This is a genomic window from Vibrio sp. Vb2880 (assembly GCF_033337975.1).
Lineage (GTDB): Bacteria > Pseudomonadota > Gammaproteobacteria > Enterobacterales > Vibrionaceae > Vibrio > Vibrio alginolyticus.
Window position 1 is genome coordinate 229,248 of sequence record NZ_JAWORT010000001.1, and the last position, 57,671, is coordinate 286,918.

A 57,671-nucleotide genomic window follows, 5' to 3' on the forward strand; every position below is an offset into this window, starting at 1 on the left:
TTTAACTCAATGGCGACCGTTTCTGTGGCTGACTTTTACAAACGCTTCTACAAGCAAAACGAGTCGGAAGAGCATTACTTAAAGGTATCGCGTTTCTTCACGGTGGCGTGGGCGATTTTGGTCATCATTCCAGCGATCATGTTTGCCACCAGCACAGGCTCGGTACTGGAAGTGCTGAGTAAGGCAGGCTCTTACTTTGTCGGTGCGAGCTTCTGTATGTTCGTCCTTGGTTTCTACTCAAAACACATTACGGAAAAAGGCTTGTTAATTGGCGTTGCTGCTAGCTTCTTGGTGATCTGGTATGTAGCCGTTGCGACCGATATTGCGTGGCCTTGGTATTGCGTGATTGGCGTCCTTGTGAATGCCGTTGTCGCTTACATTGCTAGCCTTCTCCTGACGGGTAAACAAGATGAAATGCATCTTTACACAGTGAAAGGCCAGCAAGCGGAATATGCTCGTCTAAATAAACCAATCAAGGAAGATGGTTGGTATGTCGTTCCCGGCAAAATCGATGCTCCATGTTATGGTTTACTAGTGATGTTTGTATTCTCTCTCGTGATGCTTTGGGGGATCAACGCGTTTACCGACAACGCTCCTATGCTGATTAACTTTATGCGTGGCTGCTCTATTCTTGTCGCTACCGCTTGCATCGGATACATGGGGTATTCACTCCTCTCCCCGAAACGTAAAGTTGCAGTCAAACAAGCAAATTAATCTTCTTTACGTAGATACTGTACGTCCAACAAACGGACAGTATCTACGCACTAGATCTAGTGCTAGCTCAAAGCAAACCAAATGGGTTAACCCACATTTTGCTTTTTAATACTCCAAAGCCATTATTCTACTTAGGATACCCCGTCAGAACATTTATGAATACGTACCTATTTATGCTAGTCTTATGACCTCAATTACTGGCAACTAAGTTTTATTCATGAAATCAATTAAACACGTAGTCACATCAAAAGATGTGGCAAAGATGGCAGGCGTCTCTCAATCTACTGTATCGCGCGTGTTTGTTCCGGGTAGCTCAGTATCCGAAAAGACCAAGCAAAAAGTCTTTGAAGCGGCTAAAGCCCTTAACTACCGCCCTAACGCCTTTGCACGTAGCCTGACCACAAACGAATCGAAATTGATAGGTTTAGTGTTTCCTGATGCGGATTACCCTATCCATATGAAAACACTGCAATTAATTTCCAGTGAGTTACAGAAAAAAGGTTATTCTGCCGTATTGATTCCATGGCAAGTGGATGAAGAAGAGGGCCACTCAATCCCAAATATCTTCCAGTATCGCGTCGATGGTGTCATTGCCGCTTCCGCAACCTTCAATAAGTCCCTTTATGAAGAATGTGAAGAGTTTAATATCCCAATTGTTCAATACGCACGAGTTGTTGAAGGTACTAGGAGTAGCTACGTTATCAGTGACAACTACGAAGCAGGCCAACAAGCCGCGCAACTTCTGCACAAAAGTGGCGTGAAGAACGCGGTTTATTTGACGGGAGAAGTGCCAACCTTTACGAATGACGAACGCCAAAGCGGCTTCTGCTCTGAATTTGAAGACCTAACCGGCAAGACGCCACGCATCATTGAAGCCAGTTATGACTACGCGAGCTCACTTGATAAAGTCCGTGCCATACTGGCAGACAAAAATCGGCCTGAAGCGGTGTTCTGTGCAACCGATAACCTTGCTATGGCGGTCATGGATATCGCCCGTATAGAATGCGGGTTGAGCATTCCTCAGGACTTACAAGTCATTGGCTTTGATAATATTCCTCAGACAGAATGGTTGAGCTATCAACTAACCACATTCCGCCAGGATTTCCGTCGCCTCGCTCGCGAGTGCGTGAAGATCATTGTTGATCAAATTAATACGAAAAACGGCAGCCTAGTAAAAATGATGGTGCCAGTGAAGTTAATCGAGCGCCAGACAACAAAAGCTTAAATAGCTATAGCCAGCCATTCGGTTGGCTTTTTTATTTGCCTCTGACACCCAAACGGCTCATTTAGTGTTGTAAGCATTAATGAACCCATGTATATTTATGAGCCATCACACTATATGAACCAAAAAAAGAGGCTCATAATCCTTATGACCACGTATCTTTACACTCGTTATTCGCCAAAAAATCGAGCTTACCAAGAGCACCTTAATACTCTAAAAGCTTTTGCGCCCGAAGCTCAGCATTTTGAGGATAAGGTTCGTGGTTGCATGCCTCCAACCGAGAGAGAGGCATTCTTACGACTGCTCGATTCCGTCAGAGCTGGGGATACGATTGTGCTCTGGTGGCTGACCGCATTTGGTCGCGACTTTAGTCAAGCATTGAACACGATAAAAATGCTACTCGATAAAGGGGTAACATTAAAAACCGTATGTGAATCAATAACTTTTGAGCCAGGTTCTGTTCAAACTCAAACACTACTCACAGTGTTATCTGGATATGGGAAAGTGCAGACTGAACATCGCCTGTTTGCCGCAGAGCAAGGGCGACAGGCCATTAAAGAGCAGCCAGAATTATGGAAACAGAAGTTTCGCGGCCGCCCCGCAAACAAAACCAAACACCAACAGATCGCAACGTTACTGCTAGAAGGCTACACATTGCAAAACGTAGCAGAGCAATGCGAAGTCAGTCTATCGACTGTGAAGCGGGTCAAAGCAAAGCTAAATGAAGTGGATGACGAAGGTGGCTTAAGATCACGACGCCAAAAAAGTTGTTTGAATGGAGACCCGTCATGAGTCGCCCAATCAACTTTCATACTATACTACTCGCCTGTCTTATTATTAGCGTTGGCCAGTTGAGCATGGGGCTAGTCATGCCCTCTTTGCCATGGATAGCAAAAGACTTTTCCATCTCCCTCGACCAAGCTCAACTACTTGTGAGTATTTATTTGCTCGGCTTTGGCCCCTCTCAATTTATCTACGGGCCAGTGTCAGATGCTTTAGGACGAAAAAGAGTATTACTTACCGGTTTACTCATCGCGATGTCTGGTCTGCTGATGATTGTTTTCTTCAGTGACACATTTACAGGGATGGTGATGGGGCGCTTTTTACAAGGGTTAGGTACAGGATGCTGCGCGGTACTCGCGAGGGCGTCGACTCGAGATAGGTTTAGCGGGGATGAACTCCCAGTGGCAATGTCTTACATCGCCATGGCGGCTTCAATCACGCCACTTATTGCACCTGTGATTGGCGGCTTTATCAACTTCCACTTCGGTTGGAGTATGGTGTTTATTTCTCTGTTGGGCTATGTCTCGCTGGCCTGGGTAATCATCGCCTTTAAGTTCACAGAAACCATCGCAAAACGTTCTGTCATTCCGTCACCCCGAAACATGTTGCTCCAATACAAGAGCTTACTTACGTCTCGTTACTTTATGAGTTTCGCCAGTATCAGTTGGTTAAACTTCAGCTTAATGATTACGACAGTCTCTGTGATGCCATTTATCATGCAAGATCAAATTGGCATGACCTCCGCTCAATACGCAATGTGGGCACTCATTCCCGCTTTGGGTATGTTATGTGGTACCACGATTTGTAACCGAGTAAGGCCAATTATTGGCAATAAGAAAATGCTGCTCTGCACCCCATTTCTTCACCTCGCTGCCGCAATATGGCTATTTTTCTGTCCTGTTGAGCCTCTATTTCTGATGCTAGGACAGCTATTAATGATCTTGGGTAATGGTATTGCCCTACCTTGTGCACAAGCGATGGTAATGCAACCTTATAAAAAGCAAGCAGGTGCCGCAGCGGCAATGTCTGGTGGTGGACAAATGGTCGTCTCCTCATTGGTCAGCTTAACTCTGGTACAGCTTGGATTGAGTCAAGCATGGCATCTAGCGATCGTTATCGTAATATTTGCATCGCTTACCTTCACCAACATTCAACGTGGCTTCAGTGCAGAGCAACCTTCAGAACAATAACAAAAACATACTATTGTCCTTATAGTTACGACAAATCGTATAAACTTAAATTTAGGAAAAGTTGGCGGATACTAACATGATGTTGCATTTAAGAATGGGCGCCTTAACACTCGCCACATTGATATCCGCTGGTACTGATGCGAGCGCCAACGAGAACTGGCAGTTCGAGAGTGACAAGAATGGAATCACAATTTACTCCCGAGAACATAGTGACGGTTTAGTTGAGATCCGTGCCCGGATGTTCACACCCACCAGCTATGGTGCATTTTTAACGCTACTGGAAGACAGTGACAATATCCCGAACTGGATTGACAATGCCAGTCATAGCCGGGTTTTAAATCAAATATCGGCCACCGAGAACATCGTTTACACCCAGTTTAAAGCACCATGGCCTGCCAAAAATCGGGATATGGTCACCTACTCAAAGTACTGGGTCGATGAGCTGGGATTCACGATAGAAATCAAAAGCGCACCTGACTCATATATTGCTGAACAAAATGGTTATGTTCGAATTCGCTCGGTTGATGCGACTTGGGAGTTACAAAAACTCACAAACGATACAACACTCGTGGAATACAAGGCGTTTGCTGACCCCGGAGGTCTATTGCCAAACTGGCTGATCAACAAACTTTCAAAAGAAAGTGCATGGGCGACATTTAGTAACTTAAGAAAAGAGTTACCTGAATATCAGCAATACTCTCATTCTCAAATAGATGAGTAAGCGTCGCTCTTCCCACTCGCTTTTTAATGCGGTACATAATAACAAAAGGCGGCATATGCCGCCTTTTTCTACTCAATGTGTTACTGTTGTGCAACCGTTACAGGTTTAGTTGCACCACGGTAATCAAACTCAAAACCAATACCTTGGTCTGTCACGTCCATCGTCATACCACCAACAAGCTCGCCTTGTAAGCTTTTGACAACATCATCCGGAACCGGCTCCCCAGTGATTGACGACGCACTCTCTAACACTTCCAAAATACGTTCTGAATCAAAATCAAAGCTGAACAAGCCATTTGGAGAAAGTGATTGCGCCATCACTTCTTTGCTTGCTTCCGCAGCACTATCACCACTGTAAAGGGTGAAATGGTTTTCGTTTAGACGAGCAAACACGTCCACCTTCATGCCAGTATGCATTTCTAATAGGTCACTGACATTAACAGGTTGGTTATCCGGTTGAATTTGCAATTGAGCAAGTTCAGGAACGAACATTTGCGCAGTTTGAATAAGCATCATTGGATCATTGGCAGAAAGAGACAACATACCATCTAGCTGGCTAAATACTTCACCATGCTGAGCATTAGTATCTACTTTGATATCAAACATTTGTAGGCTTAAGCCTTTGAGGCCGTTAACCATGCCTGACCCCATGCTTACAGCGGCTGCTGGATTCTGGCCGCCCATCTCTTGCTGCATTTGTGTCAATAAAGAGCATTGATATTGAGGCTGGGTCAAGTCAGCCCAAATCTGACCAATCGATGGCGCTAGCGTATTAATGTCTAAACCAAGCGCCATACTAAAGAAACTCTTATCACTTTTAGACTCAGCCAATACACCACGAATCGACTTGAGCGCATCTAGAATCACTTTATTGTTGGACTCAACAACAAAAGAACCTTTAATGAACGCCTGATCGCCTTTCATCTTGTATTCTGCAAACGCGACGGACTGAGGCCAGTTTTCTGCAACTTGAGTAAGCTCAGTATGGCAGGCTGGTGAACGCATTTCCTCAATAGTTGGTTCAGGATCTATTGCATCCAACGTGCTGATTTGACGAGCAAACATATTGCCATCTTTCGTCGTCAAACCTTTAATCACTTCGCGATGATCAAAGTAACCAAAAGAGTTGTTGTTTTCACCGTATTTGGCTTGCAACGCCTCAAGGCGTCCACTGTCAGCAATATTTTGACTTGGTGCTTCAAGCCCTAATGCCATTTTAATCGGGTTTTGAACGCCCAGTTGCGGAACATCAACCGTTAACGTAAGCACGTTATCAACTACGGCTACAACCAAGCCAATACCGTCCTGCGGGTCAATTGAATCAGTCATCTCGTAACGACGATACTCGACGTCACCAAGCTTAACCAACTCATGCTTAGCGCCGCTCATCTGCTCTTCATGATCCAGTGTTTTCCATAACGCGGCAGGGTCTTCAATATCCACTTTGTACACCGGTACCATACCAATTGTGTACAACACAGGATTAATGTTTTCCCCGGTGCCCAAATAAGCTTTTAATGTTTCTGGCGACGCAGCACTCTCTAGGTATCCATCGAATAAATTAACTGCAAACTGCTGTTGTGGAGACAGTGGTTCATCGGCAAAAAGTTCTGCAATCGAGCCTTGGTTCGCCGTACCGAATGCGTTCATGTATTTATAATGGTTAAAAGGTTCTGTCTGATACGTCACCATAAGTGAATCTGCAGGAACTTGCGTTAACAGTGAGCCTGCATCACTTGCGGTAGTATTGTTTTGGTACAGGTAGCCAGCGCCCCCTGCAGCTGCGACCACTGCTGTAGCCAATAGTAGTTTTTTCACGACCAACTCCGTTGTCATAGTTATGTGTTCCTAACCGAAATGTAACGCTTAGGTTTAAAGCCAATGAATAGTGCTTTATATCAACCGCTATCATAAACAAGTTATCGATGTAATGAATGTCGGTTTGATAAATTATCCAACATTTATAAGGCAAACCGTGAAGTAAGTTGAATTGCGTGCGGATGCTATTGGCAATATTCACAATCCAATTTCTCGGATAACCGCCTTAAAAATCATAATATTCAGTTAAATGAAGCGATTTGGAGTAATTACGACCAAAATCAGCAGAATATTAAATCTTTATTGAGTCTTTTATCTAATATCTGAAAACGCCTCACGACCTGACACTTCTTTCCAATTTGCCTCTGGCAGTCCCTACTCGTTTTCCTTACATTCCTACTAACTCAGTGACGAGACGTATACCAAATACGAGCAATAGAAGACGATGAAAGACCAGTTGACGATCTCTATATCAACTATCAATGGCTCAAGACATTGGTACTTCAGTAAAAGGATGCAACGCAACATAAAAACGTTTTTCGTTTTTTTTGTTGTTGCTCTGGCCGCGACCGTAATCTTAATTCATCACTTGTACACTCGCGTTGATAATGCAGCGTTAAAACAAGCTGAATTGACAGAACATTCACGCACCATGGGTGAAGAGCTCAGCACACTGAAAACACTTAAATCAGAGCTAGAAAATGACCTTTCAGAACGGGAAGAACGGGTACAACTTGTTTCGGAACGTTTGGGTGAATTAGAGAAAGTGCTTGGGGTTGGAGAACATACCTCGACAAATAACTTGGATGCTAGGCTCGATGCGGCGGCGATAACCTCAAACGTTCGCATGGTGTTATTAAACCAAATACCAAGTGGCTCTCCAGTCGGCAAGGTACGGCTATCTTCCGGATTCGGTAAGCGTATCCATCCGGTGACAAAAGTTGCCAAGATGCATCGTGGGCTCGATTTTGCCGTAAATATCGGCACCAAAATTTATGCCCCTGCCGATGGGGTAGTGGAAGTCACCCGCCGCAGTAATAAAGGCTCTGGTAACTTCCTCAGGCTGCAACATTCTTTCGGTTTTTCGAGTTCTTATTCGCACTTGAAAGCGTTCAAAGTAAAAAGTGGTCAGTTCGTCAAAAAAGGGCAGCTGATTGCAATTTCCGGCAACAGTGGGCTCTCTTCTGGCCCTCACCTGCATTACGAGGTGCGATTTGTTGGGCGAGCACTGAATCCGAAACCATTTGTCGATTGGAGCCTTAATGATTTCGAAGACATTTTTACTAAGGAGCGAAGAATACGATGGGAATCTTTAATCAAAACAGTGGAACAACGAGTAGCTCAGCAGCTTCAACTCTCATCGCCAAAGGCTGTTCTCTTAGCGGAGAACTCAAAGTAGAAAACGATGTCCAGATTGATGGCATCGTCGATGGTCAAATTAACGTGGAAGGCACTCTCGTTGTCGCAGAAAGTGGGCGAGTAAACGGTGAAATCTATGCTAAACAGCTGATCATTAATGGCATGATGGACGGAAACTGCCACGCAGAGCACATTCAAGTACTTGCCAAGGGACGCGTAAGCGGTAGGATCTGGAGCAATAACCTCAGCATTGAACCTGGTGGCAAATTCTTTGGTGAAGCAGCCGAATTACCTGAAAAGGAAGTGGTAACGTTAAAGGGTAAGGCTCAAGACAGTGCGATCACAAAAGAAAACAACACCAACAATGAAAAGCGACTTGCGCGTAAATCAGCATAAAACGCTTTGATTAAAGTGCTTAAAAAAGACGGCTTTCACGCCGTCTTTTTTATTACTATTGCCACGATTTTCGTCAGAAACTACGTGATTATTCGGCCGGATTTAAAACCATCACCGAGCGTTTTGCTTGTGGACCAAAAGCTGATTTTGCATGCGCTTTCACTTCATCTAACGTCACACTTTTAGCCACTTTCTCAACGTCAAGTAACACATCGACGCCGTAATCATGCACCAAATAACGAGTATATGCCCATGATCTCTGTGCTGGGTTGTCATCCAACCCTTGCATCGCGACTGCCAGTTGTTTCGCGGCCGTATCCACTTCTTTTTGGGTAATATTTGACGCTAAACCATCAAACACTTTGCCCAGTTTACTCTCTAAAAGTGCCACGTCTTCGGGCTCGACTTGAGACTCCAAGAGCCAATCAGAGATGGGTTCGCGATCTTGTGTCATGGTGTAAATGCTCGGGCTGTAATCAAGGCTAGACTCTTCTCGCACAATATCCAAAACACGTGCATTACTAATACGTTGCAAAATATCTTCGATAACCGTGTCTCTTGCCGTACGTTGGTAATCGCTCGTATTAGTCAAACGCATTACATACAACGATGAAGGTTCATGCCCATCCGCAACCACAGTTCGCTCCGGCACTTCCGGGTTAAACGCAACGTGATAATCAATCGAACGACTCGGTTTCATTTCGATAGAGGCCATATACTTACGCAAAAGTGGTGTAATTTCTTCCGGCTCTACGTTTGCAACAATAACCATCTTAAAACCATCATTGGTTTTGAAAAGTTGCTCATGCACCGCTAGTATCTGCTCAGAAGTCACTTGTTCAACATCATCACTGGACACTATACGATGACGACTACCCGGCAAATAAGAATTGCCGTTTGCTTTTTGAATCAGTTTTCCCATCGGTGATTCAAAAAAAGCGCCGCTCTGCTGTTTAAACTCTTGCTTCGCTGCTGCCATCTGGCGCTCGTCGACTTTAATCTCCGTCGCTAGGTTGTATAGTCCATTCAAAGCATCAGTTAGGTGCGTATTTGGCGCCGTAATTTGTGCTCCGTGACTGGTCGCATCAAGCATCGCGCCAAGCGCAATGTTGTTTTTGCGTAAGTAGCTATCTAGCTCTGAACCAGAAAATGCCCCTAACCCACTGCGTATTGCCGTTGTTGCTGCGATTTCATAAGCGGCATACAACGTCGGATCAACAGCGGCTTTACCACCTTGGCTCGCATAGTAAATATACGCTCGACCACCCGCTTTAGTATCTTTTTGGAACCACACTTCGACACCGTTTGATAGCGTATAGACTTGAAAACCACCCGCTTCCTGACGCATGCTCGTGATGCTGCCTTCCTGGGTAGGCTTTAAGAATCCATCCACTTTGTCATACATCTCTAACGGTTTTTCGCCAGTTTGAAGATAGGCACTGTTTAGAGCGGCAAATACACCATTGAACTGTTCTGACGTTTCGCTTTTCCCCAAACCAATAAAAAAGCTTGGCTGCTGAGATAACAAAGCCGTCAATTGTGTGTTAATGCTCTCTAAATTCTCGTTGTTGATGAATTCTGCCAAACTCTGGGCATAATTCTCTTTTGATTGGCTGACACTGTCTTGTCCAATTTGAAAAACACGTGCTTCTGCGTAACTGTTTGGCTTGCGCTGACTCCAATCTGAATCAATATTTGCAAGTTCACCTTGCCAATTTGACATAACGCTATCTAACTCGGATTGAGTCGCACCATAATCTCTCAACGACGCCAAGGTACGAATGAAAGTCTGGTGCATTTGTTCGCGGCGATCTGGTGCAAACGAAATCCCTGCCGACGTCATACGCTGATAGTTAGAGTAATAGGGCTCTGCATAAGCGTATTGAAAAGGTTCAGCGGCATCACTGAGTACACGGATCAAACGCTGTTGAATGAGTTGTGTTGCTACTTCATCACGCCACACTTCATGTTGTTGCTCAATCGTCGTGCCGCCACTTAGACCACGCTCAATCACTAAATGAAGACTTGGTGATTCCATCGTGTTACTTGGCAAGATTCTGTTTTCGTTGTTCACTCGAATATCACGGCGCTTCTCTATTAGCGTATCCGAGGTACTTTCCCAGTTCGAGAACTTGCTTTTGATAATCTTGGACAGTGAATCTACGTCGATATTACCAGTCACAATCAACTCGGCATTTTGTGGCTGGTACCATTTGTCGTAAAACGCCTTTAACTTACTCGAGGAAGCATTTTGAATCGCTTCGCGAGTACCTATTGGGTCATGCTCACCATACATAGTGCCTTCAATCGAGGCTTGGTAAGCATGCATAGAAAAGGACTTATCATCCGGATTAGCACGTCGCCATTCCCCGAGAATCACCCCTTTTTCTTTCTCTACTTGCTCAGGAGCAAACTCAAGTCCGTTACCGATATCTCTCATCCACTTCAGGGCATCTTCTAGCTTCGTATTATTCGCAAGGTCAAGTTGGTAAGACGTTTGCTGATAACTGGTAAAAGCGTTGATATCAGCGCCAAAGCTACCACCAGATTGCTCGAAAAGTTTAACAACGTCGTTACCGGTAAAATGCTCACTACCATTAAACGCCATATGCTCAACAAAGTGAGCGTAACCCTTTTGAGAAGATGTTTCTTGGAATGAGCCGATATTCATCACCAAACGGACCGAGACTTCTTGGTCTTCTGTTGGATAAAGATGGTATTTCATACCGTTCGATAACTGGTCCACGTGCCAGTTGGCGTCAGGTTGAATCGGCGTCGACTGTTGTATCAGAGCACACCCTGACACTAATAACGCGGGGACTAACAATATACTGCGCATAACGATTGCCCATAACAATGATTAAGCTAATCAATATATATCCGGTGCTATAACCTTCACATTTTTAATGGATTATCAGACGCGCAAATGTGATAAAGATCACCTTTTATTGAAATCAATTCTCATTTACAAAAATCGACAAATCCTTACTTTACAAATACATAAATAATATCGTTCCAAATCCTTTTGCTTATTTGATGTAAAACTCAAATTCGCGACATGGAGTCAGTATTTATTTTGAGCAATAAAATATAATTATTGAACAGATTCGAATCTAACTTTCTGCTGCATATTCAACAGCGCAGAGAGCACTGATGAGAATAAAAACACAACAACTATTATTCAAAGATCTATTATTCGCTTTATGTTCAAAAATCTATCATTAAAAAACAAACTGGCAATCTCTGCCAGTGCCGCCATCATTCTAGGGGGAGTGCTGGTAGAGGGGCTGTCTTTTCGAGATTCATTAAATAGGCTCGATGTCGAAGTCGCACAGCGACTAGAAAGCACTAGCGCATCTTACAATCAATACGTAAAGGACTGGCTACTCTCTAAAGAGCGCGCACTAACTTCACTCTCTTCTGATTCAGAGAAACGTTCTCTGGTTACGCATTTGAAACAAGTCCGAGACTCTGGCGCGTTCGATAACGTTTTCCTCGCTTACCCGGACGGGTCACAAGACAACGCTAATGGGGTGGTTTTGCCACCAGGTAATAACGATCCTCGCAAGTGGGGCTGGTACACCAACGCCATTGCCAATCCATCGAAAGTCTTTATGGATAACCCGACCGTTGCTGCTGCAACTGGTGCGAATGTGGTGTCGCTCGGTAAAGCCCTGCAATTGCATGGTCAAACCGTCGTTCTGGGTGCTGACGTAGAGATCGGTGATATCCTGAACAGTCTGAACCAAGTGATCCTACCGGGTGCAGGTTATATGTTTATTGCCAATGAACAGGGCAATATTTTCACTCATAACAACGGTAAACTGCTGAATCAACCGGTTAGCAAGCTAGGCCTCAACAACAACGACATTACGTCTGCCGCACGTTCAGGTACAGAGCGTCGCGTCTCTATTAACGGCACCGAATATGTGATTTACGCGCGCCACATAGAGGGTACCCAGCTCACAACAGTGACGGTGTTAGATCAAAACTCGTTGGTTGCCCCACTCTACGATGCTGTTTGGGATCAGATCATCGCAACCACCATCGTCGTCGTTATCTGTGTAGCTTTGTTTAATCTGCTATGTAACATCTTGTTCCGTCCGCTCTACAACGTTTCGAATGCGCTTGCACAAATCGCAAACGGTAGCGGCGACCTAACTCAACGCATCAAAGTAGAAAACCGTGACGAAGTTGGTGAGCTGGCTGAAAACTTCAACCAGTTCGTTGAAAGTTTGCAGCAACTTATTGGTCACATTCGTCACCAAGCGGAAGAACTGAGCCAACAATCGGAGCTGAGCACGACTCGCGCGAATCAATCGGTTTCCGATCTGAACCATCAGCAACAAGAAATCACTATGGTGGCGACCGCTGTGACTGAAATGGCATCGGCAACGCAAGAGATTGCAGCACATGCAGAGCAGACGGCTAAAGCCGCTCAAGACTCTTCAGCAAGCACACAAAATGGTCATGAGTTAGTGATCAACTCCAAGTCATCCATCAACAATTTGTCTTCTGAAGTCAACCAAGCGAGCGTTGTCATCGGCGAGCTCAACCAGCACGCGCAAGACATCTCAACCGTACTATCAACGATTCGAGACATCGCAGAGCAAACCAACTTACTGGCTCTGAATGCGGCGATTGAAGCGGCGCGTGCAGGTGAACAAGGTCGCGGTTTTGCCGTTGTTGCAGACGAGGTTCGCGTGCTATCACAACGCACACACACCTCAACCGAAGAGATTCGCTCGACGATCGAGACCTTGCAGCAAACCACACAACGCGCAGTGGCCATCATGGATACAAGCTCTCAGCTCGCGCAAGGTTCGGTGGAAGATGCTGATCGCGCAGCACTGGCTCTGGATGAAATCAACGCGGCCGTTGCGCTGATCAGCGATATGGCAACGCAAATCGCGACCGCCGCCGAAGAGCAAACGCACGTAACCAATGAAATCACGCAAAACGTCACGTCCATTAAAGATGTGACCGATCACTTGGTAGTTGGTGCCGAAGAATCGATGAATCAATCTGCTGAGCTGAAATCGCAAGCTGAGGATCTCAACTCGAAAGTAGCAACATTTAAACTGGCTTAAACGCCACATTAAGGACGCTCTTAAAAACAACAAACCCCGCTAGCGACTTTGTTACTAGCGGGGTTTGTTTTTATGGATCGACGTTTTTATTGCAGATAGCTTTCGAAAGACGTAAACCTACACCGCCACACACATCGGCGTGCCTGAGATTGGGTCGTTAAATACTCTCGCTTGTAAATCAAACACCGATGCCAACATACCTTCTGTCAGTACCTCTTGCGGTGTTCCCTGCGTGACTAACTGACCTTTTTCCAACACCACCAAATGATCGCAGTAACGGCACGCTTGGTTTAGATCGTGCAGCACTACGACCACTGTTTTGCCTTTGTCGTTCATCTGCCTCATGAGTTTCATCAGCTCAACTTGGTGAGAGAGATCCAAGTAAGTGGTTGGCTCATCAAGCATCACTACGTCGGTATCTTGCGCCATTACCATCGCAATCCACGCCCTTTGCCTTTGACCGCCAGACAGCGATTCAACTGGCTTGTCAGCAAACTCAATCACGCCAGTATCTTGCATTGCTTGCTCGACTAAGGTCTTGTCTTGTTGACTTAACCGGCCCCAATGAGAGAGATAAGGCGAGCGGCCATATTCGACCAGTTTTCTGACGGTAATACCTTCAGGACTGACAAGAATCTGCGGCAGCAAAGACAACGAACGCGCCAAGCGTTTATCACCGTAGCTGCTTAGTGGTTTGTCGTCATACAACACTTGGCCAGAAGCGGGTTTATTGATGCGTACCAAGGTTTTTAATAGTGTCGATTTACCGCAACCATTTGGACCAACTAGTGCGGTAATTTTACCTTGAGGAATCGACAAAGAGAGATCTGGAATGATGGTCTGTTTGCCGTACGCGACGGATAAGTTCTGCGTTCGTAACATGCTTACCAACCTCTATAACGATACAAAAGAAAAATGAAATATGGTGCGCCAATAACAGATGTCAGCACTCCCGCTGGTAGCTCAATTGGTGGCTGTAAGCCTCTCGCTAAACCATCGGCGCAAATCACCAACAAAGCGCCAAGGGTTGCAGCGGCTGGAATCAACAACTTGTGGTTGTGGCCAAACAGCAAACGCGCAAGATGCGGCGCAAGCAGGCCAACAAAGCTGATCGTGCCTGCCACAGACACACTGATACTCGCCAATAGCACGGCAGCAATCAACGCAAGAATTTGGATCTGTCTTGGTTTCGTGCCAAGTGTAGTGGCGCTTTCTTCTCCCAGTCCCATAACATCTAGCCGCCAAGCCAGCCAAAACGCCAATGGTAGTAGCAGCAATAGAGCACTCCAAATAAACGGCACTTGTTGCCAATTTCGTCCCCACAAACTGCCGGTTAGCCATACCATCGCCGTGTTGATTTCGATAGGGTGCACAATCAGAAGAAAATCGATACCGCTGGCTAAAAATGCGCTGACAGCAACACCAATCAGCGCCAAACGTGCTGGTGTTGGTTTCGACCAGTAAGCCAGCACAGCAATAAAGCCAGCAGCAAGCAAGCCTCCCGCCATGGCGACCATCGGCAACATTGCCACTGGCGCATTCGGATACAGCACCAAACAAGCGGTAGCGGCCAGTCCTGCTCCGGCGCTTATCCCCATTAAATCTGGTGAGGCAAGTGGATTACGGATGACGCCTTGAACTAAAACGCCTGACAGCCCCAACCCAGCGCCCACGCCAATGGCGAGCAACATTCTCGGTAATCGATATTGGTGAATCACAAAGTCCGAGTCAGAGAAAGAAAACAGTAATGCAAAAACCTGTTGAGCCGACATGTTCGCCGCACCAACAAACAGCGTGAGAGAAGACGCAATCAGCAACAATCCAACTAATGCAAACAGTTTGGTTTGATTCATCATGATGATTTCCTCATTGCAATCGCGATAAAGCAAGGTGTGCCCAACAGCGCGGTAATCACGCCCACTGGCGTTTCAGCCGGAAAAGCAATCGCTCGTGATAAAGCATCTGACCACGTCACCAATGCCGCGCCACACAAGGCGGAAACCGGAATGAGAATGTGATAGTTGTGACCAACAATCGGGCGTACCAAGTGCGGCACTAACAACCCGACAAAGCCAATTGGCCCAGCAATCGCTACGCTAGTTCCTGCCAACAGCACAACCGCTAAACCACTGATAAATCGCGTAAGACGAATGTTACCACCTAGCCCAACAGCAACTTCGTCCCCCAACGCGAGTAAATTTAAGTTTCGCGCTAAGCCCATGGCGAGCACCAAACCTAAAGTCGCAAAAGGCCACAGTTGCTGCCACTGCTCAGAATCTACCGCGGAGAGTGAACCCGTTAACCAATGCAACACGCTGTAAGCCATGTCATCCGCCAAAATTACCGACGCACGAGTTAACCCTATCAGCAGTGCACTGATGGCAATGCCCGCTAGCACTAAACGCAATGGGTGAGAACGCGCGGAAAAAAAACCGCCCAACAACATGACCGCACCACCACTTAGTAGCGCGCCGAGTACTGCGTTGATGATTGGGTTCAATTGACTAAAGAATGGTACGCCGATGGACGCCAAGGCCATAAAACAAGCCGCACCAGCATTAATGCCGAGAATGGATGGCGACGCCAAAGGGTTACGAGTCAATCCTTGCATCAGCACTCCGGATACCGCAAGCGAAGCGCCAATTAATAACCCAGCATAGGCACGAGGCGCACGCAGCGTCGCGAGGATTTGATGCAGCATATTGCCCTCATCAAACGCAAACCAATAGCTTGTCAGATCATTAACGCTCAAAGAAAAGTTGGACCAGCCAATCATTGAGGCTGCATAGCCTGAGAGCGTACACAACGCCATAGCACAGACAAACAAGCTCGCTTTCCAATGCGATTTGCTAACCGAAGACGCGCTTTCCGAGCTTATCGCCGCACTCATGAGCGCTCCAATAACGCTTCAAGATTGCGGGCAATTTCTTCCGCAGCCAACATGCCGCGATTTAACGACCACAGTTCAGGAGAAACCTCAACAAGTTGCTGTTTTTTCGCAGCAGTTAGCAACTTAAACAATGGATTTTTGCGCCACTCATCCACAATATTTGGTTGAGAGTAAAGTCCAACTAACAACCAATCAGGGTTGGTTTTTAGTAAAAGTTCGAAACTGGTTGGGATATACGCTTTTTGCTCAGATGGAGCCAGCGGGCTTTGGATGCCCAGCGTACTCAAAACGCCCCCAGCGTAAGAAACCGGGCTATGCAACCACATCCCTTTGTCAGAAACCACACCAAACTGAATGGTTTCTTGTGTTGCAAAATGCTGTTTGAACTCCGCCATTGTCTGTTTGTGCTGCTCAATTCGTTGTGTCATTTTCGCTTGTTTGCCAATTGCCACGCCGATTTTGTGTGCGGATTCGAGATTTTCTTGATATGTCTCACCACGGCTTTTTAACAGCAAAGTTGGCGCAATTCGCTGCAAATCTTGATAAATCGCGCGATGACGTTCTGCATCAGCAATGATCAAATCCGGCTTGAGCACCGCAATCGCCTCTAAACTCGGTTGCGAGCGCATGCCGACCGATTGCCAAGGACCAACCTTGGCACGAACAGCAGGAATGACTCGTGTGACATCGTTGTCATCGGCGACGCCTACAGGTGAGACATCGACTGCCGCTAATGCATCGACAAACGAAAATTCTAAAACCACAATACGTTGAGGTATCGCTTCTAGCTCAAAAGTGCCTTGCTCATCTTGCACGCTGCGCGCCTGAGAAAATGCGCTAAATGACATCAAAGCTGAGCTCAACAGCATCAGCAAAACGGTTGAAAAGTGTTTGATCGTAAATTGTTTTTTATTTTTCATCTTGCTTTTTTCCAGTGCTAAGAGTTTTCCATTACCTAAGATCGGCAAAGTCGCCAAGGTAAATTGGCGACTTTTCTTTTCAAACTCGGTGAACGAAACGCTTAAAACTGATAGTTCAGATCCAGTGTGTAAGAGCGTCCCGGAGCTGGGTACCGACCAACTGGGCTTGTATCAATCCCGCGGAAGTAATACTCCTCGTCAAACAAGTTGTTCACCGCAACATTCATGCGTAACTTGCCTTTGTCGTCTTTGTATAAATCCGTCCCCAAATTGAAATTCCACACCATGTAAGATGGTACTTTACCCGTTGCGCCTGTTGCATCTTCGGCACTGGTGTTGGCGTTATCGGTATACGAGTCACTGAAGTAGAAGCCCGATAGCGTGGTGTCCATGCCGTAAAATGCGTAGGTTGCATCCCAACCAAGCTGATGCTTAGAGGTGTAAGGCAGTTGATTACCTTTATTCGCGCCTTCTTCTTCAAGCGTAGCGTCTAGATAGTTGTAGCTTGCGCCTAAACTCAGTGCAGGTAGTGCTTCAGGCACGTAACGAGCAGAAAGCTCTATGCCTTGGTGAAGTGTTTTTCCGATGTTATCGAAGGTCTGCGTTGAGCTTTGCCATTGCAATTGATCCTCAAAGTCGATGCGATAAAGTGCAGCGTTAAAGCTGGTCGCATCTTGGGTGTAACGCGCGCCGACTTCGTAGTTCCAAGCCAGTTCGCTACCTTCTTCACCCAAGCCTCGGATGTAGGCAATTTGTGGCGCACGAAGTGATTTTTGCGCGTTCGCATACGTCACCCACTGATCAGTTAAGTTGTATGCCACCGTCAAACCTGGCAACCATTCCGTCACGGTGTTGTCTGCTGTTTGTTTTTTACCACGATCGGTAAACGTCATTCGAACCGACTCAACACGCAACCCAGGCGTTACCTTCAATGTATCATTGAACAAACCAATTTCGTTGCTAACGTATCCAGCAAACGCGTCCGTATCTAAATGCCAATCACGCGGAACGCTGGTTGCACCACCGGCGATTGGAGTCTGAGTGAGTTTGTAGTCGATGTCTTCGTTAACATAACGGGTACCCACGATCCAGTTTTGAGTAACGGATTTACCTTCGCCAAAGTACATCGCCATTTTTGGCTCTATACCATACACGGTAAATTCACGTGGAGAGGTACGAACGTCCGTCGCTGGCAGAGCCGGATCCGCCCAATGGCCACCCGCGCTGTTAAAGCCCCACTTGAAAAGACGCTCTGACTTATGGCCAAACGTTAGCACTTCTAGCTCAGCACTGTCGGCAAATGGCAAATCGTGGATGTACTTAACACTCCAGCGCGTCGACTTACCTTCATAATCATCGTAAGGACGTTTCGATTGGTGACGATCTTGCTCGTAATCTTGTGGCGAAAGTGCGCCCGGCATTTGCGTTTCAGCATCGTAACGTTGCAGGAATGCTTGAATCTCTTGAGTGTCACTCAGTAGCCACTGTGCTTTGGCTTGGAAGTTCTTCACGTCCGTATCGGAATTTTCACGGAAGCTTTCACCTTTTAGGAAGTTACCTTCCAACTGTAGTGCAAATGTGTCGCTTAACCAGCCGCCCGTGCGTAGGTAAAAATCATTCAGCGGCGCATCACCGCCATCAAACACGGTAAGGCGGTTACTGATTTCAGTTTGCCACGTGTGTGGAATCGGTTTGGTCACTAAGTTGATCACACCACCGACGTTGTTTGGGCCGTACTGTACTGCAGCACCACCGCGTACAATGTCAATACGATCAAGCATCGACAGTGTTGCTGGGAAGATAGACTGACCAGTGTGACCATATGGCGCAAGTGTTAGCGGTACACCATCCATCAAGAACTGAGCATGACCACTACGGCTTGCTTTCAAACCACGTACGGAAATGTTAGGCAATACGCCCGTTCCGCTTTCATCCTGAACTTTAATACCCGGCACGCGCTGTAGCGCGTTATCAATCGAGCCTGCGGCGGTTTTCTCGATTTGATCGCGGGTAATGACGGTACGAGCACCTGGGTACTCTTTGACGTCTTCAATTTCAGATTTACCAATCACGCTACCAGTGACAACGACGGTTTCCATCGCGGTAGTTTGTTCTTTTTTAGCAGGAGCGGCAACCGCGCTCATGGATGTGGCAGAAGCGATTGCAATCGCAAGCACACTGTAAGTGGTAGACAAACCAGCACGTACACGCACTTTACCATCCAAATTCTGGTAAGACATTAAGATCTCCTTTGCGAGAAATTGAGCCTCGGGCAGAATACATCCCGTAGGCTCTCGGGGCTAAACATCCTCAATATGAGGCAAAAATCGGCTAACAGGCGCTAACTACGCACAAAAAGCCTAGAACTGATATCCGTAGCTGAGCATGAACTCGGCTGGTGCGCCGTAGCCAATCTGGTTTAAGCCAGACGTGCCGTTTGTTGCGCCAAGAATGTATTTCTCATCCAAAATGTTGTAAGCGTTCGCTTGGATTTTGTGACGACCAGTGGTGTACGCCGCCATCAAATCCACCGTTGTGTAATCGCCAAGTGCGACGGCTTCGTCGTTACCTGCGTAACGGTCGCCCACGTACTTCACACCACCGCCTAAACGCCAGTTGTCATCCAATTGGTAAGTGCTCCAAAGAGAGAACAAGTGGTCTGATACATCGTTAGGCTTTTTGCCTGTGGCTTTGTCTTCCGCATCTAAGTAGCTGTAACCCACAGAGATGTCCCACTGTTTGGTGATTTGACCGCGAGCCTCTAATTCAATACCTTGGTGACGCACTTCAATTTTATCGATCACATCGCCGTCCACGTTAGTTTGTGGTTGCTCTTGATCAATCTGGAACAGTGCCGCATTCAACATTAATGCGTTATCCAAAAGGTACGCTTTCGCACCCACCTCTTTTAAGTCGGTGTGGAAGAATTCCGCCAATTTTGGATTGATGTAGATACCAGCGTACGGTAACTGCCAAGAGCGCGCTAAACTGGCGTATACGGATGTGTCGGAATTGATGCGGTATACCAAACCAGCACGGTAGCTGACTTTGTCATCATCCAATTTTTCCTTATCTGAGCCCGCTTTTTGTTGTTCGAGTTCCATCGAGTCGTAACGCACGTTACCGATCAAAGAAAGGTCACCCCACGTATAGACGTCTTGCACATACAAACCTGTCGTGGTGGTGGTATTGTCACGAAATGGCTTAAAGCCCGGATCAGGCGTTGGACCAACGACTGGGTCGTAGATATTTTGCGGAGGAAGCGTTTTGTCACTTGCCAACGTTAGGTCGATATCGATCTGGTTGAAATCTGCACCCACCATCAATTGATTGTCCCTGGTTTCCCAAACCAACTCAGATTGTAAAGTGGTCGTAGTACGTGGATCGTAACCAAAGTTGTTAACGGTTTGAGACACTTCATTACCCGTCACTTTGCCCTGACGCGTGCCTTTTTGCTCAAGTTCGATATGGTTGAACGCCGCTCGGTTGTTCCATACCCATTGATCATTCAGACGCCATTCGTAATCCACCGCAATACGGAGACTGTCTGACTCCTGATAGTCGTTTGTGCCGCCAAAGTAAGTGCTTACTGGCAAATCAACTGGCTTGCCATTTTTTGATGGCACACCACGATACGGCACTAGTTCTTGATGGGCGTATTCCACGTCAATATCAATGGTGTGACCTTCCGCTGGTAACACACGAATGGTCGGTGCAATGAAGAAATCGTTTGAATCAACATGATCAACGTACGAGTCGGCTTGACGGTATTCCAAGTTAATACGCCCGTTGACCTTATCTGTAAACGCCATTGAGCTGTCGACCTGACCAACATACTGGTTGTTGCTGCCTACACTACCGTTTACGTGAGTAAAATTCTCACCGTTAGCGCGTTTCGTCACCAAGTTGATGATGCCCCCAGCCGAACCACGGCCATACAAAGCACCCGCAGGGCCTTTCACAATTTCAACGCGTTCAACGTTCGCTAAGCTGCGGTAAGACTGCAACGTACCGTCATCTCGCAAGCCATCACGGTACATATCGTTGAGTGAATCAAAACCACGTATCATGAACTGATCGCGGCTGCCTTCGCCCAAGGTGTTATTGACCCCGGCTACCCCATCTAGCGCATCCACTAAGCGCACCGCGCCTCGGTCTTGCATTTCTGTTTTCGTTACTACGGATACCGCTTGTGGCACATCAAGCCATTCCACATCGGTTTTGGTGCCTGATTGAGGCATGTGTTCAGCATAACCTTCGTACTGATGCCCGAAGACTTGAATCGTTTCAGTTGCTGATGAGGTTGAGTTCGTCTCTTCTGAAGCCACTGCGCTTGGTGCTACTAGTGAAGAACCAATCGCGACCGCCAAGGGGGTCAGGGTCAATAATTTATTCATTCCATAATTCCGTTTAGTTGTTATAAAGCCAACGGATGGAAATAAGAACAAATATTATTTCTATTTGCAATATTAATTTTATGCTCTATATTTATTTACCCTAAAAACACAACTAACAACAAAAAAAACCAAACATCATAACAATAAATACTAAAACTTCTGCCCTCCGTCTCGCGAGAGGCACATTGGAAGACGACCGTGAGCGACTTTATCAACGTTAGAAGAAAATGTTAGAAAATTAGGAAAGCTCATGAAATCTACGATGATTATCGTAAGTCATGTCGTTAACGATGCAGTCACTCACGGCTTTGTGCCTGCAGCTAAAGCGATGGACCTTCACGTCGTTCTTATCACCGACCATAAGCTCAGCCATTTAGAGCTGGCGAGTCGTGATAGTCACTTTAATCCGGATACCATTCTAGAATGTGATGTCTTCAACCCATTAGAACTCATCGAAACCATCACGGAGCATGAATTAAAACCAGACGCTATTTTCAGCAATAGTGATCACTTACAAACTTCCACCGCCATCTGCGCGCAATTTTTTGGCCTCCCATCCAAAGATTGGTCTGTCACGTTAAAGGCCAAAAACAAACACTTAACTCGACAAGTGTTAAATGAAAAATCCTTACCCAACACACAAAGCTGTTTGCTGCATCGCCATTCGAATGTGGCATTAGGCATGGCCTTCCCTGTCGTAGCAAAACCCAAAGAAGGCGTGGCAAGTTTAGATGTGCAACGCTGTGACTCCCAAAGCGAGCTCGATGCTTACTGCGAGGCGTTTTGGCAAAAGCACCCAAACGCCGCCATTCTGGTGGAGCAGTTTCTTCAAGGACCGTTGGTTACGCTCGAAACTTTAGGAGACGGTAACCAACTTATCGCCGTGGGCGGTTTTGATGTGTCGCTCTCTGAGCCGCCTTACTTTATCGAAACCGCCGCAGACTGGAACGGACCAAACGGCATTGCTCACCGAGAAGCTTGCTTGGCTCAACTGAAAGCGTTCGGCGTTGGTTTTGGAGTTTGCCACAGCGAATTTATCATCACGGAAAACGGCCCAGTTCTGGTGGAAATCAACTACCGCAGTATTGGAGATGGCCGCGAATTCTTGCTCAATAATCTCGCTCACTTCGGCTGGTTTAGCACGATTTTGGGTCTGCATCTGGGTCGAAGATTGGACGGCGATTACCAAATTCACGGGTCAGCGCACGTGCACTACGTAGTTGCGGGACACAGTGGTGTGATTGACGGAGGTTCGACGTCGTTCATCCAACACGATGACGATATCATCACCCAGCAACAGGTACTAAAAACCGCTGGAGAACACTTCCAACAGAGTTATTCCAATAAGGATTATCTCGCCCGAATTTCGATTGTCTCACCATCAGGGCGAAACCTCGACCAATCGCTGCAGAACGCGCTTAGCAATTTCGATCTCGCTCCGACTCGTGAGGTGGCAGCATGAATGACAACGCTTTGTATCTAACGCAACGATTGATCGACACTTGCTTGCGCGAAGACATGTTTGGCATTTTGTCGAAGGCCAAGTTCAGTAGAGACGCGCCAAAAGGGGTAATTGTTCCTCAAGACGAGCAAGTCTGGCTGATATTTGCCAACTCTGATTTCACGTTGTATTTACCTGTTGCGCCAACGTATTACATGCAGCACTGGCGCTACGGTCACGCCAATGACGAAACACCACCAGGTTGGTGGGTGGAGAAAAATGGCCAAGTCGAGCATCAACAGCATTACAAAGAGTGGATTGCGCTACTAACGACACTGGCGCATGAGAGCTCTCACGAATTGTTGGCGGGGTATCTTCAAGAACTGGAATGTGCAGAGAAACACAAAGCGCTATGTGACCAAGCGTTTCATCATCACGCAGACCACATTTCTCAACCAATATCCGAGCTTGGTTCTTGGCATCAAAAACTGCTGCTAGCCGACCAGATCGCTTCTTACCTTGACCACCCGTACTATCCAACTGCGCGGGCGAAGTTTGGCCTGAGCGATGAAGACCTTGCTAAGTACGCGCCCGAGTTCGCACAAAGCTTTGCTCTGCATTGGATTGCGATTGAAAAATCACTGGTAACATTAACCAGCGGACAACCTGATTGCTGGCCAACAATGGAGCAAGTGGGGCTTCCTGCTGATTTTGCACTGAGCCACGTTCTGTTCCCTGCACATCCGCTCACCCTGCGATCTTTAGAAGCCTTACCCGAAGGTGTGATAGAAGCGCCTTTAACGTATCTAGACGTGACGCCGACGCTTTCCGTTCGTACTGTGGTCGTCAACGAGGCACCGCACATTCACATCAAGGTTCCGCTGATCATGCGATCGCTAGGCACGAAAAATATTCGCTTAATCAAGCCTTCAACACTGTATGACGGCCACTGGTTTGAACGCCTACTCAGCCACCTTGAACAAACGGACGCCGATTTAAACAGTCGCTTGTTCCATTGCAACGAAAAACACGGTGGACACGTCGGCGATGATAAAACCTTCGCGTACATCGTACGTGAGTACTCACTTACTCATTGCGAAGACAAAGCGTTAGTTCCGGTTGCAGCACTAGCAAGCCCAATGCCTGACGACCGCTTGTTCTTAGAACATTTGGCAGAACATTACTATCAACAAGATACGCTGGCGTGGTTCCAAGATTACGTCGATCTATTATGCCAAGTGCACCTCACCTTGTGGCTTCGTTATGGCATCGCATTGGAGTCCAACCAGCAAAACGCCATCATTGCATTTGATCAACAGGGCAAAATGACGCTCGCGATGAAAGACAACGACGCGGCGCGAATTTGGCCAGAGCGCTTCCACTTTGCAACAGAGCATGCTGCCCAAAAACACGGCGCAAAACTACTTCCAGTGGATTGCGATGAACTGCTCGATCAACGCATCAAAGTCGACAATGAATTGGCGCTCGGTCAGATGTTTACCACCATCACATTACAATTGGATATCGCAGCGATTGTAGAAGCCATGGCAGCGAAGGGCATTGCCTCTTCAGCATCGCTTTACGCCATCGTGGCCAAAAGCATTGCAGAGCAACTCAACCGATTGGAAGGCGAAGGGTTAGAGACAAAACTGGCTCGCGAGTTACTGCAAGAGGCACCTGATTTGTACGCCAAGTACTTGTTGAGCTCTGGCAGTTTGCTCTCGAAAGAAGCCTCCGGCGCGAGTGACATCAATAAGTTCTATGGTTTGTCGGCCCCGAACTTCTTACTGCTTTCTAGCGAAGAAGCGCAGCGCGCCTACTTAGAAGCCATCAAAAAAAGCGTACGTTAAACGATTATGACCAAACTCATCTACAGTGTGTTGTTGTGCCACTTTATCGCTGCGTTTGCCGCGTTAGGTATGCCGCTATTTCTACCCGTCGTGTTGCCAACATTAGGCGCAAGCATTGATGCGGACTGGGCAGGGGTATTGTTTATCCTACCTACGTTTTGTACTGCGTTGGCGGCGCGATTTTGGGGCAACTTTGCCGATCGCTACGGTCGCCGCCGCTCACTCTTGCGTGCGCAACTTGGCCTTGCAGCAGGTTTTGCGCTGTGCGGCTTGGCAGACAACCTCGCCATGTTTGTGTTTGGTCTTATTGTTCAAGGAACCTTTGGCGGCACCATGGCCGCCTCGAACAGCTACTTATCTAGTCAAATTAAAGAAGCCAAAACACTCGGCAAGTCACTCAATAAAACCCAACTATCTGCTCGTTTGGCGCTGATCGTTGCGCCCATTGGGCTCGGCTGGAGCTTGTCCGAAACCAACCCACTCAACGCGTACCTGTGGTTATGCGTTTTGCCTTTAATTGCTATGGGCATCACGTTAACACTGCCAGCGGATAAACCCGCCGACCAAAACCTCGAAAAGCCAAACTCAGAACCTCAGCAAGAAAAACCGGTTGCACAGAAAAACGCAATGCATGCCATTCGTTGGATCTTCTTTGCTCAATTTGGGTTTGCGTTTTCTATGGTGGTGACCTTTCCTTATTTCTCGCCGTTTGTGCAGCAATATGGCTTCACTAACCACGCATGGATCGGTTTTTTGTACGCACTGCCGCATGGCGTCTATCTGTTGCTGGCAGGCAAAATCCACGTGTTGTCAGATGGGCTGAGTCGCCATCAACCGCTGCGCACGTTGTGGCTCGGGTTTGCATTGCTTGCCGTGAGCTCTGCTTTGCATTTGATTGCGTCCGAAACCGCACTCATTGCTGCGAGAATTATCTTCGGCATCGCGATGGTGTGTTGTTATCACGGATTGCATCAGCATCTTGCGAGCAATCTGGATCGCAAACTCAGTGGCAAAGTATTTTCTCGCTTTGATGCCATGTCCAAATGGGGTGGCGTGGCAGCGGGATTTTGCGCTTCTTTCATTTCTAGCTTGGGGCTACTTGAGGTTCCTTTCCTACTTTCTGCGATAGTCAGCGTAATCACCTTGATCGCGCTGGTTCTCCACTCAAAATTTGGAAATCAACATGTTACAAACTCAATCCTCTCAGACTAGCGAGTTGCGCGCGCATGAGGTGCAGCTCAACCGTGAGAAAGCCCAACTCAACACGATAATGGGTGTTCTTAATTGTTACTTACGTGAATTTGCGCTACCGAATCAACAAGTGGAATGGCACTACCAATCGACATCGCTACCCCAAACGTTAAAACGCAACTATCCCGCTAAACAGCGGATAGCCGTTCATCTTTCTCAACAAAATGGCGTGTTGGTTTTGCCGATTCACTACGCGAGCAAACTGGGCAAAATCAAATTGGCAGAACTGCCGTGGGCGAAAATGCCGGGATCTGGTTGGGCGAAATTGGATGCCACGCAAACTCTTACGCTTTTGCTTAACTATCTCAAGCAGGTGTTGGCGATCCCATTTAACCATGAGCTGATCGAACAACTGGAAAATAGCGTGCTGGTTACCGAGCAGTTTCTCAACGTCGCGCCCAAATCGCATCACAACGAATTTATCGCTTCGGAACAATCTCTGATTTGGGGGCATACTTTCCATCCGACCCCGAAAAGTCGTTCGGGCGTCACCATGGATGATCTCTTGGCGTTTTCTCCAGAAGTCGGCGCGCAAGTCCCGATGTACTGGTTTGAAGTGGATACGTCCTTACTTGATGTGCTGAGTTCTGACGGAGAAGCTAACCCTGCGCAGCGCATGCTACAACAGCTCGCGCCACAACACACCGCCAGCAATGAGAAGACCCTCTACCCTTGCCATCCTTGGGAAAGCTACACCATTTTGAGCAACCCAAGCGTGAAGCGTGCCATTGAGCAAGGCAAGATCACACCACTGGGTTTAGGTGGTGAAAAGATGCAGCCGACCTCTTCAGTTCGTACCCTCTACCACCCAGATATGGACTGGTTTGCGAAATTCTCCATCAACGTACGATTAACCAATTGCGTGCGCAAAAACGCGTGGTACGAACTCGACAGCGCCGTGCAGCTCACGTCGATTCTCAAACCGATTCGAGAAAACGAACAGCTGCACAACCCCGTATTTAAAGTGATGACGGAGCCTTACGCTACCACGTTGAATCTAGAAAGTGTCGCTGAGCGCAATTGGGATGACAACACCAAAGCACGCGAATCGTTTGGGATTTTATACCGCGAAAATTTCTCGCTGAGCGAAGTCGACATCTTAAAACCAACCCTCGCTGGCGCTCTGTTTGCTTACGACAAAAACGGCAACAGTTGCATTGCTCAACGCCTTAAAAACAAAGCGCGTACTACGCAAAATCGCTATTCCGACATCGCGACACTGTGGTTTGAACGCTATTTGCATTGCCTAATTCCGGGTGTGTTTAACTACTACTTCAAACACGGGGTGGCGTTTGAGCCACATTTGCAAAACACCTTGATTGGCTTTGAACAAGAGATGCCGTGTTGTGTTTGGATTCGTGATTTGGAAGGCACCAAGTTACTGCCGGAGTTCTGGCCAGCAGAAACTTTAACTGACTTGTCTGAACGCGCGCGACAATCGGTTTACTACAGTCGCGAACAAGGCTGGAATCGCATCGGATACTGCACCTTTATCAACAACATCAGCGAAGCGATTTTCTTCATCGCAGAAGGTGACGAGCCACTAGAGCAAACGCTATGGAATGCGGTGCAAAGTGCCATTGTGCGTTGGCAATCAGTGAATGGAAAACAGCCGGAACTAGAAGCGTTGCTGAATGGCGCTCACTTCCCGAGCAAAAATAATTTCACCACGCGTTTGATGCAAAAAGCCGATAAGGAGTCGGGCTATACCCAAGTCGCCACGCCTTGGCAGCAACACGAAAAAGGAGCGCAACATGTCTAATTCCCTCTCTCTACCGACACTCGTTTGCCAACAAGTTCACACACTCGCACAGCAGCAAAGTCAACCCTTGTGCGCATACGTGTATGACCTAAGCGCCTTAGAAGAACACATCAAACAACTGCGTCACGTTTTGCCGAGAAATGTCGAGCTATTTTACGCAGCCAAAGCCAATCCATCGGGCCCGATTCTTAAAACGCTCGCGCCGTATGTCGATGGTTTTGAAGCGGCATCTGGCGGGGAGTTGACACACCTCCACCAGCAACAACTCGATAAGCCATTGATCTTCGGTGGCCCCGGAAAAATGCTAAGTGAATTGCAACAAGCGATTGAGCTTGATGTTGATGCAATTCATGTCGAAAGCCTCACCGAGCTACAACGCATTGGAGCACTAACCGAGCGCCTCAACCGCCCTGCTTCGATCTTTTTGCGTATGAACATCGATATTGGCGACATCACGCTCAGCAAGTTGGCGATGGGTGGCAAGCCGACTCCATTTGGCTTGGACGAGTCCGAGCTGAGTAATGCTTTGATGTTGCTGCGCGATTTCCCGCAAGTGTCACTCAAAGGCTTCCATTTTCACTTGATGTCGCATCAGCTCGATGTTGAACGTCACTTAGCGTTAATGCAGCGCTATTTCCAAGTCGTGAAGGCGTGGCAACAAGAGTTTGAACTAGGTGAGCTGATGATCAACTTGGGTGGAGGCATGGGGATTAACTACCAAAACCCTGAGCAACACTTTCCGTGGATGGAGTTTTGCGACAAGTTGGAATTCCTCATCGCCAAAGAGCAAGTGCAAGACTGGACACTGCGTTTTGAATGCGGACGTTTCATCACGGCAGCATGTGGTTATTACGTGATGGAAGTGCTGGATATTAAGCAAAATCTTGGCGAAAACTTTGTCATCGCACGCGGGGGGACTCACCATTTCCGCACGCCAGCAGCGCAGAGCCATGATCATCCATTCGTCATCCTGAAAAGCGAGCAACACCATGAGATTTCTCACCCAATTCAGCATGCACAAGCGACCTTTGTCGGCCAGCTTTGTACGCCCAAAGATGTGCTAGCACGCAATCAACACGTCGCCCACGTCGATATTGGTGATTACGTTGTGTTTACCTTAGCGGGCGCGTATGCGTGGAACATCTCCCATCAAAACTTCTTGATGCATGAACCGCCGATCTTCCACTATTTTTAAACGGCATACTTCGCTTTACTCAAGCCCCAATCATTGGGGCTTTTTTATTCCATCTCGGCACAAATTCATTGCCATTAACCGCTTTGCGAAATAGCAATAATGCGTTTTATCAGCTCGTCGGGTTCCATCTTGGGATTGCGGTAAAAACGGAAGATTTCCGAGTTTATCGCTTGCTGAGCAACCGGATTGACCGCCATCGAATCAATCATACTCGGCACAGCGAGGTTGTGTTTAACGCCATAATGAAAGTCTTGATATGACTGGACCTGACATGGATTGAAATCGCTGATGTCGATATCGGTGCGTACCGGAATCGAGCCTTTTACCTTATTGAACTTAGCTTGAAACTCGACGTCTGCCAGTGCGCTTGCGGTTTGCTGAGCCGCCTCGGCAGAAAACGACTTGCTCGACATAAACACCAAGCTGTCCATGTTGTAGAGGAATACACCATCGCTGTCCGGCGTTGGGTAACAGCCGACCTCTTGCGGGACTGAGACTTGATTGGCGAGCAGCTCACCTAAAATCCAATCTCCACCGATTTGAAACAGTGCTTGACCGTCGGCTAACGCTTGGGTCGCCGTATCCCACTTACTGTCAGGTAATTGGTTGTCGATCAACAAGCTCAGGCGACGAAATTGCGTCAGCGCTTGGCGCAGTTTTTCGCTGTCGATGCTGTCTCGCTCAAGCTTAACCATTGCATTGGTGTAGAACTCAACGCCGCCAGTGGAGATCACTAAGTTCTCGAAAAGTTGGGCGACTTGCCACGGCTGCTCACCGACTGCGATCGGTACAATGCTATTGTGCTTAGCAAGTTCCATGGCAGCGAACATCTCTTGCCAATTTTTCGGCGCGGAAAGATTCAGTTGTTTAAGCAGCTTGTGGTTGACCCACAACCAGTTCAAGCGGTGCAGCGTAAGTGGCAGGGCGATATAGCCGTTTTGTGTTTTATTGATTTCGATAGACAGCGGGTAGAGCACCTCGTCCCAGCGCTGCTCATCCGCTACCGCGTTGACGTTGTGCAAAATACCGATGGCATCCCACGCCTTAATACTTGGCCCTTCGATTTGCGCGAAGCTCGGTGGGTTGCCCGCCAGCGCGCGAGCTTGCAGTACCGTCATCGCGCTGTCGCCACCACCGCCTAGCACCGGGCTTTGCAGCAGCTCAATATCGTGCCGTTTTAGCTGAGCTTTGAGTGTTTGCAGCGCTTGCTGTTCGCCGTCAGAAGTCCACCAATGTAAAAACTCTACCCCTTGTGGCGACTCAGCGTGAGCGACGCAAGGGGCGAGCAACAGTGGGAACAAGAATGCCAGTTTGTTCATAGTCAGTCTCTCGGGAAAGTCAGCGTGGCGCAGAGGCCGCCAAACTGAGAATGGCTCAGCAACAAGTTGCCGCCATGAGCCTTTGCAATACTCTGTGAAATGGTTAACCCCAGCCCACTGCCTTCTTTATCGTTGCTAGCGCGGAAGTATGGCTGGCAGAGCTTTTCAAGTAATAAATCGTCAACACCGTCACCGTGGTCTTCAATTTCAATCTGGATCGACTCTGGGCTTTCACTCAGCGTAATGTCCGCTTGATGGCCGTATTTGAGCGCGTTATCGACCAGATTCTGAATGCAGCGCTTAATCGCTAACGGTTTACCAGCAAAGTGGGTGCGGATTTCACCGTGGATGCGAATCGTGTCCGGCGCATCGGCGATATTGGCGGAAATGTGCTGAATCAGTTGGGTGAAATTGATCGGCTCGATTTCCTCGTGGATATCGGTCTCTTTAATGCATTGCAATGCGCCTTTGACCATCAAATCTAGGTCGTTACTCAGGCGGATAAAGCGTTCTCGGTCGGCGTCGTCATCTAGCATTTCCGCCCGCAGTTTTAGACAGGCTATCGGCGTTTTCAGATCGTGGGAGATGGCGCTGAACAGCATCTCGCGGTCTTTAATGTGGCTGTCGATGCGTCGATTCATCTTGTTAAACGCACGTACCGCCGCTTTCAGTTCGTTACTGCCGCGCTCAGAGACTTCGGGCACGTCTAATCGGCTCGACATCAGGGTTGCGGCTTTTGCCAGCTCTCGAATGGGTTGAATTTCTTTGCGAACGATAAACCAGGTACACAGCAACAGCAGTAACGCGGACAGCAATAGCGTCAGCCATTGGCGCAACTCAAAATAGTTCGTCTCTAGGTTGATGTAAGGCGCGGGTAGCACCGCCGCGAGATAAAACCATTCGTTCTGTGCGACTTCGACCTGCATCACCAGAATAGGCGGATTGAGGTCACCAAACGAAAGCGAATAATGCGCCCACAATAGCGGCAGTTCGTCGATAGGTAGCTCGTTGTTGAACACTTTGAGTTTGTCGCGCTGGGTGAACTCCACCTCGATATTAGGAATGCCGCTCAACTCACTTTCTAATACCTCGCGAACTTGGTTGATGACCAACGTTTTGCGTTCGCTCTCCGGCAGCGGGTCGACGTTAATCTGGTGGTTGTTGAGTGAGACGAAGAAGCGCGTGCCGCCCATATTGCGTAGTTGATTGAGCACCAAGTGGCGGTATTCCGAAGGGAGGGTTTGAAAGAAGGCGATGGTAGAAGAAGCACTCAGTGCTAAGCTTTTGACCGTGGTGGTCAGGCCTTCTTTATCACGTTCGCTGGCGTGTTGATACCAGATAATCCCGGATAATACCTGTGCCAAAATGATCACCAGCAACAAGAACACACTGGTGCGAACGACCAGTGATCCCGTCCAGCGTTTAATTCTCATAATGCACGTCCGTGGTCAGCATGTAGCCTTTGTTGCGCACTGTTAGGATCAGCGAACGGTCTTTATCTTCAAGGTGATGACGCAAGCGGCTGATCTGCACGTCAATACCGCGTTCAAACGGGTCGGCATCGCGTCCCCAGATCTCGCGCGCAATGTCATCGCGAGACAATATTGATTGCGCGTGGTTGACGAACAAACCGAGCAGCGACAAATCCGCGCCACTAAGTTGCTTAACCTCGCGGCTAGCAACGTGGGTCAGTTGCCGGGTTACGGTATCTAATAACCAATCGTCAAAACGCACTTTACGCGTCAGTTTGCTATTGGCGGTCGATTGGCTGCGTCTCAGAATCGTTTTGATGCGCGCGAGCAGTTCACGCGGACTGAATGATTTGGTGATGTAGTCGTCAGCGCCCATTTCTAGCCCTGCGACTCGGTCGGCTTCTTCGGTGACGGCGGTCAGCATGATGATCGGGATATCGGAGTTTTTGCGCAGTTTCTGGCACAGGGTAAAACCGTCTTCACCGGGCATCATAATATCGAGGATGATCAAATCAGGATGGTGATCGTTGAGCAGTTGCCACATCACGCCGCCGTTTTCCGCGCAAAGCACTTCAAACCCAGCGCGGCCAAGGTAATCTGACAACGCTTCGCGAAGGTCGAGGTTGTCATCGACGACCAGTATCTGCTTGTTTTCCATCCTACTTTCCCTGTGCCTGTCCCTGAGTTTGGCGCTGGCCAGTATGATGCATTCTTAAACGCACATTCACAATCGAGCCGATTACAATTTTCACTTCTCGGTGTAAGAGATTTGTAAGCGGCCACTTACAAACTGATTGCCTTTTGTAACCTTAGGCGCCGCCTTGCTCGCTATGATCATCCTGACCTTACGTGAAACAACATGACCTGAAGGAATCAGGTCCTACAACACTGGCATTCATCAGGAGGAAACCATGTTTGCAAGTATATTTGGACAACTACAAAAAATAGGGCGGTCATTGATGCTGCCTGTGGCGGTGTTACCGGTGGCCGGCTTGATGCTGGGGATTGGTAATGCGGGGTTTGCGTTTATTCCAGACGCGGTCAACAAAGTGATGCTCGCCGCCGGTGAAGGCGTGTTCGGCAACATGCAGTTGATGTTTGCGGTCGGTGTGGCGCTCGGGTTATCAAAAGGCAATGACGGTGCGGCTGCGCTCGCTGGCTTAGTTGGCCTAATTATTATGAACGCATCGCTCGGTATCGTGACTGGCTTGCGCGGCTTAGAAACTGACGCGACCATTATGGGCGTTGAGACGCTGCAAACCGGGGTGTTTGGCGGCATCTTTATCGGTGCGGTCGCGGCAATCATGTACAACCGCTTCTACAACATCAAACTGCCGGAATATTTGGGCTTTTTCGCGGGTAAGCGATTTGTGCCCATTGTCACCGGTCTATCGGCGATCGTTGTTGGTGCGATTCTCGCGTTTGCATGGCCACCTGTCGGACAACTTCTTGATGCATTTTCTCATTGGGCAGCGTACCGAAACCCTGTACTCGCGTGGGCGGTTTACGGCGCGGGCGAACGTTCATTACTCCCTGTTGGTTTGCACCACATCTGGAATGCGCCGTTCTTCTTTGAAGTCGGCAGCTATGTAGACCCAGAAACCGGCAAAGAGTTTACTGGAGAGCTCACTCGCTTCTTCGCGGGCGATAAAACCGCAGGTTATCTGTCTGGTGGCTTTATGTACTCCATGTGGGCACTACCAGCAGCGGCACTGGCGATTTACCACTGCGCGTCTCCAGAGCGTAAGAAAATCGTCGGCGGTTTGATGATGTCTGCGGCGTTGACCTCTTGGTTAACCGGTATCACAGAGCCAATCGAATTTACCTTCTTATTCGTCGCACCAGTGCTGTACGTGATCCATATTTTTCTTACCGGTATTGCGTTTGCGATCACCGCATTTTTGGAAATCAAACACAGTACGGACTTTGCGCACGGCGCGATCCAGTTCTTCCTTTACTACCCAATGTCGACCAACGCGTGGATGTTCATCATCATCGGTCCAATCTGGGCGACGCTGTACTACGGTTTGTTCCGCTTTCTAATTGTGAAGTTGGATCTAAAAACGCCGGGCCGTGAAACCGACATTGCAGAAGTGAAGATCGCCGGACAGCCTGATGAAATCGCGGTAGATGTAGTCGCTGCATTGGGCGGTAAAGCCAATATCAAGTCAGTCGATGCGTGTATCACCCGTCTGCGTGTCTCAGTGAAAAACATTGCCAACGTTGATGTTGCTAAGCTAAAAGCACTTGGCGCGCGAGATGTGTTAGTGATTGGCGACAGTTTACAAGCGATTTTCGGTACGCAGTCTGACTCAATTAAGTCAGAAGTACACAGCGTACTCGCCACCTCCTGATCTTACCTCCCCCAATCTAGGTAAGATTTGCCAACCTCCTTGTGAGGTTGGCTTTTTCGTTTTCGGAGTAAAAAAAGCGAAGCCAATAACTAGCCCTACTTCGCCGCCGCGTTGGTTAAATTGCCCAGCACGCCGCTGATTTTGTTCAATACCTCGTCACAGCCTTCAATATGATGGCGCTGCTTTAAATACATAGGATCGTTATAAGCTAACCACGCTTTGCCTTCTGCATCTTCATACACCAACACTTTTTGGGGTAAATCGAGCGCCACTTCCTGCGCACAGATCATCAGTGGTGTGCCCACTTTAGGGTTTCCAAACACGATAACTTCAGTTGGTCGCAACGTCATATCGACTTTCGTGGCATTCTCTTGGTGGTTAATGCGCGCAAAGACGTTCAACCCTTTTTCTTGCGCGATAGCGACAAATTTATCCGCCGTATCTTTTGCTGAATGCGTGCTCGCAACGGTTACCACGCCCTCACCAGCCAACGCACTCAATGACGTCAACGCCACTACCAACCCGATGATTACTTTTTTCATTTGTCGTCCCTTCCTCTCTCTGAGTCGAAAACTAAATATAGAAAAACCAAGTGTAGGAAAACTATAGAAGTCAAATTCCGCTCTCGCGAATTGCACTCTACCCACTCAAGAGTCGACCGTGTAACACGGATTAATTGATTCAGATTAATAAAGCATTAACTAGCCGAGCATCAAAAGCGTGAAATACGTAACATTTGCAGCCTATTTTAGTAAGAAAGAGAAAAGTAGTGACACGCGATCAATTTGAGTTATTAGCACCCGGTGGTGATTTAGATTCCATCAAAGCCGCCATTGCCGCTGGCGCCGATGCAATTTACTGTGGGCTCGACCGCTTCAATGCTCGTAACCGAGCGACCAACCTCACCTTAGATAACTTAAATGGCGTGTTAACGTTAGCCCATCAGCACAGCTGTAAGATTTTCCTAACGTTGAATGTGCTGATTTTAGAAAGTGAAATTCCGGCGATTGTTCGCTTACTCAGCCAACTGAACACCACCAAAATCGATGGCGTGATCGTGCAAGATCTCGGTCTGGCCTACATTCTCAAACATCACTTTCCCGATTTGGATGTGCACGCTTCAACACAACTGAACACGCATAACGAAGGCCAGATCCTCTTTCTCAACCAGCTCACCGCAAGCCGAGTAAACTTATCTCGCGAACTTAACATCGATGAAATAAAACATCTGGCGCAATTTGGTCGCGAGCACAACGTAATGATGGAAGTGTTTGTCCACGGCTCATACTGCATCGGATTCTCCGGAATTTGCTATATCAGTTCCGCTCGCAATGGTGCATCAGGTAACCGTGGACGTTGCAGTCAACCTTGTCGCGAACAGTACGAAACGACCAAAACAGGCAACAACTACCCACTTAATATGAAAGACAACTCCGCATTTAGCGATTTAGAAGCGCTTGCTGATGCGGGTGTGTATTCGTTGAAAGTGGAAGGCCGCATTAAGAAATCCCACTACGTGTACACCGTGGTCGATAACTGGCGTAAACAGATTGATCGCTTGTGCGAGGGTTTGGAACTCTCTGAAGACACCACAGAGTTATACACGGTGTTCAACCGTGATTTCTCCAACGCATTTTTGCAAGGTGATTTCGGCAAGGCGATGTACATCGACAACCCGCGCGACCATGCTGTAAAGCATTTTTCGAAGGTTTACCAATGCCAGTCTGCTGATGATGTACAAGCGGTGAAAAAGAAACTCTACGATGACAAAACCGCGATCATTGAGAAAGTGGCAGAGCAAACTAAGTCGTTCGATGTCACTTCAACACAAGTATCCGGCAGCAGCTTGAAAGGGTCGATTGATGTGCCAACTCTGCCAGCGTTACCTCAACCAGAACCTCGCCAAGGTGCGCCAAAATTATCGGTTCTGATCTCGTCAGCACAAGAAGCCATGCTGTGCGAATACCACGACGTTGATGTTTACTATCAATTGCCAATGGGATTGTCTGGCGAACTGAGCGCGATGATTGAGTTATTCCAAGCCAATCCAATGCTCAAACCTTGGCTCCCGGCCATTTTGATTGGCGAAGACTACCACGCCGCGCGCGTATTTTTGGAAACCATCCAACCTGAGTTGTTGATCACCAACAACTCAGGCGTCGGCATGATCGCAAAAGAGCTCGGCTTAGGCTGGGTGGCTGGCCCACAAATGAACACGGTGAACTCATACGCGTTTAAATGCCTTCAAGACGAGTTCGCGGCAAGTGGCGCGTTTGTTTCTAACGAGCTGAATATGAAGCAGATGCGTCACATAAAGCGTCCGAAAAACATGCGCAGCTTCTACAGCATTTATCATCCAAATACCCTACTCACTAGCCGCCAATGTTTGTTCCAACAAACCGAAGGTTGCCGCAAAATTAAGGTTAACAAAGGCTGTTTGAAGCGTTGTGACAAGCGCACATCGATCATCAACCTAAAAGACAACCCGTATGTGGTGCAAAAACAAAAAGGTAACCACAATTCAATCTACAGCGAGCACAACGTCTTAAACCTGCAAGTGCTGCACGATCTGCCGCAATTGTTTACCGATGTGTTGATCGATCTGCGTGATATCCAGACCGAAACGAAAGTCTCAGCAAGCAAACCTGAGTTGATTGACGCGTTCTTAGCTCTACTTGAAGAGTACAGCGAACAAACCGTCCAAACGCTGAATGCCATGATTCAACCAACAGCCAACGCGCAGTATTTGAAGGGGTTGTAGAGGGATATTTCTAGATTCTACAACCTTTACTAAGGGCTAAATAAATAGGGGTGACTCTCAGGATTGCTTTGCCTGAGCGCCTCAATGCCAAGGTGAGAAAAATACCAATGAAGAGTACAAGTACCATCTTGGGACATCAGTGTATACGCTCCGGAGTTGAGCCATATCTTCTCTCCGACAGACACACCAACACCATCAATAAAGCAACGGTTCAAGCGATCACTCTCAAGCACGTACCAACCCGAGCGCAGTAAATCGCCTCGAACACTAGATTGTGTTTTTAACCCAAGAGTCAGAATAAACGGAGCCATAGATACATAGTGTTGCCGAAGAGCATCACGGTCCTCCTCTAATAACCAATCAGGAATTCGATAACTTTCGACGATGAGTATCGGCTTTACTGCACGAATTTCCTGCCAAACGTCATACTGACCCCGATAGTAGTTGTCTATCTTGATGGCAGATGTTCGCCAATGATAAGTAGATGGACGAAAAAGACCTATTCCTTCATAGGCAAAGACAGCGTCGTCAACTTGCGTGTGCCTTTCTATGAATGTTTGTAGGGCGACTTGGTGCTGATTATTATGTTGTACCGGATAGTGGAGGATACGAGCAATCACAATCAAGAATAGTACGATACAAGTGACGACCGTCCCTTTCGACCACTCCCGAGTAGATGAAACAACGTACTGGATTGAGAACGCAACAAATACCGCAAGTATAGGGTAAAGTGTGACCAAGTTATATGCATGATAGTGGGGGTTAGCCAAAACCGACAACACAGCTAATATAACCAAAGCTATCAAAAACTGAGCTTGCTTAAACGACAGTACTTTCCACTTACCGACACATATTCCCACTCCTATGAGAGCAAACAGCCAATAAACAATATCATGTAAAAAGTACTGTATCAGTACATCAACCTTCAGAGAGTTTGCGTCACTAACATGCGATGTCGAATACAGAAATAAATCAAACGTCGTGTACAAAAACAGTTCAAGTGAAGAGATTCCAACGGTCGCAACAAACAAAGCTACGCAAGAGATAATGCCTAACAAAAGCGCACTGACATCCAAGACAAAGTCACGTACGGAGCGCTTTTGAATTAGCCGAATAAGCCCGAAGAGCCCAATCACTACGCCAATCAAAATCGCCTTAAATTTGAAGAGTATCGCAAGCCCGAATAATAACCCCACCCAAAACAATTTATGAGCATCACTTCCTGGGCACACATACAACACAATGATTATTTGTAACCAAAGAAAAAGAATAACGAGGTCAGGACGAAGGTCAATGCCACGCATCACCATCGCAGAAGAGGCAAAGAGCAATAACAATGTAGTGAGTGCAATATTGACTGTAAATATTTGGCGAAGAAGCACATAAACTTGCCAACCTATCGCCAACAAAAACAAAACAAAAAACGAACGAAAAACGTAAATAAGCTCGAATCGTTCGCCAAAGAAAAAGTAAACTGGCGTCATCCAATCAAAAAGCAAAGTATAGCTATCAACATTGAAGTCAAGATTCGGCCGTTTCCCAACGCTCATTAACCATGTGGTATAAAGCGCCATGTAATCATCATTAACGAGCGCGAGATTGAATATGATGTAAACATAAAAACCGAATAACAGACTTAAGTTAATCCCAAGTAGCCATCTAACTCTTGCTTCACTCATCGCTTCTTAAGTATCCAAACTTGTTTCGTTTTGAGTAAACTCGGCCAAATTGACTCAAGCCATATCAACGGGCGCATTAAAATGCCTGGAATAAAGTTATAGACAAAGCTAGGAAAGAGCAGGATCACTTGAGAGTCTATAACCTCGAAACCGTGTGCATCTGCCAGCTTGTAAATACTAGATGTGCTATTGGTGTAAACATCTCCTCCTAGCTGTTCAGAAAAAAGTCGGGTCCAAGTTCGCGGAGACCACCTTAGGCTATCAAAAATAAGATATCCTTCTGGTGCAATTACCCGTTCAAACTCCGAAAACAACCGATCTTGATCATCGCAATGAAACAGAAAACGACTAGATAATACTACTGAAAACTGCTGCTCTGGATATGTCGTTGAATAGATGTCTTGTTTAGAAAAATGTGTTTTTTGGAACAAAGGGTTCTCGTAACAAACTGCGAGCATCTCATCAGAGTAATCTGCCGCATAAACTTTTTTAAAGCCAGACGCCTTAATAGTTGGAAGCATTCTTCCCGTGCCACAGGGTATATCTAGAATTGACTCTTGCAAGGAGCAGATATTAAGAAACTGTGAAAACAAAGACACTTCAGACTGATGTACAAATTGTCCACCAACATTTGAAAAACGTAGATCTTCATACTTTTTCACCGTTTCAGAATCACTGTAGAAATCTTGTTTTTCTTGCCGATTCGTTTTCATAAGTCACCTCTTTTCAGCGCTGAAACAAATGAGCTTGATTAAAGACGATGCGTTTCATTAATAGATATACAATTGGGAAACGAATCAACACGACCAAAATCTGCGAAATGAGAATATGAATGCCTACAATACTTTTAAAAATATAAAGCAGCAAAACACTCAAGAACAATGATCCTGCCGTTATGGTGATGAATTTAAAAAAGCTTCTTACATTTGTACAAACAGAAAACGTATATATTGAGTTCATGATGTAACTAAAGGCAGAACCCACTAAAAAAGACAAAACAGAAGATGTCAAATAATAGACATCAAAATAAATAAGAACACAAAAAACGAGGTAACTGACCAGAGTATTCATGATACCCACTGAACCAAACTTAACTATCTTCATCGCTACTCTTTATATTCCTTGTGTAACGAATAATGTAATCGGGTCGGTCTTGACCTTGCTCGAAAATTCGCCCGACGTAAGAGCCGATTAAGGCAATAAAGAACAATAAAATCCCTGAGAAAAAGACTTGGAAAAAGATGATTGATGTCCAACCATCTACAGTTGTGCCAAAAACGAACTTACTTACTAGTGCTTTGGTGAGATATAACAAGCCAAGTGACCACATCAATGTTGAGATAACAAACATCAGTTGAATAGGAAAGCGGGAAAAATTAAGTACCGCGTCTGACGCTAAAGCAAACATTTTGGTAAGTGAATACTTCGTTTCTCCTGCATGTCTACCATCACGTTCATATTGAATAATGGTTTGATTAAATCCGATAATGGCAAAAATACCCCTCAAGTATTTGTGCTTCTCTCGGTAACATGAAATGGCCTCTCTAACTGGCTTAGTAAATGCTCGAAAATCACCGCAATCTTCAATTAAATTAGCGGGAGAAGTGAGGGATAAAAAGCGGTAAAACAATTTTGCACTAATTAGCTTAAAAGCGGTTTCATTTCGTCTCGACAAGCGTTGGGCATGGACGATATCAAAGCCTTTATCGATCTCTTCCAAGAACTGTGTAATAACTTCTGGGGGATCTTGAAGATCAATATCAATGGTAATATTAATATCTCCAGTTGCAGCTTCGATTCCAGCAAACAAAGCGGTTTGCTGCCCAACATTCGCAGCAAGATGCACGATCACTAATCGTTCATCCGCCATAGCCAGCTTGTCTAAAATTACTGCACTTTTATCAACACTAGAATCATTAACTACAACAAACTCAAACAAATACTGATCGTATTGCTTAGCAATTTCGCACAAACGCGAGTAATACTCCTCGATGACAGACTCTTCATTAAAACACGGAGCGATAAAGCTAATTTTATCCATACTCCCTCCTACCCAAGGCCGAGTGTTCGCGCATAGCCAGACACAAAACTTTCTAACGTATAACGAACTTTAAACTGCTCTATTTGATTTCTAGACATCTGGTCAAGTTGACCTAACTTAAAACCGTTCTCTATCGCACTTGCACTCGCTTCTAAATCATCCAGATCAATTTCAATGGCATTAGAACCGAATTGAATGACATCCGATAATTGCTCGAAATCAGGAATCGCAATCGGTAATCCGCAAGATACCGCCTCCACGATTAGGTTAGGTGTTAGGCTCGTTCCGACACATGTCCTTAGTGGTAAAACCAACAAATCTGCACTCGCCATCTCAACTGAAATATCAATGCTCTCTTTAAACTCTATTTGGTGATGTAGCTCATGTTTAGAAACAAGTTTCTCTATATTTGCTTGGTCGCCGAAGCCACTGAGACAGAGCGTTAGATCAAAATCGATACATTCTCGCTTCTTTAGTATTGCAGCCAATTCAATTAAAGCGTCAACGCCTTTTGATGGCTTAGAATGCCCGATATAAAGTAAAGACATTCTTTGTGTCTTCTTTGCAGGAATGGGTCGCGAAAAGTGCTCAGAAAAAACCCCATTTTGAATGAAATAGACTGGCAAATGAGACAGAGAAGATAACTGAAATTTCTGGTAGTTACTGTGCACAATCGCTTGACAAAAATTGTCTAACAAACGCTTGTATAAAGGCGCACTGATAAACGAATTAAATAGAAGTAAATGTAAATACTTAAACCAATTCCGAAAAAAATAATTCTTGTTATTACGGACCTCGTCTAAGGTCAAATATGACTGCCAAATGGATAAAGTCGTCTGCTTTTGATATCGAGATTTTAAAAAGAAAAAAACCACCAATAATTCTATAGGCGTAGCAATATGTAGGTTAACCTTCGCACTGTTGGTTTTCTCGATCAGCCTGTTGAGCTCTCTACATAAGTAAATAAGATTCATCAGCCCCTCAAACAGAGATTCATATCGACTCTCATTACGAAAGGTATGTTGTTCAACCTTAATATGAGAACGAAACTCAGTTGGAGTAACAGTGACAACATGATGTCCATTCTCAGTTAAGCACTGCGCTAAATTGACGAAGTTTTTACTCATTGCTTCTTTTTGATCACTTCGAAATCTAGCGATAGCTAAGATCACAAGTTCCATTTGTTTTCCTAATACTTATCGCACCTAATAACCATAGTATAAACAACGAGAACCTGAGAAACTGTTTACTAGTAAGAGAATCAAAATGATAAAAAGATAATGATTGAATTAATTTTAAAAAGGCTCACCGAAAGAGCAAAAGGAGATAGATAAAAATTAGGGCTTTACTGCAATTCAGTCCATTAAAAACCAGTCACAATCCTTGAACACTCGCCTTGCACTGACTACAATGGCGCACTTTTTTTAATGACTTCAAGGTCACAAACATGACAGATACAGCTAAACCAGCGCTACCAGATCGCCTAGCGGGTAACCCACGTAGCCCATTCTTCATCAAAGAATGCTTCGAGCACCAAATCGGTATTCGTATCAACGGCCAAGAGCGTACTGACGTAGAAGAATACTGCATCAGCGAAGGTTGGGTAAAAATTGCTTCTCCTAAAGCAAAAGACCGTTTCGGTAACCCAATGCTAATCAAGCTTAAAGGCGAAGTTGAAGCGTACTACGTGTAAGCTGACTACGCTGAATGTATTTGAAAGCTCGAGTCTGACTCGGGCTTTTTTAATGTCTGTCATATCCCTTCTTCATTTAATCTCTTCCCTCTTCTTTTCAGTACAAAGTAGGGTCTGTTTATCTTTCGAGATTAAGTTTTGTTCGAGATAAAATCGTTTTAGGCGAGGCAAGGAGTGTGTAGCCTAGCATTCTAAGTAAATACTCCTTAACAAAGCATAGAACGATTTTAGCCGAACCCTTTGGGCAGCGTTTGTTGGTCATTTCTACTGCGTTATCAGCTTTTTCATGTAGGCTAACTACACATCAAAGCTTCTGCCTTGCACAAATACCCAACAATTCGCTGCAAAAATCAGCTCGAAAGATCAACAGACCCTAAACTCGATGTGAATCGCTGTTTTTATCTGATTGTTGTCTAAAGTTTCTAGAGAACTAACTGCAATAGCCATTGCCAAAAGAAACGACACCTTTTGAATACAGGGAGAGGAAATGGAAAGCCCACTTGTCACACTCAAACACGCCAGCAAAAGCTTTGTCGATGGCAAAGAGACACATCGCGTGTTGGAAGGCGTCGACTTTACGTTGAACACAGGAGCGAGTGTTGCGCTGACGGGCGCAAGTGGCAGCGGCAAAAGTACCTTACTCAATGTCATCGCTGGCTTTGAGCCACTTTCCGAAGGTGAGTTGTGGTTAGATGGTGATAACACGGCGGCTTGGAAAGACCCGCAATGGAGCCGATTTCGACACCAAAAACTCGGTGTTATTTTTCAGCAATTCAACCTATTAACGCCGCTCAACGTGCAGCAAAACATCGCCTTCCCTCTGCATTTGAATCAACAAAAATGGAATGACTGGTGCGATTATTTGGTCGAGACTCTAGGCATCAGCCAACTGCTTGATAGACATGTTTCTGCCCTTTCCGGTGGTCAACAACAACGAGTCGCGATTGCGCGCGCTTTAGCACACAAACCTAAACTGCTACTTGCTGATGAACCCACAGGTAACCTCGACCAAAAAGCGGGGTTAGAAGTGATGAAGCTACTCAGTGAAATCACCACCCAAGGCAATACGGCAGTGCTGTTAGTCACCCACAGTCCTGACTGCGCGGAGTTTATGAAAACACGGCTGCGATTGGATAATAGTCAGCTACAGAACAGTCATCAAGTAAACAAACATGAGCTTCGCCATGAAGCAAGCTAAGCCATCAAACATCAGATTCACTCATACTCGACTCGCCCTGAATCTGTTTGTAGCGCACTATCGGCAGGCGCCACTGCAAGCCGCCGCGATTCTGATCGGTATCGTGCTGGCTGTGACCTTGTTTGTTGCGGTGCAAGCCATCAACCTCAATGCCAAGCGCAGTTATGCAGAATCTACCGAGCAGCTTAGCGCACAAGCTCAGAACTTAATTATTCCACCAGCAGGGCAAAACTATCTGCCCGAATCGCTCTACTTCACCCTTAGACAAAACGGACTCAGTGCAACGCTACCTGTAATCGAAGGGCGAGTGAGAGATGAACAAGGTCGACGTTGGTCAGTACAAGGTAGTGAGTTGATTGCCGCCATCTCTTCGCGTTCTCGATATTCTGCAAACGGAAAGTCATCAGAAAACCAACAAAACGTGTCTTTGTTCGACAGTGCTTTACCTTTACCTGAGCTTTTGGCTGGCAAGCCCATCGTGATGATGAGCCAATCTCAACATCAAAACTTAGGAGAGGTAGAAACCCTAACTTTGGACGACATTCCAACCCAAGTGGTGGTGTTGCCTGACGAATGGCAGTTAGGTAGCCGAATGTTGATGGACATTGGCTTTGCCCAGCAACTGCTCAATAAACAAGGGCAGCTCAGTTACATTGCGGTTTTCCATTCGGGTGATAAAGGGAATAAAGACACGCAAGCAAATTGGCAAAGCATCATTGGTGAGCAAGGACAATGGATTTCCAATAACCAAAGTACAGACCTTGGCTCACTGACCGACAGCTTTCACCTCAATCTCACCGCAATGAGCTTACTTGCCTTTTTAGTCGGGCTGTTCATTGCCTACAACGGCGTAAAATACAGTTTGCTGAAACGCAATCGGCTGTTAGTGCAGATTCAACAGGCAGGCGTTGCGCCGAGCATTGTGTTCTCTGCGCTGTTAGTTGAACTCACGATTCTCGTTACCATCGGTGCTTCCCTCGGTTTTGTATTGGGCATGCAGCTCAGCCATTGGTTACACCCGACCGTGGCACTAACGCTTGAACAACTTTACGGCGCGACACTGCTGCCCGGCACTTGGCAATGGCAATGGTGGGCGCAAGCATTGCTGCTCACGTTAGCCGCAACCCTATTGGCATGTTGGCAGCACTTTAAACAGCGAGTGCGCCAACCGCTCTCCTCTCATGGTGGATTTTATCAAGCACCTGAAGCCTCTAACGAAAACCAATTGTTCGTGAAAGGTGCTGCGTTGACGACTCTCGCACTCGCAGGGTTATGGCTGAGTGAGCATCACCGCTTCACCATGGCGTGGCTCGGCGTGCTTGTAGTGTCGATTCCTTTGTACCTACCCAAAACACTCAGCGTCTTAGCCAATTGGTGTGAGAAGCGCACCAATTCCGGTTTGATGCAGTATCTGTTTGCTGAGCTGCGCGAGCTGATTTCTCCGCTTTCTCTCGCCATGATGGCACTGCTACTCGCCGTTACTGCCAATATGGGGATGAACACGCTAGTGGGTAGCTTCGAGTCCACCCTAAAACAGTGGTTAGAACAAAGGCTACACGCCGATATTTACGTTAGCCCTGCCCAAGGAGAAATCGTTGATGTAGAGCGCGCATTAGGACAGTTCGACAATGTTGAGACCGTCTACAAGCAATACTACGTCGACGATAATCTGCAAAGCTTACCGATTTTGCTTGGCACCAAAGACAAAGACACCTTAGAGCAAACCATGGTGTTCAAATCGCATTTGGAGAACTTCTGGCCACGCTTTTACCAAGGTGAGTTAGTCGCCATCAGTGAGCCAACCGCGGTCAAACTGGGTTTATCACTGGGTAGCGAGCTCACGCTTGATGTCGTTCCAAATAAGAACCTGCTTGTGGGTGCGGTATTCCATGATTACGGCTCACCTAACGGTGAAGTCTTATTAGCACCAAAGCTATGGCAAGAGAGCGGCTTTACCGACTTGCCGACAAGCCTTGGCATTAAAGTATCTGGTGACCCACAAATCGTATACGACCAACTTCGCGAGCAACTGAATCTGCATCCAAGTCAGCTCTACGATCAGGCGCAAATCAAATCCATCGCGTTGGATATTTTCTCGCAGACCTTCGCCATTACGCGGGCTCTCAACGGCGTAACTTTGATGGTCGCGGTGATTGGTTTGTTCAGTGCTTGTTTCATGTTGCTCGACGCGCGCAAAGCCGCTATTGCAAGGCTGTACGCTCTTGGCGTCAGCCGTCGTAAATTAATGACCATGGTGGTCGGACAAATCGTCGCTTTGGTCAGTTTTACCCTGGTTATCGCCCTACCTTTAGGAGCCATGGTGGGTTACGTGCTGACAGACATCGTCACCTTACGAGCTTTTGGTTGGAGCTTAAATTATCTGTGGAATTGGAGTGACGCCCTCAGCATTGCGGCAATCACCATCTTGGTGGCAGTGATCGCAACCTTGATTCCGCTGTGGCGATTGGTTAGTAGGCCTGTCGTCTCCAGTTTGCAAAGCGAGGTGTTGTGATGGTTCGATTAGCAAGCAAACTTACTCTACTCATAAGCAGCTTATTCCTGTTCGGTTGTGAAGATACCCAACAAAAAAATATGGGCACGCAAAATATGGGCACGTTGCTGGGCAGTGGAGACACGCAAAGCGAGACCAAACTATTCACACCCGTAGAAAAAGGGGTGGAACTCACCTTTCCTGCCGATCATCAAGCGCACCCAAACTTTCGTCATGAATGGTGGTACTTAACCGCTAACTTAATTGATGAAGATGGCACTCCACTTGGCGTCCAGTGGACACAATTTCGCTTTGCTGCTGCGCCGCCAACGGACGAAGATGACGTGAGGAAAACCGAGTGGCAAACGCAGCAAATCTACATGGCGCACAGCGCGGTCACGACAACCGACAAACACTACGCCGATGAAAAATGGTCGCGCGACCAAGCCTCTCTAGCCGGCGTCGACACTTCACCGTTTCGTGTTTACCTCGATGATTGGCAGTGGACTTCTTCAACCAACGACCTCTTCCCTGCCACATTGAAGGCAAACTCCGAACACTTTGGCTACTCGCTCACTCTTACCAGCAGCGCACCTTATCAAAAGCAAGGCGAACAAGGTTACAGCACCAAAAGTGCCGATGGTCAAGTGGCTTCGTATTACTACAGCCAACCGTTTATTGATGTGTCCGGTGAGGTCACTATCGACGGCGAAACCCATCAAGTATCCGGCAAAGGTTGGATAGACCGAGAGTGGAGCTCGCAGTTCTTGCTCGATTCACAACAGGGCTGGGACTGGCTTGCTCTAAGGTTGAGTGACAAAACCAGCTTGGTCGTGTTCCAATTGCGGGATTCCAAAACCGGAGCAGCCAGTTACTCCAACGCAAGACTGATGCAGCAAGATGGCTCTGGCATCGCCATTTCTCAAAAAGACATTCAGTTAAAGGCAACTAAGCAAACAGAAATCCAAGGGCGAAAGTATCCAACCGAGTGGCAAGTATCGATTCCTAACCAGCAAATCGAACTTACGGTTTCTGCCCTCAACCCGAACGCGAAAATGCCCCTTTCTGTGCCTTATTGGGAAGGCCCAGTGCGTATTGAGGGCTCTCATTCTGGGACAGGTTATATGGAACTAACGGGGTATTGAAAAGTTGAGTGATTACCCCAATTATTCAGCTAGTACAAACACAGGTAACCGAGTGATACACTGCACCTCAGTGTCATCCAATGAATGATTGAAAGGAAATATGATGAACCCGATTATTGCGCTGCTAAAAGAGAACAATATCAGCGACGAACAAATCAACGAGATTTTTCAGACTCTGACGCAAAACCCTCTAGCGGCAATGGCAACAATCAGCCAACTAGGTTTGCCACAAGACAAGCTACAAATGCTGATGGCGCAAGTGATGCAAAACCCTGCGCTAATTAAAGAAGCCGTAGACGAGTTGGGATTGGATTTCTCAAAGGTTGAAGAAGCAAAAGAGAAGCTTCAAAGCCAAAACCAAGGCAACTAAGTCTTAGCCATTTAGCGCTGAATATAGAAAAGGCCGTTAACCCGAGCATGTGGGTTAACGGCCTTTTTTGTTCGCTAATTTGTTATCAGCTACTTTTTCGTCGGCTAATTATTAGCGATTTAAAGACGCGAATTGTTCCGCGGTCATACCGTAGTAAAGTTTATCGTCAAAGCCTTGCTCTAGTTTGTAGTAGTCTTTCTGACGGCCTTCTTGAGTAAAACCATTTTTCTCTAACGTTTTGTAAGAGCCAGCATTAGAAGCGTAGCAATCGGCACTGACTTTGTGGGCGTTTAGCTCAGTAAAGCCAATCTCGGTCATCATTTGGCAAGCGCGAGTCGCAACACCTTTGCCCCATGCGCAAGTAGGTAACTGATAACCCACTTCGTAGTTGCCAGTTAAGAACATCACTGCGGTCACCGCACACATTCCCATGTACTGACCTTGCTGGTCACGAATCACGAACGTTGGGCTATCTGGCCAAACACCGTCTTTAATCGCTTGTGCTGTATTTTCAATAATAGGGTCAAAGAAGCCTTCATATAGGCTGTTGTCAGCAGGTGCGAAGAACAGATATTGATTGACCTTATCGTCGTTCAACATCTCGATAATATCTTGTAGATCAGAGCTTTGAATCAGTTGGATAGCCAACGATTCGTTAAATGGGATGGCTTCGCCTTGTTTTAGTTTTTGATATGACATGTGTTACCTCGTTATCTGCTGAAAATAGTAGCCCAGCGAATAAGAGAAAAATTGGATTTTTGCGACAACTTTCGGGCTGATTAGCGATGTATTACGACTCAAAATCGCCATAGATATCGATGGTTAAGTCGCGCTTTTTCAAGTACTTGCTCGGTGTTTTTCTTAGCTGCTGTTTGAGGGTACGAATCAAATGCGATTGGTCACTGAAACCAAATTGCTGTGAGAAGCTCGCCCAATCAATCGCCTCTTGTTGCTTGTAGAGGGTCAAAATCATCTGCTCCAGACGTGCCATTTGTTGATACTGCTTAACACTCAACCCCACCACCTGCTTGAAACTGCGCTCAAGCGTTCTGCGAGAACAGGCGCACTGTTTAGCTATCTCATCAATATCCATCGCTAGTTCAGGTGAGCGTAGTGCTTGAGCGTCCATCACGGATACCGCTTTTTGCGATGCCAAAAACGGTTTGGTACGACAAGGTTCGATATCTAACGCATCTAAATGCCGCTTGATGTAGTCCAGCAAGCATTGTGGAGAATCTTGTAAATCTAACTCAAGCTGCCATAGGCCCTGTTGAAAGCGCTCATCAAACGCCGCGCTGAGCCAATCAAACCATTCGCATTGGTTAATTGCGCTAGCTTGGGGGGCATCACGAAACCGTGACTCAATGGCATACAAACCCTCTGGGCGAAAGGTGATACCAATACGCTTGATGGAAGCCGTATCTTCCAACAGCAGCAAGTGTTCGTTAGCCGTTAATAAATGGCAGCCTTTGCCAGCAAGCTTTGTGTCTCCCGTGTCGTAGCTGTAGCCTTGCTCTGGTGGCGTAAAGAGTAAATGAGCACGCGGGTTTGGAATAAGGTGCGGCTTGGGATCAATGACTTCACCCTCTGGCACTTCCAAGTACCAAACTTGATGAATGAGCCATTCGTACTCAGGCAGAGACTGTTTCCAAGCTATCATGATTGTCCTAGCGGTTAGTAAAGGTAATGAGCGCAACGTTTTTGCTTAAACATCTGCTCGTTGAGTGTGACTGATTGACGCTCATCTCGCCACGCATTTCTCACCCTGCTCCCTTGCAAGCTTGTTGGATTGCGGTAGGCTTTGAGCAGAGAAAACAAGCTGAACAGAACAAGGAAATACCCCGATGCGCGTCGACTACCACCAACGACTGGTTCCTGTGATTCGTTATTTAGAACAACACTTTAATGAACCGCTCAACCTACCAGAAGTGGCCGCGCTGGCGAACCTTTCCCCTTATCACTTTCATCGCACCTTCAAAGCCGTGCAAGGCGAAACACTGGCCGACTTCATTCGACGTTTACGTCTAGAAGCCGCTGCCGATGACTTATTCAAATCCAAGCAACCGGTATTAAACATTGCCCTAGAGTACGGATTTTCTAGCTCACAGAGCTTAGCCAAAGCCTTCAAACAACATTATGGCGTCACACCTACAGCCTTTCGTGACTGCGAAAACTACCAGCAGTTTTCTGAATTAGCACGAAACAGCAAGATTGGACACACGTTGCGCAAGAATGGAAACGAAGTAACACCAAGCGATTCATATACTGGCTCTGAACTCACCAAATGGAGCACGACAATGGAAACGCAAAACTTTGAAAAAGCAAAACTGGCTTACATCCGCGTAAACGGCCCTTACGGCCAAGGCTATGAAGAGCCATCAGGTCGCTTGTATCAATGGGCGGGAATGAAAGGTTTGGCAGGCAATACCTGCATCTTCATCTACCACGACAACCCAGAAATCACGCCAGACGAGAAGTGTCGTACTGACATCTGTCTCATGGTGCCAGAAGACACGGAAGTTCCGAAAGGCATTGAGCTGCAAGACTTCCCCGGCGGTCAATATGCGGTGATGCGCCAGCACATTACTGACCCGAGCCAATACTCAAAAGCGTGGGATGATGTCATGAGCAAAGTGATTGAATCCGGTATTGAGAACGACGATCGTCCTTGCTTTGAGCTTTACCACAGCTTCGACCCACAAACGCACCATGCAGACGTTAGCTTCTGCACTGCCATCAAATAAACCAAAAGCCTGCATCGTTGCAGGCTTTGTCATTTCTTACTCTGGTTGCTTAAATCCGTTCTTCCAAACGCTGTTTATCTTTTAATCCAATTACTTAGAACACGAACGAATACCTCAATATTTTCGTGATCCTACTTCGCGTTTTGACCACGCGCGCTCATTCGCTCGGCTGAGTTGGGATTCATTTCACAGATTATTCATGAAGCGAACCTAGACTGAAAAAATTCTATCGACCCCGTTCGACCTACAACGCTAGGCACAATAAAAACTAGGTACTACAGCACCTCTAGGACATTCCATGAAGAAGAACTTACTTGCCATTGCTCTTGGTAGCGTGATTGCGCTGACGGCTGCCCCATACTCTATCGCGGCTAACGATGCTGCCGTCCAATCTTCCGCCGACTACTCACAGATCGTCACCAAACGTCAGGTTGTCGACCAGCTTCTCAACGACGCCGTACAGGCATTCAAATCCCCTGCGCGTATCTCGCATGCGGGTTTTACCGCCAAAATGCCGAGCAACATGGAGATTGTTACCGACCGCTTACTAGAAGCCTACAAACTTGAGCCGTACCGTACTGACCTACTGATTTCTGCGGCCAACGCGCAGATCTACAACAAGAATGCAGACCGCGCGATTGAACTGTTTGAACAAGCCCTTTCTGTTGCACCAGACGATGTGGATTTGCACGCTTACTTAGCGGTATGGCAACGCTTTGAGGGCAACCAAGCAGAATCAGCGAAACACATGGCGACGCTCACTAAGCTCAATGCAGGTAAAGCGGCAGACATCCAACGCATCTTCGACACCGTTGACCGCGTACTTGCCACGCCGCTAAAAGAGAAAGCCGACAAAGGCAAATTGGATGACAGAGGCGCAATCGTCACGCTGGGATACGCGCTGAACCCAGATGGTTCGATGCACCAGATCTTGGTTGAGCGTTTGGAAACCACGCTAGCCATGGCAAAAGCAAACCCAGACGCATTGATCGTATTGACGGGTGGTGTACCGAAGAACCACAAAACCGAAGGCAAGTTAATGGCGGATTGGCTGATTGAAAAAGGCATCAGCAAAGATCGCATCATTGAAGAAAACTACGCCACCAGCACGGTAGGTAACGCCCTATTCAGCAGCTACGCGTTGGCGCGTCATAACATCAAACACGCGACCATCATCAGTTCCGCGAGCCATGTGCGCCGTGGTCAAACCTTGTTTGAAATCGCAAGCTGGCAAACTGGCCCACAAGGCATCACTTTCGACACTGTGAGCTACCCAGACAAGCCACTTAAAGACTTAGCCAAAGCCAGCGATAGCGAACTGCTTGGTATCTACCGCGATGCACTGCGTACTTACGGCATGTGGAGCTACCGCTCTTACCCGCTAGAGTCGCGTTAAGTATTCTCGACTCATACCAATCAAAAAAAGCCTGCGTACTTGCAGGCTTTCTTGTCTTTGTGCCGTGATAAGAACTGCTTAAATTGCTTCGCCGTTTACCGTTACTGCCACATCAATGTTGCCACGAACCGCGTTTGAATATGGGCAAACTTGGTGTGCAATGCGCGTTAGTTCTAGCGCTTGTTCTTGTGGCATGTCTAGCTCTACCGCTAGGCTCACTGTTAGTGCAAAGCCGCCGTTATCGTTCGGGCCGATGCCCACTTCCGCTGTTACGGGTGCACTCTTCAGGTTCACTTTACCTTCACGTGCTACGTGCAAAATCGCGTTAGAAAAACACGCTGAATAGCCCGCTGCAAAAAGCTGTTCTGGGTTAGTTGCTGCGCCTGTGCCGCCCATTTCCTTCGGGTATGACAGCTCTAGATCGAGAAGACCGTCATCAGTTTTTACTTGACCATTACGACCAGCCAAAGCGGTAGCTTGAGTTTTGTATAGAGTAGTCATGCGAGTATCCTTCTTAATTTAAGTTGCGCACAATTTAATTGCTTGCAATCTTATATCGAAGTAAAGATCGCTTGCAACTATATTGTGCACAATTTATTTTATGACTCTCTTTCTCTGTGATCAGGTAGGCAACGCCAATGAGCCAGTGTTACACCGACAACACCATGACCGACGACGATAAACTCTTACTCGAAAACCAAGTTTGCTTCCCGCTCTACAGCGCAGCAAATGCAGTGATCCGAGCGTACCGCCCGTTATTGGACGAGCTTGACCTGACTTATTCGCAGTACTTAGTGATGATGGTGCTGTGGGAGAAAGACAGTGCCAGCGTGAAAGAATTGGGGTCTCAACTGCATTTGGACTCAGGCACACTCACGCCGCTGCTTAAACGTTTAGAAGCAAAAGGCTATGTAGAGCGTGGTCGCAGTGAAACCGATGAGCGCGTTCGCGTACTCAACCTAACCGAGCAAGGTCGTGCCCTTAAAGAGCAAGCTAAGTCGGTGCCAAACGCCATGATGTGCAAAATCACCTTAGAGCTGGATGAAATGATCATGCTGAAGAAGCTATGTGGCAAAGTGCTCGACAATCTGAGCTAACAAAATAGAAGCATCCGCTTCCACACTTCCTATTAGAAAGAGCCTGCCGAGGTGCAGGCTCTTTCGATCCTAGCGAGAAGATCTACTCAAAGTAATCATCGGTATTCTCTATTACTAATCTGCCTTCATCTTCAATAAAACCTATCAAAGCAAACTCACTTACATCGGATTTCCCTATCAAGTGAAATAGGAAATGGCTATCAATAGGATAGTTACAAGCGATTTTCCTTAAACACACTCCGATGAGAATATACTTTCCGAAAGCAACAACAGCTCAGCTTAAAACATTCAAAGGAAAGTAAATTATGATTAATACTCAAATCAAACCATTTGCAGCTACAGCGTACAAAAACGGCGAATTCGTTGAAGTAACAGAACAAGACGTTCTAGGTAAATGGGCAGTATTCTTCTTCTACCCAGCAGACTTTACGTTTGTATGTCCAACAGAACTGGGCGACCTAGCAGACCACTACGAAGAACTACAAAAACGTGGCGTAGAAGTTTACTCAGTATCAACTGACACACACTTCACTCACAAAGCATGGCACGACAGCTCAGACACAATCGGTAAGATTCAGTACTACATGCTTGGCGACCAAACAGGCAACATCACAAACAACTTCGGTGTGATGCGTGAAGGTCAAGGTCTTGCAGACCGCGCTACGTTCCTAATCGACCCAGAAGGTACTATCCAAGCAATGGAAATCACTGCTGAAGGTATCGGTCGTGACGCAGAAGACCTACTACGCAAAGTGAAAGCAGCTCAATACGTAGCAGCACACCCAGGCGAAGTTTGCCCAGCTAAATGGAAAGAAGGTGAAGAGACACTAGCTCCATCACTAGACCTAGTTGGCAAAATCTAAGCCACTGAAATTTAAGTTCTAATCAGTTCCCGATTTCCTTTTTCTGATTAGAACTGAATTAGAGAGCACTTCAGGTTAGATACCTTGACGACCTTCTGCCTGATTTGCTCTCTCCCCCTCAGGTTTTATCTACAGTAACCACTTTTTAGTTTTAATTAAGGTAGTAACAACTATGTTAGACCAAGCGATCCAACAACAACTCAAACAATATCTGGCTAATGTAAAAGAAGAAGTTCGTTTAGTGGTTAGTCTAGATGAAAGCAAAGCATCGAATGACATTTTGTCTCTAGCGAACCAAATCGCAGAGATGAGCGACCTAATCACCGTTGAACGTGACGACAACGCAAGCGCACGTAAACCAGTGATGGCGGTAACTAGCCCAGCAAAAGGCACAGCACTACGCTTTGCAGGCTTGCCAATGGGTCACGAATTTACCTCTCTAGTATTGGCACTGCTTCATTCTGGCGGTCACCCAATCAAACTAGAACCAGAAGTGATTGAGCAAATCGCAGCACTAGACAAAGATCTAGACGTAGAAATCTTCATTTCATTGTCGTGTCAAAACTGTCCGGACGTGGTTCAAGCGTTCAACATGATGGCGGCGATCAACCCGAAAGTAAAAGCAACCATGATCGACGGTGGTTTGTTCCAAGATGAAGTGAAACAACGCGACATCATGGCAGTACCAAGTGTATTCGTGAACGGTGAGCTATTCGGTCAAGGCCGTATGTCTCTGACTGAAATCCTAAACAAAGTGGATGACGGCGCGAGCGAGAAAGCGGCGAAAGCACTGAGCGAAAAAGACCCATACGACGTGCTTGTTGTCGGCGGTGGTCCTGGTGGTAGCGCAGCTGCACTATACGCTGCTCGTAAAGGTATTCGTACTGGCGTTGTTGCTAAGCGTTTTGGTGGTCAGGTTATGGACACCATGGCAATCGAGAACTTCATTTCGGTAAAACGTACTGAAGGTCCAAAACTAGCAACTGACCTAGCAGAACACCTAAAAGAATACGACGTAGACGTCGTGACTGAGCAACAAGCTGAGAAGCTAATGGGCGCAGCACATACAGAAGATGGTTTGATTCACATCCAGCTTGAAAGCGGCGCAACGCTGAAGAGTAAGAGTGTCATCTTAAGCCCTGGTGCACGCTGGCGTGAAATGAACGTTCCGGGTGAGCAAGAGTACCGCAACAAAGGTGTCGCGTACTGCCCACACTGTGACGGCCCACTGTTCAAAGGCAAGAAAACCGCAGTTATCGGTGGTGGTAACTCAGGCATCGAAGCTGCTATCGACCTTGCTGGTATTGTAGAACATGTAACGGTTCTTGAATTTGCAGACGTACTTCGTGCAGACCAAGTGCTTATCGACAAAGCGAACTCACTACCAAACGTAGACATCATCACGATGGCGCAAACAACAGAAGTAGTGGGTGACGGTACTCGCGTAACAAGCTTGAAGTACAAAGATCGCAACACAGATGAGATCAAAGAGATTGAATTGTCAGGTATCTTTGTTCAAATCGGTCTAGTACCAAACACAGAATGGCTAAAAGATTCAGAAGTAGCCCTATCTGAGCGCGGCGAGATTGAAGTCGGTAGCCGTGGCGATACTAGCTTAGAAGGTGTGTTCGCAGCGGGTGACGCAACAACCGTTCCTTACAAGCAGATCATCATTGCGATGGGTGAAGGTGCAAAAGCAAGCTTAGGCGCATTTGACTACCTAATCCGTAAGCAAGGCTAATCTCCAAATTTCTTGGACACAAAGCGCACGGTGCTGTGTTTTCTTCCCCGGAAAACCAATCGGGGCACCGTGACAGCGATGAGTAACAAGAAATAAAATCAAAAAACCTAGAAGCCCAAAGACTTTGCCAGCAGGTATTAACTGCTGGCTTTTTTTGTTTGGGGAGAGGTGTAAGCAAATCCCTCAGCGCTCCGAGTTCAAACTGGAGGGAATGGCTCTACAATCACGGATAATTCAGTTCACTCCACCAGCATCACAACGCGCTGCGAATAGATTCTGAATACTCGCTTAGGCTCCTTCAGAATGACGCTGTTCGTTAGCGTTCTCTTCCCGTCATTCCCGCGAACCTAGGTGAGACTGGGAATCTACTCACCGTAAACTCGATCGAAAATGAGTAGCACGAACAAACAAAAGGTGAAACAAGGTTGCAAGCACCTTACCCAACATTCAACCACCAATCCCACCTAACCTTCGCTTATATCAAACTCTTAAGATCTCAGCATTCCGAGTGCAGGTGGCAAGTTTTACAGTCACAGATAATTCAATTCACTCCACCGGCATCAAAACGCGCTGCAAATAGATTCTGAATACTCGCTTAGGCTCTTTCAGAATGACGCTCTTCGTTTAGCACTATCTTTCCGTCATTCCCGCGAACCTAGGTGAGACTGGGAATCTACTCACCACAAACTCGCTCGAAAATGAGTAGCACGAATAAATAAAAGGTGAAACAAGGTTGCAAGCCCCTAACCCAGCTCTCAGATTCAAAGCACCAAACCCACCGAATCTCTCAATGTATCCAGATCCAAAGATATCAACCCTAAAAAATTTTAAAAAAGCCCTTTACCTAAACTTAACTTGAGGTTTTAGCATATTCATCGTTGGCTAGAAAATGACAAAAAGGAGCACATCATGATCCAACTAGAACATATTAACTTAGTCGTGAAAGATATCCCTGAAATGCTGAAGTTTTACCAAACTGCATTTCCACATTGGTACGTGCGTGATGAAGGTAAAGGCGAATGGAGTGGCAAACCAAGAAACTGGCTACATTTTGGCGACGAGTATCAATACATAGCCATGAGTGACCATGGCGAAGGAGAAAACCGCGAGTTGAGCGGGCACCAAGTTGGGCTAGCGCATTTTGCTTATGTGACCAACAACGTCGATGCAATCATCAAAAGACTAACCGATGCAGGTTATCCGATTGCCCAACCTGGTGCTGATGAACCATACCGCAAAAATGTGTATTTTGTTGACCCTGCCGGTTTTGAGATTGAATTTGTTGAATACCTGGCGGATGACCCAAAACTTCGTAACCTGACAAGCTAAAAGAGATGTAAATAATAAAACGCCAGCAGATAGTGACTGCTGGCGTTTTATTTTATCTATCAGGCTTCTTTATCGCATTAGCGCTGTTTGGCAAAAACCTGAGTCCAGTAATATCCGTAGCGTGCAGAGTGATTTTCGACAAGCGACGCGCCCATCTGATCAAAATCCGCACTCATGATATTAAGGCAGTGACCTTCACTCGATAACCAAGCATTAATGACGGCGTTAATGCTGCTTTGCCCTACGGCGACATTCTCACCAATGGCGCTCCAAGCATAACCCGTTGCGTTAACTCGATCTGACATCTTGCTGCCATCGGAGCCTGTGTGGCTCATGAAATCGCTGTTCGCCATATCGCTTGAATGTCGATAAGCGGCGCTTTCCAAATCGTAGCTCCAAGTCAGGGCCCCAACAGGTGGCATGGTGGTTGCGCCACACTGTTGTGTAGTAGAGCGGGCGCTGTTGACCGCTGCAAGCATCTGCTCGGCAAATGTGCCTTGTGACGATGTGGAACCTGTGTTTTGTGAGCCGCTTTCTGCTGGGGCTGACGACTCCCCGTCGCCGCCACATGCGCTGAGAAGTAGGGCCAAAGCAGGCACTAAGATCTTAGTTGGCATTGTCTTTCCTTTATGAGTGACGAAGAGCAAACTGCGCTTTTCGATAATAACGCCCAATAAACTAACAAAAACCAATAAAAGCGCCATATAGCTTAGGGGGTTTTAACCAAAGACTCACATGAAGTTTTCAATCGCCTTGGTTCGGTCGATAAATCGGCAACGTTTCAGCCCAAGTATGGAATGGCGTTTCATCCATATCCTGTATTGCTTGAGTGATAAAATCGATGAACACCCTAACTCGTGCAGGCACATATTCCCGGTTGGCATAGAGAAGATACACGCCATTTCCTGCTTGGCGCATGCTCGGAAATATCGGCACTAAACGCCCCGATTTAAGCCAGTCTCTCGCGATAAAATGAGGGA

General features: G+C 46.9%; 48 protein-coding genes (2 of these 48 cut by a window edge). 26 read left to right on the forward strand and 22 right to left on the reverse strand.

Annotated elements, in window-relative coordinates:
- The 5 genes from R7M92_RS01000 to R7M92_RS01020 form a co-directional block, all read left to right on the forward strand.
- On the forward strand, positions 1-714 hold the final stretch of the coding sequence (locus R7M92_RS01000; RefSeq protein ID WP_017820102.1) for a sodium:solute symporter family transporter. The gene continues 1,020 nt to the left of window position 1, outside the view; the window shows 714 of its 1,734 coding nt (coding positions 1,021-1,734); its start codon lies off the left edge, out of view; the stop codon is at positions 712-714.
- A 217-nt stretch (positions 715-931) separates the two neighbouring features.
- On the forward strand, positions 932-1,939 hold the full coding sequence (locus R7M92_RS01005; RefSeq protein ID WP_005374731.1) for a LacI family DNA-binding transcriptional regulator: 1,008 nt from the start codon (positions 932-934) through the stop codon (positions 1,937-1,939).
- 144 nt (positions 1,940-2,083) lie between these two features.
- Positions 2,084-2,728, forward strand: a complete 645-nt coding sequence (locus R7M92_RS01010) for a recombinase family protein (RefSeq protein ID WP_171344786.1) — start codon at positions 2,084-2,086, stop codon at positions 2,726-2,728.
- The gene (locus R7M92_RS01015) at positions 2,725-3,909 is read left to right on the forward strand and encodes a multidrug effflux MFS transporter (protein WP_213966410.1); all 1,185 of its coding nucleotides are present in this window, start codon (positions 2,725-2,727) and stop codon (positions 3,907-3,909) included. Before R7M92_RS01010 ends, R7M92_RS01015 begins: the two co-directional genes overlap by 4 nt.
- Before the next feature lie 76 nt (positions 3,910-3,985).
- Entirely contained in the window at positions 3,986-4,630 is a 645-nt protein-coding gene (locus R7M92_RS01020) for an START domain-containing protein (protein WP_213966411.1), read from the forward strand.
- Between the two features lie 80 nt (positions 4,631-4,710).
- On the opposite strand, the gene R7M92_RS01025 is transcribed toward R7M92_RS01020, so the two are convergent.
- On the reverse strand, positions 4,711-6,465 hold the full coding sequence (locus R7M92_RS01025) for a hypothetical protein (protein ID WP_181881329.1): 1,755 nt from the start codon (positions 6,463-6,465) through the stop codon (positions 4,711-4,713).
- A 427-nt stretch (positions 6,466-6,892) separates the two neighbouring features.
- Here R7M92_RS01025 and R7M92_RS01030 point away from each other — a divergent pair, with 427 nt between their 5' ends.
- Complete coding sequence (locus R7M92_RS01030; RefSeq protein WP_053307982.1) at positions 6,893-7,846, forward strand: M23 family metallopeptidase; 954 nt, start codon at positions 6,893-6,895, stop codon at positions 7,844-7,846.
- On the forward strand, positions 7,750-8,202 hold the full coding sequence (locus tag R7M92_RS01035; RefSeq protein WP_080773744.1) for a bactofilin family protein: 453 nt from the start codon (positions 7,750-7,752) through the stop codon (positions 8,200-8,202). The genes R7M92_RS01030 and R7M92_RS01035 overlap by 97 nt, the downstream gene beginning before the upstream one ends.
- An 88-nt stretch (positions 8,203-8,290) precedes the next feature.
- Here the strand turns inward: R7M92_RS01035 and R7M92_RS01040 are convergent, their stop codons facing one another.
- A complete protein-coding gene (locus R7M92_RS01040) occupies positions 8,291-11,041 on the reverse strand; it encodes a M16 family metallopeptidase (protein ID WP_318132510.1) in 2,751 nt (916 codons plus the stop codon).
- 364 nt (positions 11,042-11,405) lie between these two features.
- Here R7M92_RS01040 and R7M92_RS01045 point away from each other — a divergent pair, with 364 nt between their 5' ends.
- Positions 11,406-13,292, forward strand: coding sequence for a methyl-accepting chemotaxis protein (locus tag R7M92_RS01045; RefSeq protein WP_318132511.1), 1,887 nt, complete (start codon positions 11,406-11,408; stop codon positions 13,290-13,292).
- 117 nt (positions 13,293-13,409) lie between these two features.
- Here the strand turns inward: R7M92_RS01045 and fecE are convergent, their stop codons facing one another.
- The 6 genes from fecE to R7M92_RS01075 form a co-directional block, all read right to left on the reverse strand.
- Positions 13,410-14,174 carry a Fe(3+) dicitrate ABC transporter ATP-binding protein FecE gene (gene fecE, locus R7M92_RS01050; RefSeq protein WP_054575393.1) on the reverse strand — a complete coding sequence of 255 codons (765 nt, stop codon included), beginning with the start codon at positions 14,172-14,174 and terminating at the stop codon, positions 13,410-13,412.
- Positions 14,175-14,176: 2 nt separating this feature from the next.
- Complete coding sequence (locus R7M92_RS01055; RefSeq protein WP_005383459.1) at positions 14,177-15,148, reverse strand: FecCD family ABC transporter permease; 972 nt, start codon at positions 15,146-15,148, stop codon at positions 14,177-14,179.
- Complete coding sequence (locus R7M92_RS01060) at positions 15,145-16,104, reverse strand: FecCD family ABC transporter permease (RefSeq protein ID WP_370687806.1); 960 nt, start codon at positions 16,102-16,104, stop codon at positions 15,145-15,147. Before R7M92_RS01060 ends, R7M92_RS01055 begins: the two co-directional genes overlap by 4 nt.
- A 74-nt stretch (positions 16,105-16,178) precedes the next feature.
- Entirely contained in the window at positions 16,179-17,102 is a 924-nt protein-coding gene (locus tag R7M92_RS01065) for a Fe(3+) dicitrate ABC transporter substrate-binding protein FecB (protein WP_213866676.1), read from the reverse strand.
- A gap of 101 nt (positions 17,103-17,203) precedes the next feature.
- On the reverse strand, positions 17,204-19,342 hold the full coding sequence (gene pvuA / locus R7M92_RS01070; RefSeq protein ID WP_318132512.1) for a TonB-dependent siderophore vibrioferrin receptor PvuA: 2,139 nt from the start codon (positions 19,340-19,342) through the stop codon (positions 17,204-17,206).
- A 120-nt stretch (positions 19,343-19,462) separates the two neighbouring features.
- Positions 19,463-21,499, reverse strand: a complete 2,037-nt coding sequence (locus R7M92_RS01075; protein WP_025768678.1) for a TonB-dependent receptor — start codon at positions 21,497-21,499, stop codon at positions 19,463-19,465.
- Positions 21,500-21,749: 250 nt separating this feature from the next.
- On the opposite strand from R7M92_RS01075, the gene R7M92_RS01080 reads away from it, so the two are divergent.
- From R7M92_RS01080 to R7M92_RS01100, 5 genes are read left to right on the forward strand one after another with little or no spacing between them, the layout of a single operon-like run.
- Positions 21,750-22,961 carry a hypothetical protein gene (locus tag R7M92_RS01080; protein ID WP_318132514.1) on the forward strand — a complete coding sequence of 404 codons (1,212 nt, stop codon included), beginning with the start codon at positions 21,750-21,752 and terminating at the stop codon, positions 22,959-22,961.
- On the forward strand, positions 22,958-24,790 hold the full coding sequence (locus R7M92_RS01085; RefSeq protein ID WP_318132515.1) for an IucA/IucC family protein: 1,833 nt from the start codon (positions 22,958-22,960) through the stop codon (positions 24,788-24,790). Before R7M92_RS01080 ends, R7M92_RS01085 begins: the two co-directional genes overlap by 4 nt.
- A 6-nt stretch (positions 24,791-24,796) precedes the next feature.
- Positions 24,797-26,002, forward strand: a complete 1,206-nt coding sequence (locus R7M92_RS01090; protein WP_318132516.1) for an MFS transporter — start codon at positions 24,797-24,799, stop codon at positions 26,000-26,002.
- Positions 25,974-27,803 carry an IucA/IucC family protein gene (locus R7M92_RS01095; protein WP_318132517.1) on the forward strand — a complete coding sequence of 610 codons (1,830 nt, stop codon included), beginning with the start codon at positions 25,974-25,976 and terminating at the stop codon, positions 27,801-27,803. The genes R7M92_RS01090 and R7M92_RS01095 overlap by 29 nt, the downstream gene beginning before the upstream one ends.
- Positions 27,796-28,998 carry a type III PLP-dependent enzyme gene (locus tag R7M92_RS01100; RefSeq protein ID WP_256900205.1) on the forward strand — a complete coding sequence of 401 codons (1,203 nt, stop codon included), beginning with the start codon at positions 27,796-27,798 and terminating at the stop codon, positions 28,996-28,998. Before R7M92_RS01095 ends, R7M92_RS01100 begins: the two co-directional genes overlap by 8 nt.
- 74 nt (positions 28,999-29,072) lie before the next feature.
- On the opposite strand, the gene R7M92_RS01105 is transcribed toward R7M92_RS01100, so the two are convergent.
- The 3 genes from R7M92_RS01105 to R7M92_RS01115 are packed head-to-tail and all read right to left on the reverse strand — an operon-like array spanning position 29,073 to position 32,447.
- On the reverse strand, positions 29,073-30,317 hold the full coding sequence (locus R7M92_RS01105) for an ABC transporter substrate-binding protein (RefSeq protein ID WP_318132518.1): 1,245 nt from the start codon (positions 30,315-30,317) through the stop codon (positions 29,073-29,075).
- A gap of 2 nt (positions 30,318-30,319) precedes the next feature.
- Positions 30,320-31,750, reverse strand: a complete 1,431-nt coding sequence (locus R7M92_RS01110) for an ATP-binding protein (RefSeq protein ID WP_301950263.1) — start codon at positions 31,748-31,750, stop codon at positions 30,320-30,322.
- Entirely contained in the window at positions 31,740-32,447 is a 708-nt protein-coding gene (locus R7M92_RS01115; RefSeq protein WP_005383484.1) for a response regulator, read from the reverse strand. Before R7M92_RS01115 ends, R7M92_RS01110 begins: the two co-directional genes overlap by 11 nt.
- A gap of 253 nt (positions 32,448-32,700) precedes the next feature.
- Here R7M92_RS01115 and ptsG point away from each other — a divergent pair, with 253 nt between their 5' ends.
- Positions 32,701-34,143 (forward strand): glucose-specific PTS transporter subunit IIBC, encoded by a 1,443-nt coding sequence (ptsG, locus tag R7M92_RS01120; RefSeq protein WP_318132519.1) that lies wholly within the window; start codon positions 32,701-32,703, stop codon positions 34,141-34,143.
- Between the two features lie 95 nt (positions 34,144-34,238).
- Here the strand turns inward: ptsG and R7M92_RS01125 are convergent, their stop codons facing one another.
- Complete coding sequence (locus R7M92_RS01125; RefSeq protein WP_318132520.1) at positions 34,239-34,685, reverse strand: DUF302 domain-containing protein; 447 nt, start codon at positions 34,683-34,685, stop codon at positions 34,239-34,241.
- A 227-nt stretch (positions 34,686-34,912) separates the two neighbouring features.
- On the opposite strand from R7M92_RS01125, the gene R7M92_RS01130 reads away from it, so the two are divergent.
- Positions 34,913-36,904, forward strand: a complete 1,992-nt coding sequence (locus tag R7M92_RS01130; protein ID WP_318132521.1) for a U32 family peptidase — start codon at positions 34,913-34,915, stop codon at positions 36,902-36,904.
- A 29-nt stretch (positions 36,905-36,933) separates the two neighbouring features.
- Here the strand turns inward: R7M92_RS01130 and R7M92_RS01135 are convergent, their stop codons facing one another.
- Genes R7M92_RS01135 through R7M92_RS01155 form a run of 5 tightly spaced genes read right to left on the reverse strand, consistent with a single transcriptional unit; the run spans position 36,934 to position 41,805 of the window.
- Positions 36,934-38,583 (reverse strand): glycosyltransferase family 39 protein, encoded by a 1,650-nt coding sequence (locus tag R7M92_RS01135; protein WP_318132522.1) that lies wholly within the window; start codon positions 38,581-38,583, stop codon positions 36,934-36,936.
- Positions 38,580-39,296 (reverse strand): class I SAM-dependent methyltransferase, encoded by a 717-nt coding sequence (locus R7M92_RS01140; protein ID WP_154204080.1) that lies wholly within the window; start codon positions 39,294-39,296, stop codon positions 38,580-38,582. The genes R7M92_RS01135 and R7M92_RS01140 overlap by 4 nt, the downstream gene beginning before the upstream one ends.
- 13 nt (positions 39,297-39,309) lie before the next feature.
- Positions 39,310-39,687 (reverse strand): GtrA family protein, encoded by a 378-nt coding sequence (locus R7M92_RS01145; RefSeq protein WP_318132523.1) that lies wholly within the window; start codon positions 39,685-39,687, stop codon positions 39,310-39,312.
- Entirely contained in the window at positions 39,674-40,624 is a 951-nt protein-coding gene (locus R7M92_RS01150) for a glycosyltransferase family 2 protein (RefSeq protein WP_318077587.1), read from the reverse strand. Before R7M92_RS01150 ends, R7M92_RS01145 begins: the two co-directional genes overlap by 14 nt.
- 8 nt (positions 40,625-40,632) lie before the next feature.
- Positions 40,633-41,805, reverse strand: a complete 1,173-nt coding sequence (locus R7M92_RS01155) for a glycosyltransferase (protein WP_318132525.1) — start codon at positions 41,803-41,805, stop codon at positions 40,633-40,635.
- Between the two features lie 266 nt (positions 41,806-42,071).
- On the opposite strand from R7M92_RS01155, the gene R7M92_RS01160 reads away from it, so the two are divergent.
- From R7M92_RS01160 to R7M92_RS01180, 5 genes are all read left to right on the forward strand, one after another.
- Positions 42,072-42,317 (forward strand): DUF3297 family protein, encoded by a 246-nt coding sequence (locus R7M92_RS01160; protein ID WP_005374689.1) that lies wholly within the window; start codon positions 42,072-42,074, stop codon positions 42,315-42,317.
- A gap of 487 nt (positions 42,318-42,804) precedes the next feature.
- Entirely contained in the window at positions 42,805-43,515 is a 711-nt protein-coding gene (locus tag R7M92_RS01165) for an ABC transporter ATP-binding protein (RefSeq protein ID WP_318132526.1), read from the forward strand.
- Positions 43,502-46,027 carry an ABC transporter permease gene (locus tag R7M92_RS01170; RefSeq protein ID WP_318132571.1) on the forward strand — a complete coding sequence of 842 codons (2,526 nt, stop codon included), beginning with the start codon at positions 43,502-43,504 and terminating at the stop codon, positions 46,025-46,027. Before R7M92_RS01165 ends, R7M92_RS01170 begins: the two co-directional genes overlap by 14 nt.
- A complete protein-coding gene (locus tag R7M92_RS01175; RefSeq protein WP_318132527.1) occupies positions 46,027-47,151 on the forward strand; it encodes a lipocalin-like domain-containing protein in 1,125 nt (374 codons plus the stop codon). The genes R7M92_RS01170 and R7M92_RS01175 overlap by 1 nt, the downstream gene beginning before the upstream one ends.
- 103 nt (positions 47,152-47,254) lie before the next feature.
- On the forward strand, positions 47,255-47,521 hold the full coding sequence (locus tag R7M92_RS01180) for a DUF2999 family protein (protein WP_004746427.1): 267 nt from the start codon (positions 47,255-47,257) through the stop codon (positions 47,519-47,521).
- A 111-nt stretch (positions 47,522-47,632) separates the two neighbouring features.
- Here R7M92_RS01180 and R7M92_RS01185 read toward each other — a convergent pair whose 3' ends face one another.
- Together R7M92_RS01185 and R7M92_RS01190 are read right to left on the reverse strand one after the other, a co-directional pair.
- Complete coding sequence (locus tag R7M92_RS01185) at positions 47,633-48,220, reverse strand: GNAT family protein (protein ID WP_318132528.1); 588 nt, start codon at positions 48,218-48,220, stop codon at positions 47,633-47,635.
- Between the two features lie 91 nt (positions 48,221-48,311).
- Positions 48,312-49,181: a helix-turn-helix transcriptional regulator gene (locus tag R7M92_RS01190; RefSeq protein ID WP_318132529.1), complete on the reverse strand. Its 870-nt coding sequence runs from the start codon at positions 49,179-49,181 to the stop codon at positions 48,312-48,314.
- Between the two features lie 184 nt (positions 49,182-49,365).
- Between R7M92_RS01190 and R7M92_RS01195 the strand changes: the two genes are divergently transcribed.
- Positions 49,366-50,265 (forward strand): AraC family transcriptional regulator, encoded by a 900-nt coding sequence (locus R7M92_RS01195; RefSeq protein WP_020195560.1) that lies wholly within the window; start codon positions 49,366-49,368, stop codon positions 50,263-50,265.
- Positions 50,266-50,563: 298 nt separating this feature from the next.
- On the forward strand, positions 50,564-51,661 hold the full coding sequence (locus R7M92_RS01200) for a YdcF family protein (RefSeq protein ID WP_038882383.1): 1,098 nt from the start codon (positions 50,564-50,566) through the stop codon (positions 51,659-51,661).
- Between the two features lie 78 nt (positions 51,662-51,739).
- Here R7M92_RS01200 and R7M92_RS01205 read toward each other — a convergent pair whose 3' ends face one another.
- Positions 51,740-52,162, reverse strand: coding sequence for an organic hydroperoxide resistance protein (locus tag R7M92_RS01205; RefSeq protein WP_005374640.1), 423 nt, complete (start codon positions 52,160-52,162; stop codon positions 51,740-51,742).
- 137 nt (positions 52,163-52,299) lie between these two features.
- On the opposite strand from R7M92_RS01205, the gene R7M92_RS01210 reads away from it, so the two are divergent.
- The 4 genes from R7M92_RS01210 to R7M92_RS01225 all read left to right on the forward strand — a co-directional run bounded on the left by R7M92_RS01210 (position 52,300) and on the right by R7M92_RS01225 (position 56,691).
- Entirely contained in the window at positions 52,300-52,758 is a 459-nt protein-coding gene (locus tag R7M92_RS01210) for a MarR family transcriptional regulator (RefSeq protein ID WP_318132530.1), read from the forward strand.
- 305 nt (positions 52,759-53,063) lie between these two features.
- The gene (gene ahpC / locus R7M92_RS01215) at positions 53,064-53,621 is read left to right on the forward strand and encodes an alkyl hydroperoxide reductase subunit C (protein WP_005374632.1); all 558 of its coding nucleotides are present in this window, start codon (positions 53,064-53,066) and stop codon (positions 53,619-53,621) included.
- Between the two features lie 172 nt (positions 53,622-53,793).
- Positions 53,794-55,362, forward strand: coding sequence for an alkyl hydroperoxide reductase subunit F (gene ahpF / locus R7M92_RS01220; RefSeq protein ID WP_238952382.1), 1,569 nt, complete (start codon positions 53,794-53,796; stop codon positions 55,360-55,362).
- Positions 55,363-56,271: 909 nt separating this feature from the next.
- The gene (locus tag R7M92_RS01225) at positions 56,272-56,691 is read left to right on the forward strand and encodes a VOC family protein (protein ID WP_005374615.1); all 420 of its coding nucleotides are present in this window, start codon (positions 56,272-56,274) and stop codon (positions 56,689-56,691) included.
- Positions 56,692-56,768: 77 nt separating this feature from the next.
- On the opposite strand, the gene R7M92_RS01230 is transcribed toward R7M92_RS01225, so the two are convergent.
- Positions 56,769-57,308 carry a CAP domain-containing protein gene (locus R7M92_RS01230; RefSeq protein WP_017634523.1) on the reverse strand — a complete coding sequence of 180 codons (540 nt, stop codon included), beginning with the start codon at positions 57,306-57,308 and terminating at the stop codon, positions 56,769-56,771.
- 127 nt (positions 57,309-57,435) lie between these two features.
- Positions 57,436-57,671 carry the 3' end of a LysR family transcriptional regulator gene (locus R7M92_RS01235; RefSeq protein WP_042522258.1) on the reverse strand. It continues 721 nt past the right edge of the window, so the window shows 236 of its 957 coding nt (coding positions 722-957); the start codon falls outside the window, past its right edge — the gene reads right to left on this strand; its stop codon occupies positions 57,436-57,438.

Bases quoted from the DNA above. Each gene is read 5' to 3' on its own strand.
- R7M92_RS01150 (WP_318077587.1), bottom strand. From the start codon at position 40,624: ATGGATAAAATTAGCTTTATCGCTCCGTGTTTTAATGAAGAGTCTGTC.
- ptsG (WP_318132519.1), top strand. From the start codon at position 32,701: ATGTTTGCAAGTATATTTGGACAACTACAAAAAATAGGGCGGTCATTG.
- R7M92_RS01010 (WP_171344786.1), top strand. From the start codon at position 2,084: ATGACCACGTATCTTTACACTCGTTATTCGCCAAAAAATCGAGCTTAC.
- R7M92_RS01175 (WP_318132527.1), top strand. From the start codon at position 46,027: ATGGTTCGATTAGCAAGCAAACTTACTCTACTCATAAGCAGCTTATTC.
- R7M92_RS01030 (WP_053307982.1), top strand. From the start codon at position 6,893: ATGAAAGACCAGTTGACGATCTCTATATCAACTATCAATGGCTCAAGA.
- R7M92_RS01090 (WP_318132516.1), top strand. From the start codon at position 24,797: ATGACCAAACTCATCTACAGTGTGTTGTTGTGCCACTTTATCGCTGCG.
- R7M92_RS01020 (WP_213966411.1), top strand. From the start codon at position 3,986: ATGATGTTGCATTTAAGAATGGGCGCCTTAACACTCGCCACATTGATA.
- R7M92_RS01110 (WP_301950263.1), bottom strand. From the start codon at position 31,750: ATGAGAATTAAACGCTGGACGGGATCACTGGTCGTTCGCACCAGTGTG.
- R7M92_RS01200 (WP_038882383.1), top strand. From the start codon at position 50,564: ATGAAGAAGAACTTACTTGCCATTGCTCTTGGTAGCGTGATTGCGCTG.
- R7M92_RS01205 (WP_005374640.1), bottom strand. From the start codon at position 52,162: ATGACTACTCTATACAAAACTCAAGCTACCGCTTTGGCTGGTCGTAAT.
- R7M92_RS01115 (WP_005383484.1), bottom strand. From the start codon at position 32,447: ATGGAAAACAAGCAGATACTGGTCGTCGATGACAACCTCGACCTTCGC.
- R7M92_RS01035 (WP_080773744.1), top strand. From the start codon at position 7,750: ATGGGAATCTTTAATCAAAACAGTGGAACAACGAGTAGCTCAGCAGCT.
- R7M92_RS01230 (WP_017634523.1), bottom strand. From the start codon at position 57,308: ATGCCAACTAAGATCTTAGTGCCTGCTTTGGCCCTACTTCTCAGCGCA.
- R7M92_RS01100 (WP_256900205.1), top strand. From the start codon at position 27,796: ATGTCTAATTCCCTCTCTCTACCGACACTCGTTTGCCAACAAGTTCAC.
- R7M92_RS01060 (WP_370687806.1), bottom strand. From the start codon at position 16,104: ATGGCGTTGTGTACGCTCTCAGGCTATGCAGCCTCAATGATTGGCTGG.
- R7M92_RS01080 (WP_318132514.1), top strand. From the start codon at position 21,750: ATGAAATCTACGATGATTATCGTAAGTCATGTCGTTAACGATGCAGTC.
- R7M92_RS01125 (WP_318132520.1), bottom strand. From the start codon at position 34,685: ATGAAAAAAGTAATCATCGGGTTGGTAGTGGCGTTGACGTCATTGAGT.
- R7M92_RS01015 (WP_213966410.1), top strand. From the start codon at position 2,725: ATGAGTCGCCCAATCAACTTTCATACTATACTACTCGCCTGTCTTATT.
- pvuA (WP_318132512.1), bottom strand. From the start codon at position 19,342: ATGTCTTACCAGAATTTGGATGGTAAAGTGCGTGTACGTGCTGGTTTG.
- R7M92_RS01040 (WP_318132510.1), bottom strand. From the start codon at position 11,041: ATGCGCAGTATATTGTTAGTCCCCGCGTTATTAGTGTCAGGGTGTGCT.
- R7M92_RS01225 (WP_005374615.1), top strand. From the start codon at position 56,272: ATGATCCAACTAGAACATATTAACTTAGTCGTGAAAGATATCCCTGAA.
- R7M92_RS01190 (WP_318132529.1), bottom strand. From the start codon at position 49,181: ATGATAGCTTGGAAACAGTCTCTGCCTGAGTACGAATGGCTCATTCAT.
- R7M92_RS01065 (WP_213866676.1), bottom strand. From the start codon at position 17,102: ATGAAAAATAAAAAACAATTTACGATCAAACACTTTTCAACCGTTTTG.
- fecE (WP_054575393.1), bottom strand. From the start codon at position 14,174: ATGTTACGAACGCAGAACTTATCCGTCGCGTACGGCAAACAGACCATC.
- R7M92_RS01005 (WP_005374731.1), top strand. From the start codon at position 932: ATGAAATCAATTAAACACGTAGTCACATCAAAAGATGTGGCAAAGATG.
- R7M92_RS01170 (WP_318132571.1), top strand. From the start codon at position 43,502: ATGAAGCAAGCTAAGCCATCAAACATCAGATTCACTCATACTCGACTC.
- R7M92_RS01025 (WP_181881329.1), bottom strand. From the start codon at position 6,465: ATGACAACGGAGTTGGTCGTGAAAAAACTACTATTGGCTACAGCAGTG.
- R7M92_RS01140 (WP_154204080.1), bottom strand. From the start codon at position 39,296: ATGAAAACGAATCGGCAAGAAAAACAAGATTTCTACAGTGATTCTGAA.
- R7M92_RS01095 (WP_318132517.1), top strand. From the start codon at position 25,974: ATGTTACAAACTCAATCCTCTCAGACTAGCGAGTTGCGCGCGCATGAG.
- R7M92_RS01055 (WP_005383459.1), bottom strand. From the start codon at position 15,148: ATGATGAATCAAACCAAACTGTTTGCATTAGTTGGATTGTTGCTGATT.
- R7M92_RS01185 (WP_318132528.1), bottom strand. From the start codon at position 48,220: ATGTCATATCAAAAACTAAAACAAGGCGAAGCCATCCCATTTAACGAA.
- R7M92_RS01155 (WP_318132525.1), bottom strand. From the start codon at position 41,805: ATGGAACTTGTGATCTTAGCTATCGCTAGATTTCGAAGTGATCAAAAA.
- R7M92_RS01135 (WP_318132522.1), bottom strand. From the start codon at position 38,583: ATGAGTGAAGCAAGAGTTAGATGGCTACTTGGGATTAACTTAAGTCTG.
- ahpF (WP_238952382.1), top strand. From the start codon at position 53,794: ATGTTAGACCAAGCGATCCAACAACAACTCAAACAATATCTGGCTAAT.
- R7M92_RS01145 (WP_318132523.1), bottom strand. From the start codon at position 39,687: ATGAAGATAGTTAAGTTTGGTTCAGTGGGTATCATGAATACTCTGGTC.
- R7M92_RS01165 (WP_318132526.1), top strand. From the start codon at position 42,805: ATGGAAAGCCCACTTGTCACACTCAAACACGCCAGCAAAAGCTTTGTC.
- R7M92_RS01195 (WP_020195560.1), top strand. From the start codon at position 49,366: ATGCGCGTCGACTACCACCAACGACTGGTTCCTGTGATTCGTTATTTA.
- ahpC (WP_005374632.1), top strand. From the start codon at position 53,064: ATGATTAATACTCAAATCAAACCATTTGCAGCTACAGCGTACAAAAAC.
- R7M92_RS01085 (WP_318132515.1), top strand. From the start codon at position 22,958: ATGAATGACAACGCTTTGTATCTAACGCAACGATTGATCGACACTTGC.
- R7M92_RS01180 (WP_004746427.1), top strand. From the start codon at position 47,255: ATGAACCCGATTATTGCGCTGCTAAAAGAGAACAATATCAGCGACGAA.
- R7M92_RS01075 (WP_025768678.1), bottom strand. From the start codon at position 21,499: ATGAATAAATTATTGACCCTGACCCCCTTGGCGGTCGCGATTGGTTCT.
- R7M92_RS01160 (WP_005374689.1), top strand. From the start codon at position 42,072: ATGACAGATACAGCTAAACCAGCGCTACCAGATCGCCTAGCGGGTAAC.
- R7M92_RS01210 (WP_318132530.1), top strand. From the start codon at position 52,300: ATGAGCCAGTGTTACACCGACAACACCATGACCGACGACGATAAACTC.
- R7M92_RS01105 (WP_318132518.1), bottom strand. From the start codon at position 30,317: ATGAACAAACTGGCATTCTTGTTCCCACTGTTGCTCGCCCCTTGCGTC.
- R7M92_RS01045 (WP_318132511.1), top strand. From the start codon at position 11,406: ATGTTCAAAAATCTATCATTAAAAAACAAACTGGCAATCTCTGCCAGT.